Raw genomic sequence first — 54845 nt, 5'->3', positions numbered from 1 at the left:
CAGTAAAGAAGCCGCGATTGTGATCGCGATTCACTTCTAGCTGAACTTCAACAGAGCCTTGCACGTTGTTCGCGCGTGCATTCTGCGCCGCTGTGCGGTCTTCATTTAGGCGCGCGGCACCTTCCTCGATGACCGCTTGGGCCGCACGAGGATCGCCTCCGGTCGGGCCAGAGGGAATGTCCGATACGCCATGCGGACGGTAAGAGCCGACAACATCCGCTGCGCTGTCGACGCCTAGCCTATTAACCTGAACGAGATCGGGCTCCTGCAACTTGCCAGCAATCTCCTCGCGGATGTCATCCTGCTTCTCGCGCATCCAGCGCGTCACCATCTCCTGGCGGACGGCACGCTGATGGTCGCTGAGATCGGTCGCCCAAAGCTCGGGAGCGTCAAGGCCTGGGTTGGAGGCCTGCTGCGCGCGATACCATTGCGCGAGATCCTGGCTCATGTTCTCGCTTAGCTGCATGCCATGTGTTTCGGCGTAGCTGGCGTCGCGCGACAGCTGTTGCGACAGCTCCTCCAGCTTGCGCGCGGTCTCCGTATACGATTTCGCACGCGCCAGGGCCTGCTCGTGGGTCAAGGACGAGCTAGACGACGTCGAAGCCCGGCTGAACACTCCCGAGCGATCATAAGTGCCATCAGAGGATGTCGCCCCCGTCCCATTGGAGTGCTCGTCGCGAACCCCACTACTCGCCGTGCTTGAACTATCCGATGAGCGCGTGTCCTCCGTCCCATGACGGAGCGTATCCTGCTGGCTGCCCGTTTTGCTTACAGTTGCGCCAGCGCCGGGGAGCGCTCTAAGAACTCGGCCGAGAGCGCTGCCCCGACCACCGACGCCGCCACCTCCGCCGCCACCGCGGTTGCCGCCAACTCCCGCATCGAGACGCCCGCCAATCTGATCAACCGTGCCGGCGCTACGATCGTGGCCGTCAGACACTCGCTGGCTCTGGCCCGTCGACGACCGATCCTCCAGACCCTGCGAGCTGCTGCCTGTCGTGCGATCGAACTGCTCAATCGATGTGTTGGCAGCGCGGCCGCTGCTCGAATCCCATCCCGACGACCGCTCGCTGGACGTGCCGTAGGCACTCCGGTCGGTCTTGGTCCAGCTGAGCACTTCCTGCGCGGCGTTGTCGTAGGCCTGCGATTGGCGGTGTGCCTCGCTCGCCATCTGCCGCCATTCGGCGATGGCGCCGGTGGTAACAGTTGGGGCGAACGAAAGCCGCGAGATGGCGCCGCCTGTATCAAACACCTCTTGGCCGTTGCCGAAGCTGTTGATGAGCGCGCCATTGTCCTGGCGCCACCCCACGCTCGCCGCGCCCCCCATGAAGCTCGGGGCGGTCGACCATTGATCGGCCTGCCGCATGTTCGACGTCGAGTTCGCCCAGCTGACATTCCCATAGGAATAATTGCCCGTCGTCTGCTCCAGCGCGGCCGCCTCCGCGGCGTTCTGCGCCGGGGCGAGCATCGACGTCGCCTGCCCGGCGATCGACATTGCACCACGAGCCAAGCCCGCCGCGAGGAAGGGAATGCTCATCAGCATGAAGCCGGCGATCGTCGCGGTCTCGCCGTTCACCGCACCAATCCCGGCATAGCTCCCCAGCGACATTCCGCCGGCGGCCACGCCGTTCGCCGCGCTCTCCGCCCGGGTCATGCAGATCATGTGAAGGATAACGTAGAGCGGACCCCAAGACGCCAGGTAGAAGAACCCCATCGCGTAGCCCTTCAGCGTTCCCATCCCCGTCTGGGGCAACAGGAACAGGGGAAAGATGACGGGGAACATTGCGAAGAAGACGACAGTGAGCACGATGTTCAGGATCGGAACCCATGCCATCGCCTGCTGCGCGATCGAATTGTAGGTGTTTCGCGCCTGAATGTCGGCTCGCGTCTGTGCGAAGGTGTCGATCGATGCAGCCCCGCTTCCGCCAGCCATCGAGTTGCGCGCCTGCATGAAGGCGTTGATCGCCGTGTTCTGGCGCATGACGCCGGTGAAGTCGTCACCTGAGCCCGTGAAGGCCGAGTTGACGATCGGCAGGTCGTGCTTGAGCTTGGCGGCGGCGACCGCGTTGCTGAGCTTGGGATAGACCTCCTTGGCCCAAGGCTCAGCATTGGCTTCGATCATCCCGGCCCACTGGCCGTTGAGGCTGTCATAAGCCTGCCGGCAGGTGACGATGAAGTTCTGGACCGTCCCATCACCCTGGCGCTCCAGCCATTCCTGCGACCGAGCCTCCGAGCCGGGTCCGATAGCCGCCCATAGGTCGGTCGCCTTCGCCAGATTGGTGAGGGACTTCTGGTAGAGCATCACGTCGCCGAAAAGGCAGTTCTTGAAGTGGCTCTCGAGGTTGGTCGAGAATTCGGCATCTCGAATCACGAAGTTGCGGGTCGCGTCGAACAGCCGAGCCCCATAGACCATTCCGTTGGTGGTGTAGTTGAGCTCCCCGGGCATCACAAAGACGGTCTCGGCGGTACGCGTGAGCCAGTCGCCGATTTGCGTGGTGAAGCTCGCGAGGACGCCCAGCCCCAGAGGGACGTTTGCCACAGTCGCCGGGGCGAGGCTCGGATTGATGCGATCCGTGACCTTCACGTCGATCGTCGGCACCATGAGGCACAGATAGATCCCGGTCGCCTGCAGAAACCAGTTCATCCAGGCGCGGAAGTTGAGAGTGAAGGCGACGACAAGCAGCGAGTAGATCAGGCCCATCACCATCACGACCCGGATGAGCGACTTGTAACCCCCTCCCCCGGCCCACGCTGCCACGGCATTGAAGGTGTTGACGAGATACTCGCCCCCGCCGACGGTGAAGACCTCGAGCACGTCGCAACCCTCCCCTTCCGCGCCTAGAGCAGGCCCTGCGCGTTCAAGCCCCGCGAAAAGTTGAGCGCCGAGGACATGCCCGGCGTCATGCTGTTCTGCAGGGTCGATTCGAGCATGATGCTCCGGTTGATGATCTGCATCGTCACCTGGAGCTTGTTGCTAAGCTTGACGTCGCGCTGCGCGAATTTGGCGCGGGTGGCGGCGATTTGCTGGCGCCACTGCCCGGCCGTCTCCTGGTCTGCGGTCTGATAGAAGACCTTCGCCTGCTCGACGCGGTCGAGCATATTATCGAGCATGGCGTTAAGAAGGTCGACCGCGACGATCTCGGACAGCGTCTGGATCTCGCCGTCGGTCAACGCATAGTGGGCATAGGCCTGCACCGCGAGAATCTTGTAGATCGGCACGGTGGCCATGTTCAGGAGCTGCTTTTCGGCCGCGTCGAGCGCCGTGTCGCTGCGGATCTTCGAGCTCATGCTCTTGATCATCGTCGCGATCCTTGGCCGAAGAGCACTCGCCTCGGGCACGCTCAGCGTCTGGTCGGACACGTCCGTGCAAAGTTCGTTGTTGCACTTGAGGATCTTGACCTGCGGCGCACTGGCGGTGCCGTCCAACAGCGCCGTCACGACCGCCTCTTCGGCAGGACCGTAGATCACGACCTTCGGCCCCTGATCGCTGCCGGTCGGAGGCGTGGTCACGATCGTTCCCACCAAGGTCATCACATATTCGGAGAAGGCCTGGTCGAACGCGCCGAATTTCGAGGACTTTTTCAGCGCCTCCCAGGTGTAGTTGTGCGGGTCGCCGACGATCTGCTCCTTCATGTGAGGATCGGTATTGCCGGCGAGCGTCCCATCTCGTTGACCGCCGTTGTTGCAGCCCTGCCGGGACGCGGCCCAGTCGGAGAACACGCCCTGGCTGTTGCCGACCGCCTCGCAAATCGTCGATCGCGTGGTCTCCATCTGCGGCCAGATTCCCCCGACGAGGGCCTGCGCCGTCTCGCAGCTGGAGATGTTCATCTGGTTGAGGAGCTGAGCCTTTTGGCTGAACTCGTCCATGACCTTGCCGATTTCGGGCGAGACGCTGTCGATAGCCAGCTTGAAAGCAAAGCCCAAGGCGTTGTTCGCGGTCGCCTTCAGCATCGCCACGATCTCGCTGGCATTGATGAAGCTGAACGAGCCCGAGAACAGGTCGATGCCGCCGCATCCCGCGCGCGCGCTGGGGAGCTGAAGGTTGAACGGCGACACGCTCTTCTGCGGAAAGCGGGTCCAGACGTTGCCGAGCGAGTAATAGCCTGCCGACTGTCCCTGGAACGCCGTCGGCCCGGTCACGTTCGCGGCACCGCCGGCATCATTGAAGAAGCCGTTCATCTCGGACGCGACGTCGGCGCGCGCGACGCCGATCAGAGCGAAGTGCGAGGCGGCCGCCATCATCAACGCGGCGCCGGCACGATGTGCCAGCCTCCTGAGCCGACCATTCTGCCGAGGATTAGACATCAGTAATCGCTCCCGACCTTGGTGTTGGTGAGCATGAAGATGCGATCCATGATCTCGTCGGCGCTCAGGATGCCGTAGCCGACGGGGATGGTCCGCTTCGTAGCCGTGTCGAAAAGCACGAGCGCCGGCGTTTCATTGCCCGAAAGCCCCATCCGGGCACGTTGGCCGGAATCCACGACATAGTTGGGGAAGTCCCGGCTCGGGCCACCATCCATCGAGACGGCCATGACCGCCATCCGATGGCTATCCGCGACCGAGCGCAGGATCGGCGCGAACACCTCACAGGCCCCGCAGCTCTGCGCATAGAAGTAGAACAAGCCGTAACGCTGGCTCAGGTTGATGAGGACCTGGTCGCGATCGGCCTTGCGGTTATCGAGCCATGTTCGCTTCGCGACTGTGTTGACGGGCCGCTGCAGCGTGTAGTCGATATCCGGATTCTGCCACAGGGCGCGCTGCCACGTATCCGAGAACGTCGAGGCACGATCCAGTTGCTCGCGCTGGAAGCGCACATAGGCGATGACATTCGCCTCGGAAGGATCAAGGATCGCTCGGGCCTTGAGCTCATCAAGCTGGTGCGTGATCGCGGCCAGGCGCTCCGCCGCGGTCTGCTCGGGCACCTGCGGTTGAGCCTTTGCCGTCTCCGGAGGCCTCGGCTTCGAACAATAGAACCATTGCCCCAGTTTGCGCTCGCCGCAGTAGAAATCATCACCGCCAGCGGCCGCCTCGACGCCATCGGCCGCGCTCCCCGCATCCTGCGCACGCACCGGCACGGCCATCGGCGCCGCGGTCAGCAGGATCATCGCCAGCTTCGCCATCTTCGACATGATCATCGTCCTCCCTGCTGGTCGGCCGCACCATCCTGAGATTGCGCGGGGTGGTGGTTGGATGGGGTGGTCGGCGTGTCCCAGGCCGCGATGTGAAGGCAGCAGTCGATCCCGGCCGTGGAGAGCGCGGCGGCGCTGCAGGCGGAGGTTGGTCGAGCGGGCGCCGGCAGGCCCGGTGCTACAGAGCCGGGCGCCAATGCGCCGGCGAGCAGGGACGCGAGAATGGCAGGATCAAATATGACGAAGCCCATTGTCCAGTTCTCCTTTCGTCAAACGGAGCACGGACATCATCAGGGCGACGTCGATGAGCCTCGTCCCTTGGTCGAGCATCCGGATGATCCCGTTCATCAGCGGCCGCGCCGCGGTCCGGCCCTCTTCGGTGGCCCGCAAGCCGTGGTTTTCCTCCGCGACCCAGCGATTGGCGATCATGTGTTCGATCGGCGCAGCAGCCGACGATGGTTCCACTGCGCACTCGAACCAGTCGCCGATTACCTGACAGATCTCTTCCACCCGAGCCGCTCGCCTCGCGCGGAACACGCACAGAAAGATCGCCAGCTCGAACACCGTCATCTTCCAGTCGCATCCCGGAGAGCCTGCGGTCGGCAGGTCATTCGCCACGGCCGTCATGTCGATCACCGATCCCTCTGGTGTTCATGGAGTGCCTCCATGCAGGTCGTAATAGTTCTGAATCTTCGCCTGGATTTCGGTCATCGTCTGGACCTCGTCCGGCAGCTTTGCCGCGTCGAGAAAGTCAGCGTAGACCTCTGTGAAATCCATCCTGGACAGATCGAGCAGCTGGAACTCGGCGATGGTGAAGCCTTTGCACTGCTCGGACTTCGGGCTGCCCCAAGGCTTGTTGATCTGGACGCGCCCCTGCTCCTGAAGCACGCGGCTGAGCTTGCTCTCGAAGCAACAATAAGCGGTCTTCTTCGTCTTGCAGATGCCGAGGAAGCTGGACGAGCACCAGGTCCCCACCTTGTGGCAGAGTCCCATGCGGTCCTTGATGTCGAGCTTCATCTCGTCCTGAGAACAGGCGAACAAGGCGAGGAAGGGTGTCGCGAGCGCGGCGATCGCCGCCGGCCCTCCCGCGAGCGCCGCACCGCCGGCTGCGAGGGTCAGCGCACCCGAGACCTTGCCCGCGCAGCAGTTGATGAGACCGAACACGGGCTTATGGCACGTATCGCGCGTCCCGGAGAACACGGTCAGGTTGTTCGGATCGAACCCCTTCGATGCGTCATCGATCGCATGAAGCGCGACCAGGGCATCCTTGAACTCGGTCGAGGCCTCGCGCGTGATCGGCTCGCAGTCGCCATTGATGCAATAGACATCACTGCCGCAAATATATTGGGGCGCATCCGAGGTTGGCGCGTCCGGTGTGGGACAGCGGTAGACCTTCTCCTTTACCTTGCATTCGCCTTGCTGCGGGTCGTCGAGGCATTCCTCGCGCAGGAACGTGCACTGGCGATTTCCCTCGAGATCGCCGCAGTCGTTGCCCTGCGAAAGGCGATGACACGAATACTGCCGCTCCCACTGCCAGCAGGCGCGTGTGACGGCGACGCCATTGATCGTGCGGGTCGTCGGCTCCGTATCGACGCAAGTCTCGGAGGCGAGCTCGCATGTCTGGCCGGCCGTCGCACCATTGCAGGCGCCCTCGTCCCTGTGCTCATTGATGACCTGGCCGACCGTTTCGATCGTGTATGGCCGACCCGTGACCGCCGCGCTGTCGCACTCGTAGGTGATGATCTCGCCCTCGCGAATGTCCGGTTCGGTGCAGAATCGCGGATTCCCCTGCAGGCAGACATCGTACATGACGGTCTCGCGCGACCGCTCGCGGCAGACCCCGTCGGCGACGGGGGCGTTGAACGCCGGCACGCAGCGGCGGCTCCGGTTGTCGCCACCCTGCGCGGCAGAGCGCGACCAATTCTCGCAGGTGTAGACATACTTGTTCACGCCGGGGGTGACGTCGACCACGAGCGGCACGCGGCACACAGGCGCCGTCTCGTCGACCTTGGTGCCGGTATTGCATGTCGCCTCGTAGTAGCCTCCCTCTCCCGATCCGGGCGGGAGCGGCTGGCATTGCCCGCTCTCCGAGCCGATATTCTCGCCCTGCAGGTAGGCCTCGGGATCGTTTTCCACCGTCGTCGCGCGGTTGGTGGTCGCGAGGATCTCGGCATTGCTGAAAGTCGGCCGCGTGTGATCCGGGTCGGTGACGGTGCGATAGGAGTCGTTGGTCGTGCGCTGCGCCGTTCCCGCCGCGACCAGCGCGTCCGGGTCGTCGAAATAGGTGCTCTGGGGCTGGGTGGTGCCGGTATAGCCGGGCACCGCCGCAGCCTGAGCGTCAGATGTCGGCACGAGGCTTTCATCCTGCCGCTTGGCGTTGCCGAGAGCCTTGCCCTCTTCGCGCGCCTGCTCGACGGTCATCTGCTGAGCGCCGGCGGAGCTGATGACCAGGCAGACGCTCATAAGCGCGGCAGCAAGAGACCTGAGCTTCACTGGCGCCGGCTCCGCGCGAGGTTTTCGAGCGCGACCGAGGCAATCCGCGCGCCGGGACCGTTGGCCTGGGCGAAGGTGTTGAGGGCATAGTCGACCGTGACGTTGCCCTCCATGCGATCATGGGGTGGTACCCTGGTTTCGCAGGAGAAGCCCGCGCACAGGTCGAAGGTCGAGGAGACGGCGACGTAGGTCGGTACCGCTTGCACGCCGAAGGCGCGGAAGAGGCGAGGATCGATGCCGATGTTCGGCATGTCGTCCTTCTGCACGATCTGCCCGAGCCGACCGGCGAATTCCTTGGCCGAGTTGTTGGGGAAACCGCGGAAGACGACGACGCCCCCTGCCCTCGCGGTGTCGGCGATCAGCTGCTTGAGCGAGGCCGTCGGCATCGACAGGCTGGCGAAGACGATGAACTGTGGCGCGTCGCCGCCGGGAATGTTCGCGTTCGTCGCTGCCCCCTGGACGAGCTCATCGAAGTCGATCTTGCCGTCCGGTCCCTTTGGCAATTCGGTTGCCGCGACGCGCTGCATGTTGTCCATGCCCGACTTGCGCACGACGGTTGCCTGCTCGCGGAACTCATCGCCGCGGTCCTTCACCTGGTCGACGAAAGCCTGTGCCTCCGCAGCAAGGTCCGCGGCACGCTTCTTCACGGCCTGGACGTCGACCCCGTCAACGGTTTGGGCAAGGAGCGCCGAGAGGCCGGCAGTGGTGAGAAGAGCCGTGATGCCCAATGTCAGAAGGCGCATGCTTCCCTCCTCAGAACACGCAGCAGTTGCGTTTGCGCCAAACCAGGTAGCCCATGTCCTCGCCGCCGGCGGGGAAGGCTCGGCCGGCATCCGGCGGCATGGTCGACGCGCCGATCGCCGAGCAGGCAAACCGCCCGCTGACCGTCGGGATCGGGTTCACCATCTGGAAGCGATATTGCTGCTTCCGCATGATCGGCATGAGGTACTTCTTGCAGAGACCCTCGGAGCCCATCGTGCCCCATGCGAGCCCCTCTCGGTGCATCTTGTAGGCGAAACGGGACAGCGCGAGGCGGGACGACTGGACGTGCCCGATCGACGCCGGGATATTGCCGTTGAGGGGATACATGCTGCCCTGGCAGCCCGCGCACCAGAACAGCGCATCGAGGGGCAAGGCCGCAGTCCCGGCGATGCAATCGCCCGCGCAGGCCGCCTGGGCGATCGGGTTGGCGAAGACGATGGCCTCGGGATTGATGATCGCGGTGAGCGAGTCATCTTGCCAGAGCGGGTCGATCTCCGTCATGTACGCAATGTCGAAGGAGGCCTGCTCGAAGCAGAGGAAATCGGTCAGGATCTCCATCCAGTAGAGGAGCGGATAGACGTACCAGTGGACGTGCCACTTGGCCGTGCTCTGCGACCGACCGCCCACCATCGATGGACCCGCGAGGTAGCCCTGGCCGATATCGAAACCGGGCGCGATGCGGGTGCCGCCGAGGTTGGGAAAGCACCATGGCTTCATCGTCACGTCGGCGAGCCGGACGGGCTCCCAGAATCCGACCGAGATGCCGATGCGCGGCAGCGGGTCGGCGCAGGCACAGATCGGAGAGGCGGGATTGTTCGTATCCGGCCGGCTTCCCGGCCAGATTTTTGCTCCTCCGATCGAGAGCGGGAACAAGCATGACCAGCAGACGTCGGTGATGGGGTTCACGAACTTGCCGGTGCAGGTCGGGGCCGCCTCCGCGCGTGGCGTCAACGCCACCATCACGAGCAGCAGGCCAAGGACGCCGACGAAGGCGCGCAGCCACCGCATCATTTCGCCTCCCCGGTCCGCTCGAGGAAGGCGTTGTCGGCGGCGTTCTTCCGGTGGAGATAGAGCCAGGTGTATAGACCGGCTGCGACCAGCAGCGCCAATACCAGGCAAGGTACGGCACGCCCAAGCACAGAGTGGATCGGCTGGAAGAAGCCCACGACCAGTGCCACCGAGAGGCAGAGGCCCTGCCATATAAGGCGCATGCGGCGCAGTGATCGCGTTTCCGGTGCCGCCATCGGCGTGCGCAGGAAGTCGAGCCATAGTGGCATCAGCTCCGCCCTCCCGGTTTCAGGACGGTCTCCGACACCTGCAGCAGCTTGCCCGCCTGTGAGACGACAGCCGGCGTGTGCCGGATGCCGAACTTGCCGGTGAGGCGGCCCTCCTGATCGAAGAAGAACCGGCGCTTGCGCGTCGTCATGGATTCGATCGGCGAGCCGTTGACGAAGATGATCTTCGCGTTGAGTTCGGTGAACCGCTTGGTCGCCCAATCGACCTGCGCGGCGTCATCGCCGTCGACGAACACCAGGCTCTGGCGCATCGACACGAAGTCGAGCGGATTGATCCTCTGGCCTGCGGCGGCGATCACCTGTCCCTTATGGTCCCGGATCTCCCGCTCGAGCGTGATCGTCGGATCATAGTTCCAGGTCCGCGCTTGTTCGGCCGGAGACATCCCCGCGACTGGCACGGGCCGTCGGACCTTCGCTTCCGCTCGCTTGGCGAAGGCAGCGTTCACGCGATCCATCTCACCGGTCGCCTGGGCGCGCTTGAGGCGTGCCTCGATGGTCGAGAGTAGGTCCGCCTCGGCGACAGGAAACGTCTGCCCCATCTGGCCGAAATCACGGGCCTCCCCCCGCTCGGATCCGGTGAGCAGGACCGCCGCCCCGAGGCTGGCGATGCCGGCGAGCGGAGCCAGCCAGCGGATCACAGGATCGCCTCCCCGGTGCCCACGATCTGTCGCTGACAGGCGAAGCCGATCGCAGCGTAGCGGGAATCGAAGCCGTCCTTGTGAGGTGTGCCGACATAATAGCAGCCAGCAGGAATCACGCCGCTCGGGCCGATCGCCAGCGGTTCGCCTGACTTCGTCCTGGGCTTGGTGTAGGCCACGATGCGACCATTCACGGTCACCGCGAGGTGCCAGTGCCGCACTATGTCGCCGGGCATGCCATAGACGATCTTCCCGAACATCTGCGGCTTGGGGCCGAAGTGCGCCCGGACCAGCTCGCTCGCCGGAGGATCGAAGAAAACGTAATCGCCCCGGGCCGGTAGCTTGTTGCGATGGATGAGGAAGGCCCAGTTCGGCAGCGATTCCGTCGTGTTGATCAGCAGCGCATGATCTTCGCGCCAATCGCTGATCGCCCCGAGCACGACGCTGCCGGCAACGAAAGCGGCGAACAGCCCCCATAGCCGCTTGCGCGGTCGCCATACGGTCGCCGGCGCCCTATTGGCCGTTGCCGCCATCTTGGCCTCCGAAGGTCGAGATCGAGGCGCCGGGCGCGGTCGGCGCCGCAGGCATGCCGCCCGGCATCGCCTGCTGCGGCACCATGTTCTGCGGCGCGGCAGCCATGGGATCGATCGTGGCCGCCGGGCCGGCAAATGCTTGCGGGATCGGCGCCGGCGGCAGTTGTTGCTGGAGCTGCTGCAACTCCTGAGCGCTCGCCTGCCTGGGCTGTCGGACGCCGCTTGCGTAGACAGCTTTCCTGAGACTGTCGGTGATGTCGGGCACGTTCTTCGTGAGCACCGCCTCCCCGACGAGGACCACTTGGCCGCTAGCGCTCCGTCGTTGCAGCTCATGGTCGAGCGAGGACATGAACGCGCGCATCTCGGCTTCGACCTGGGCCGGCGGCGATGCCGAGCGCGCCTGCGCGTTCACATACTCGCCGACGATGTTGGACAGACTTGCCTTGACGATGTGCTCCTCTCGCGGTGCGAGCAGTGCCTTGGTGACCCACATCGACCAGACGAGCCCCAGCACAAGGGCAACGCCCAGGAGCAGCTGCGTGCGGGTGAGCCCTGCGAAGCCCCGCTGCGCGCGGGACAATCTCGCGGGCGACGAGTGACTCGCGGGAGGGGGAAGATCGAGTTCGGGCTGATCAGCCATTGTCGTTGCTCCGCTTGGGGTCGCGCGAGGGCAGGATGCTGTGGCGGCGGAAGAAGATGATCGCCGCGGCCAGAGGCATGTGCGCGACGAACAGGACATGCTTGAATGACGCCACGCGCGCCGCGTCCGCCGAGACGTAGCGGCCCGCCAGGTTGTTGAGCTGGTGCATCATTCCGTCGACGGAGAGACCGCCGATCGTGAGGAAGAACAGGACGAACAGCCCCCATGTGATCAGCAGGGTCGAGGCGAGGAACCCCGCAATGTGGAGGTAGAAATAGAGCAGGAAGCCGAGGTCGATCTTGCGCCGCTGCCGGGTGCTGTCGGCGTCGGCAGGAGCCAGGGTCGCCATCGGTTCACTCCGCCGCGATCGCCGCCGGATCTTCGGCGGGCGTCGCCCATTTCTCGGGGTTGTTGGGGAAGGCGATCCGCTCGATCGCCTCGTCCATGCTGAGCCCGTCAGCGACCATCGCCTCGATGGCGGCGAAGGTCCGTGGGCTCGACGAGAAGAGCGCCGCGGAGAAGGGGTCGAGGACCAGTCGGCCGACGGCCAGGGTGTCGGGCCCCTTGATCATGATGTCCGAATATTCGAAGCCGTTCCTCTTCAGGGAGCGGAGCAAGGCGTCGGTGTAGTCGTCCATCTCGAAGCGATCGTGCTTCTTGAAATCCGCGATGGTCTCGGGCTTCTGCTGAAGGATGACAAACCAGTCGCTATTCTCGAGCGCCGCGATCGAGCCAGCGGATTTGTAGTAGTCGTTGAGCGATTGCGTGGCCGTGACCAGCGACGCGCCATATTTGCGGCAGGTGCGGGCATAGGTTTCGATGAAGTCTGCCATCGCGCCGCCGCGCAGCATCTGCCAGGCCTCATCGAGCAGCAGCGCCTTGGGTATGGACCGGTCGACCTTCCGCATCATCTGCTGCGACATGAACATGATCGCCGTCAGGACGACGCTGCGCAGTTCCTCGCGCGACGAGAGATCGGAGAGCTCGAAGACGGTAAGCTGAGCCTGCAGTTCGAACGAGACCTCGCCCTTGAAGAACTTGCCGTAGGTGCCTGCGCTCGAGAACGGCATCATGGCGATTGCCAGGTGCGAGGCCAGTTCGTGGCCGGTATCGTTGAGCGCGGCGATAACATCGTCGATCGAGCCGTTACGGCCCTGCGCTTCCCAGACCCGGTTGACCGCCCCGTCGATCAGGCCACGTTCCGTGTCGGTCAGACGGTCGATGTGCCGCGACATCTGGTTCACGATCGCCTTGAGCATCGCCATGCAGTCGAGGAGATAGTCCTCGTCTTCGGCTGCCTGCTTTTCATCGATCATCGAGAACGGGTTCAGGCAGAAGCCGCTGGACATGGTGAACTCGACGAAAGCGCCGCCCTGCAATTTCGCCGAGTGCTCGAACGACCGGCCATCATCGATGACCACCACCTTGGATCCCGCGCCACACAGCGAGGCGCACAGCTCCTGCAGCGCCACGGACTTGCCGCTGCCGCTCTTGCCGAACACCGCGACATTGTGGTTGCCGGCCGCATTTTCGAACGGGCTCCAGAAGAATGGCTGGCCCCGTCGACCGATCAGCAGGAGGTGCGGCGTATGGCCGCCGAGATATTCGCCCTGGATGGGAGCAAGGTTCGCCGCGGTGGTACTCAGCATCGTGCGCATGCGCTTCATGCGATCGAGATCCCTCGACAGCCCGTTCGCCATCGTCATGGGCATCGCGCAGAGCAGGCCCATGACCTGGAGGTATCGATCGTCGAGCAGATCCCAGCCCGCCGCCCGGTAGACGGATTTCAGGATACGTTCGTTGGCGTCTCCCCTGCCCTTCGGCGAGAATGATGTGACGCTGTAGAACAGGCGCACCAGCTTGCGCCCTTGCCGAATTTCGTCGTTGACGAACTTCCACTCCTGCGACTGATCGCGCAGCTGGGGCAAGAACCGGGCGGACTTCGAATCCGCGAGGCTCGTGGTCCGCATGAACTTGAAGCTGGCCTTGTTGTTCGACGCCTGCGGATCGGGGAAGTCTAGGCACAGGTTGGTGGCCACCGGACAGGGCATCCGCAGCTTGTCGGCGAACATGTCACCGATCAGGCGCGCGCAATCCCAGGGTGCCCAGCGCTGCGGAAGATTGCGAACGGAGAACGACCGAACGTCGAAGACGTCGGGATAGATCTCGCCGATTTCCGGCGCGCCATCGACCTCCTTGCCCGTTGGCCGAAACCGTTCGGTCCGCAGCAGAATGCGATCCGGATCGACTCGCATCTCGATGTCGCGCCGCACCGCCTGGTCGGCGATCGGATCGAGCGGATTGTAGCTGACCACGTCCTCGCCCGCCGCGGTGGTCGGCGATGTGATGTCGTCGATCCAGCCAATCAGCGCGACCGGATCCATCTTCCGCGCCGAGACGCCTATCGAGCCGAGCACCGAGACCAGGCCGTCCATCACGGCGACGATCTCCTCATTGGAGACGCTCGAGCTCTCCGGGGTCGAATAGGAGATGGCGACCCGATGATTGCGCAGGCAAAACGGTGCGTCGGCCGAGAGCGAATTCCAGACGCCTTCCGTCAGGAAGTCGACCCGATGCTTGGCCATCCGCTCATAGACGCCGCTCGCGGAATAGCGTGGCAGATACCACTTCGAGAGCCGCTCCCCGACCCGGGGACTCATCCAGTCGTGGAACTGAAGGCAACCGGGCGCGGGGATTCCCTCGGAAAGGAACTGTGTCAGTATCTCGCCGGTGCGCTCGTCGGCACCGACCAGCGGCGACACCTCGATCACGAAGCCTCGGGAAGACGAGTTGTAGAAGATGGCAGTTTTCGGATCGTAGCTCCGGTACGGAAGCCAATGGGCGAGCATAGGCACCGCAAGATCCGGCCGCTGCGCATCAGGGCGCTTGCTGTCACCGAAGACGCCCGACAGCAGGTTGTCGAACAGGCCAGCCTTGGCGCTCATCACTTGTCCTCCGGGACGGCCGCCGGAAAGCTCGCGGCGCGAATGGTGGGGCTGGTCAGAGGCTTCATGCTCGGAAGTGCCGGGTCTTCTCCGGCCTGCCGCGCGACGCCTTGGACATGTGCCTCGGCATCCCGGTAGGCCTCGCTCGCCTTCACGCGCGCCATGGCTTCAGGGCCGGAGCTGGCCCCGCCCTCGCTCTCCAGCGCCGGTTGCTTCGCCAATGACGCCGGCGACGCTGGCTGGCGGTTTTTTACGGCCGGCGGGACCGCAGCGGGTCGAGCGGGGTCCTTGAGAGGCTTGGCGTCGGCGACTGCGGGTTGCGAAGCAGAGGCCGCCGCTCCGGTCTCCGATGTAGCGGAAGACGCTCGGGCGTCAGCGGAGACGGACAGGCTCGAGCGCGTGGTGCGCCGCTCGGGCTTCGCTGTCAGACGCTTCGCAACGTCCGCCTTGATGGCGGCAACGGGGTCGGAACCCCGCGCGCGCGCCGCGGCCACGACGGCGGGATCTGGCAAGTTAGGATCGAACGCAGCGATGTCGACGGTTCCCGGCGCCTCACGATCGACCGCCTCGACAAGGCTCAGCTCGGCCGGCGCGGCCGCGGCCGCATTGCGGTCGGGGATTGGTCTCGCGTCGGCGAGGGCCTCCGCCTGCCATTCGGACTGCACCACGGTGTGAACAGCGCTGGCCTCGTGGAGGCGGCCGCGATCGTCGACATAGGGTTGGAAGACGATCCGGAGCACCTTTTCGCGCGTCCGGGCGGCAGGCGTTTCGCCGGTCGCGGCGCGAGGCGACGCGAGCGCGGTCCGCGTTGAACGCTGCGGCGGCTGCGGCGCGGCTTGGTATGGTCCCGCGGGGATCATGACGTCGCCGGCCTCGCCCGAGATCATCGCCATGGCGCGATCGTCGATCGTCGAGGAGGGAGCGCAGATTCCGTCGGGTGCCTGGCACGAGAAGCTGCCCTTGACGTTGCCACCGAGGGTCGCGCACCCAGTAAGCGCCAGCAGGCTGGCGACGCACAGGGCGGAGCGGCACGAGCGGACGCGGGCGCTCACGACCGTGCTTCCTTGATCCAGCTCAGCAGGAACTCCTTCGGCCGGTAGCCCTCGAGGACCGCGCCATCGCTCCGCACGATCACCGGCGTCCCGGTCAGGCCGTGCTTGTGTGCGAACGCTTCATTGGCATCGAGCCCGGAGGTGTCGCACGACGCGCCGCCCTTGAACGGTTCGCCCGCATAAGCGGCGTGGAGAGCTTCCTCCCGGTTCTTCGCGCAATAGACGCGATCGGCGATGTCGCGGCTGCCGAGGACGGAGATCGGACGCTCCACGACGCGCACATCCATGCTGCGCAGCACGTTGGTGAGGGCGCGGCAGTAGCCGCAGCGGAAATCGGTGAAGACCGTGACCGTCTGTCCCGCAGGATTCCCCCACACGATTGCGCCATCCTTCGGCAGGCCATCGAGCGAAAGCGTGGCGGGCCGGGCCGGAAGTGATGTCTTCTGCAGCCGGCCCTGCGGCGGCGCGAGAGCCGACTCTTCGTCTCCATCCGCCGACGCCGCATTGGCCTTCGCGGCGCCTCCCACCAGCATGTCGGGGTTGATTTCGAGGAGCCGGGCCGCGGTCAGGTCCTGCCGCGTCTCCATGTCATAGACCCGGCCGATGATCAGGTAGCGGGCCTTGGTGTCGACATAAAAGAGGTTCGAGCCGGCCGTGACCTCGCACAGCCCCTTCACCTTCTCGCAATCGACCTTCGTCAGCGGCGTTTTGGGCAGCCGGGTCTTCAGGAGACTGGCCACCTCGACGTTGCCCGGGCTTGCGATCTGCGCGGCGACGGCAACGCTGGCGACCCCCACGAATGGCACGGCGAGCAGCATCATCGCTTTTGGCGAAAGGCGCTGGCGCAGACGATCAATTCCGAACATAGACACCCTCCAGGAAGACGATTTCGACATCGATGCCGGTCGGCATCTCGATCACCGGCTGATATTGCTCGGCGCGCTCGATCAGATATTTCGAGACCATGTCCCCGCTCTGAGCGACGCCTTCCCCGAACCCGCCTTGAGCGATGTCTCCGAGCCCGAGCTTCTGTCGCTGACCGTTCACGGTCACGTTGGGCTGCGTCAGGAATGAATTGGCGTTCGCCGAGAAGCCGCGCCCGAACCCGCCGACCAGGCCGGCGATGAAAGCTTGGCTGACGAGACCGCCTTCACGGGAGACGACCCGGCCGCGCACTCCGGTCTTGCCGCCGAAGGCAATGAACCCTTTGACCTCGGAGACCGCATAGCGCCCACCGGGTTGCGGACAGGTCATCTTCTGCAGCTTGACGTAGACCTTTTCGCTCGACAGTTCGCCGCGCGCGGCGCCGTTGATCAAGCAGCCCTGAATCTTGGTCGTAAGAAGCTTGCCGTTTTGCAGCACCGACCGCGCCGGCCCCGTCACACGCAGAACGACGGGAAGCGGATCGGTCTGGCTGTTCACCCCGGCCGCAGCGTCGACTCCGACGATCACCTTGGCGGAGGCAAAGCTATTGGGCGGCAGGTAGTTCGGGCTGTCGGTATAGACCGTATTTCCCTTGGTGACCCTCGACGCGGTTCCTGTGTCGGTGGTCGAGAAGCTGACCATCTTGACTTCCGCCGACCGGCTCACCGAGAGCGCTCCCGGGGCTCCTGCCCCGGCGTCAGGTCGCTGATAGGCCTGCGGGCCATTCGGCCCGTACATGGCTGCCGGCCCCGGTGCCGGCGCGGGCGCCGTAGGGCGCTCGTTCAGCTGCTTGCGGAGCTGCTCGTTTTCAGCCTGGTAGGCAGAGAGCACCCGCTGCCCGTCGGCCTGCATCGCTTGGTTCTGGCCCTTTAGCGCCTCGACTTGCGCGGCGAGGTTGTCTACCCGCGCCGTCTGACCGTTCACCGACTTGAGCTGGTTCTCCGTCGAAGCGAAGCGGTTTTCCGACAGCGCCATCCACTCCTGTTGAGACAGGTTCCGGTTGACGAGGTCCTTGGTCGAAACCTCGACCTTTTCGGCCTCGTCGCCATCCGAGGTCTTCGACACGTCGTCGCCGCTGAAGATCCACATCGACGAGACCAGAAGGCCGACACCGGCGGCACCGGCCAAGAGCATGCGCTGCTTGCGACGGACCGCTTCGTTTCCGGCGAGCTCGCCGCCGACGGGCGAGACACCTTCCCCTTCGCCCTCGTCGAGCGGTTTGCGCTTACGATTGAAGATGTCCGCAAAGGCCATGGCTTACCTCACGTTCTGGGAGACGAGGTAGGCCGTCGTGACCTTCCCCGGAGCGAGCCTGGGCTCGGCGATGGAGACTGCGAGCGCGCTGGCCGGCGCGACCGTGCGTTCGGTCAGCTCGGTCGGCGCGTCGCCCATGTTCTCGATGCGCAGCACCTTTCCGGTGAGGTCCTGGCCGCGATACTCGGCGATCATCTGGACCTTGAGCTTGCCGACATAGACTGGCTTCAGCGCGCGCTGGCGCATCTCATAACCATCGGCGACGCTGTTCGAATACATCGCCTGGACGAGCTCGACGGCCGCGTCCTGGGGGCCGGCAGCGACCTGCTGGGGCGAAGCTTCGGTCGCCTTCTCCTTGGCGATTGCGGGGTTCGACACGAACACCTGGGCAGCCTGGTCACCAGAGATCCGGCACACGAACTTGTAAACGTAGCCGCGCTTAGTGGTGCCAAAGAATGACAGCGCTGGGCGCCCGTAGCCCTCCGGCACGCTAAGATAGATGTCGCCCCGCACCGGCTCGTTCACGACCGAGAAGTCGTCCTGCGGATTGCCAGTCGAGATCTTGGAAACGCTGGCGAACTCGTCCTCGACCAGGCTGATGCGGGTCAGATCCTTGGCGGAAGCCTGGCAATCCACCTGGGCGCTGTCAGCGGCCATGATCGTCTGATCGGCCCAAGCGGGCTGTGCGAAGAGCAAGACCGCAAGCGTCACCAGGCAAGCGCCGATCATCCGGCTCAGGAAGCAGGTGATCCGCGACATGAGGATCGTGCCGGCTGCGGCGGTGCCCAAAGCGTAAATGGCCGTCATTGGTCTTGCTCCTTGCCGGTACGGACCATGCCGAAGCCGATCAGGCGCAGAGAGAGACCCTGGTACTCCCAGTCGTAACGGAAGGTTCGGCGCTCATTCGAGATCACCTTGTTTCCGACGATAGTGTGGAGCTCCCCGGTCACTTCGGAGCGGAGATTCTTCGGGTCGATCTCCATCGACTGGATCGTGAAAAACTGGGAAATGGAGGAGCCGCGCTGCTCGTTGACGATTTTGAGAAGGTCGCCTTTGATCTTCCCCTGGGCCCGCGGCGCCGTGATGGCGAGGACCGAGTTCATCCAATATTCGAGGTTCTGCGGGCTCCGGTCGAGCGTCAGCAAGACGACATCTCGCGTGATCATCTCGAGATATTCGCGCGACACGCCGGCGCTGCTCACCGTCACCGGGGAGCGAAGCACGGGCTGCAGCACGATTTCGCGGTCGCGGGAGATGCCGAACAGGAGGAGGAGCGCCGTCAGCCCGGCGAGCCCGGCTGCGACAACCACCAACAGGTTGCGCTGCTTCAGAACGCGCTGGTTGTGCGCATGGCTGTACGAAAGGTCCATCTTACCCCGCCATCAATCGGAGGTACGAGGGTGGCGTGGCTCTCAGACCGGTGAAGCCGGCCGGAAGATGCCAATAGGCCAAGTGAAGCAGCCAAGACGCTGCACGACCCGCCTTCGCTTTCTTAAGTCCCCACCAGCCGGCGAACGCTGCCGCCATGCCAATAAGGATGTGCTGGGTCATGATCCCCCAGACGAAGGGAATTACCATCGCCAGGAACTCATCCAGGGTCCACAGCCCGATCAGCTCGGGATCATCCAGATGAGATGGGATCGCGTACTTGTCTGCGGCCATTGCACCACCCTCCCCGCGAGCATGACCGGGGCTGCTACCCCCACCGAGCCGTGCGGATGCTTCAGATCGTCGCCGTCACGGTCGAGGTGACGATCGGAATGCCGGTCCCAGCGCCGACGCCGACGCCCACCGGGATCGCGATCTGACCCATGGAGAAGCGGCCCGAGGCGAGCGCCACGATGCCGCCCGCGAGCGAGAGGACCGTAATGATCTTGCCGCCCGAGCCCTCGAGAAAGTCGGTGAACTTCGTGAGGGCGGTGTCGAACGTGGTGTCCGCTCCGGCAAAGGCCGGATCGGCAAAGTAGAGGAGCGCGAATGCCAGCACGGCGAGGGCGAGGATCGCCATCTCCATACGGCCGCTCCGCTTCAGCACAGACTGCATAGTGAGTTTCCCTTCGATGGAGACGCGGCTCCTCCGCGCCCAATTGAAGGGTGAGACCGAATGGACTTGGGGAACAACGACTCCGAGATGGAACCAGGCGCCTTGTGTAGCTTTTTGCTAACCTCGCCATTTCAAGACGCGAATCTGTCCGGGTGCTCGGACACACGTCCCGACTCGCGGACCTGTGTCCGCCCTTACGGACGCGCCGCCCGCAGACGCGGACACGTGTCCCGGTTTGCGGACATCCAGAACGAAGAGTAGAATCGACCTATTGACCGACGAGTCGTATTGGGCGTGCTCAACCAATCCTGCTAGGCTCGGCGTCGCCAGGGCCGTCGGATCGAGGTCGGGGGACGTGCAAAGATGAGTGGCGATAGCCGCGATTATTCGCTCGACATATCGGAGTATCTGTTCCGCCTGACCACGGAGAGCCTTCGCCTGCTCTCTAACGAGACGAAATGCTACCAGAGCCTCGCCAGCATGGTGGACAAGCTGGCTGAATCCCGCGTTTCGCATGCGCTCGCTCAACACGATCTCGAGACCCTTCGCGAACACCTCAGCAAAATTCCGACGAACGGGTCGATCCGCATCCACCTTAAGATCACCAAGACAAGCGCCGACAATCTGCTGGAAGCGAAGCAAAGGCTCAGCGAGGAGCTCTGCTCGGACCTCACCGTCGCCGATGCCATATCAATGCTTCTCTTCGATTATGTAGTCGAACAGAGCGCATCCAAGCTGCTCTCGAAAATGGGGATCGAGGGAGCTGGCGAATCGTCGGTTGCCGTTGAGAATCAGCCGGGTGACAGCGGGAATGTCGTCCCTCTCAAGTAGTTAGCTGGAGCCAACCCCACCGCACTCGATACAAAAAGGGTTGCCAAGTTCCTGACCGAGTGATTTCCTGCCCCGGTCCGAAGAGTCGTTCGGGGGGCTTTAGCTGTGTCATCGCTGGCCACAATCGAGCTGGATTCGCCTAGCGCGCCACCGCCTGGGGACGATCCCGACTACATCCCGCTGATCGTGCGGGCCATGGAGGCTCAGGATATGGGCATCCGGCAAATGGCCCTGAGGACGAACATCAAGAAGAGCCGGCTCGGGGTTATTCTTCATCGCGATTCGGCCAAGCGTGCCCCGATGACGCTGCCCGAATTCCAATCGATTCTCCGCTCGCTCAACATCGACCTCATGCAGGCGATTATCAGTGTGGAAATGGCACGCGATCTGGAACTGATGGGCGACGAGCGCTTCGCCACCCTGGTCGCGATGCTCAGCACCCTTTTCAATGGTCTCCCTCATCGTCTTATAGAGGCGCTTCGGGAGCTCGAGGGAATGGACGGAAGCGAGATTCGGAAGGAATGGGGGACTTACTTCCAGTCGGCGGTCATCAAGAAAATGGTCGCCGAGATCAGCAGGATACTGCAGCGTCGCGCTGTGCTCGAAGAAGGCAACGACTTCGCTCTCTGATCCCTTGACGGCGGCATCTCAAAACGACGTCACGACCGTTGACCTAGAAGCTGCGAGCCGATCACCCGATGCGGTCACCTCACCCTGGGCCGATTGGGGCAAGCTGAGCCTCGACCAATTCAGGAGGATGTTGGAGACGTACGCCTGCGTCTCTGCGAAGGGCGGAATCTTGCCGTTGCGCACGCGACCGGGACCCGCGTTATAGGCCGCCAGCGCGAGGTGATACTGGCCGAACCGGTCGAGCTGCTCGCGCAGGTAGCGAGCGCCACCGCGCAGATTCTGCTCCACATCATAGCGGTTGACGCCTAGACCGGCCGCTGTGTCCGGCATCAGCTGGGTCAAGCCGAACGCATTCTTCGGGGAGTAGATCGCCGCGTTATAGCGACTTTCCCGAATGATCATGGCGTCGAAGAGGCCCACCGGAATGCCGTATTGGCAAGCGATGTTCGCCATCAGCCTATAATAGCCTCGGCGCCGGTACTCGGCGTGGCCCGTAAGAAGCCCGCTCGGCCGATACTCGGTGGGAGCGCACCCCGGCACATAGGTAGCGGACGCTGCGGCGAAGACGCTGCCGCCTCTCATCCATGTGGGTATCGGAATCGCTGAGACGGGCGCCACCGACGCGCCAGAGAATGGAACCTGAGGCTGGGCCGCCCCCACCGGAGCGAACGAATCCTCAGAAGCGCCGGCTGCTACGCCCGGTAGATGGGTGAATGCGCTGGCCATCTGGTACTCGACCCAACGCCGGCTGAGATCGTGGACGCGAAAGCCGGCCGTCGGCGGTGAGGCCTCCGACGTCGACGGAGTCGGCTTCCCATCGACAGGGCCTATCGGGTTCCCGGTGCCGCGCGCGGCGTCCGACATGGAGATCACCAGGGCGGCCCTGATTGGCTTCGACGGCTGCGCGACGGCCCCGCTGGCTGCCACCAGGCCCATGGCCGAACCGATCAACGTCAAAGCTCGCATCAGCTGCTCCCACTCCGAATAATGAAAGTGAGATCGAGTAGTTTAGAGTTGTCAATCCGCCCGAGGTGCCAAAGACTGTGATCTTCGACGCCGTGGAACCCATTTGATGTGGCTCATCGATCGCGAAACGAACGGCGTGGGTGGACGCCGAATCCCTCTTCCACACCCACTGCGCGAAGCGCTGGTCCGCTGGTACACAGGGAGCGGCAGCCGCGCCGATGAGGATGCGGGCATCACCCTTGTCCAGAACGCGCGTATCGGCGCAAAATGGATCGCTTGCGACTGCCTTGCCGCCGGAGAGCCTCCACCGATCCTGACGCCGGCATTTCTGTCGGAGGCCGAAACCTATTATCTGCGCCGGCTGACGAGCGCCAAGCGGCCTGAGCATCGCGAGGATTGCCCATTCTTCCGCGATCAGATCACCCACAGGCTCTCCGAGATTCGCACGCGCGAGACTCCGGCAAACCCGCCCGAGGGCTACTTCGAAGTGCTGAGGCCCGCCCCGGAGAAGCTCGCTCAACGGCCGGAGGATGATGCGACTGATGATCGAACCCGCCATGCGTCGGTGCCGCGCCTCGCCCGCCTCCTGTGGCGGCTGATCGACATCGCCGGCACGAACCGCATCCCGCCGCTCGCCGATGAGGTCGAGCCGGCGTCAATTAAGGCTGAGTTCGACGCGCTGACCCGCGCTGCCGCCAAGATCGAGATCGCACCCAGTATAGAGCTAAGCCGCGCTTTCTGGACCCATGCCGATGCGCTGCACAGCCGCCGTGCGTATGCTGCACTTCGCCAGCTCGCGAGGCGATGGCCGCGAGGCCATGCACCACAAGGCTTCCTCGCCGTCTTTTCGCCGGCCATCCGCGGCCACGTCATCGAGGTCGCGGGTGCTCAGGAATTGCGGGTCGCAAACAGGGTGCAGTCATTCTCTTTCGCCGGAAAACCGGTGAAAGGGCCGTTCCTGGTAATGATCGTCGCAGGCGAGTATCCGGAAGCGCACGGCTACGCACCATTGCGCGCATTTGCCCAACCGATTTATTCGGGCCGTCGCTTCATCCCGGTCAATTCCGAGTTCGAGCGAGACGTTCTGCGCGCGCTTCTGGAAGCGAGGCGCGAGCTAGCCGAGGAGGGCCTTGATATCTTTGTCGAGAAGCCCGTCTTTGATCACCTCACTCCCGCCGGCCCCTGCCGCCCCGACTTCCTGATCGAAGCGCGTTCAGGCACGACCGGCGAGATCAGGCAATTGATCTTGGAGGTGCTGGAGTTCGGCGAGCCCGAGGTCCACCAACGCGAAAGGCTTCGGCGAGTAGCGCCACTGTTGACTGTCACCCCGGCCGACCGCAACGCGGCGCACCTGGTAGCCCGACTCTCAGACGCCTTCGCCCTTTAAACGATCAGCTCCACCTCAACGTGAATCCGAACGAACTGACGATCGCGAGCGTCACGGGCGTCGAAAGCAGATAAAGCTTCTGCCACCGCCACCAGGATTTGGGGAGGAACAGCGCCACATCCTTGGCGCTGCGAAGCTGCGCCCAGGCCTTCTCGCGCCAGAGGCGACAGGCGAGAACAAGGATCGCCAAGGCCATTGCGATCGCGCAGCACAGAGCGGTCGCAGTATAAAGCGCCATCCAGTTGATCATTTCAGCATCGCTCAGATGCGCCATGGTCTACCCCATCGCTGCCAAACGAAGTCTCGCCTGTTCAACTGCGTTCCAACCCGCCGCGCGACTTATCACTTTTCTTTATCATCATGCTTCTCCGGTTTCTGCCGGTCCGCTAGCCTGACGCGCTTGACCGACGCCGCTTCGGCCAACGCATGCAAAGAAGCACGGCCCCGCCAAGCCAAAGTCCGAGGCCGCCGAGCGCAAACCCTAGAAGCCATGGCGTGTTGAAGTCCTCGTGATTCTTCCAATCCATGATGTGAAGGCTCCAGAAGAAGTCATAAAGCCGCCACGTGCCTGTCCTCACCGCCGCAATCCGGCCGGTATCGGCCGCCACGAAGATCCGAGTGGAGTCCGGATCGGCGAACGTCACACGCCAGGCGGGAAGCGTGCCGCGATATTCGGGACTGGCGCGATCGATCAGTTCCACGTTCACACTTGGGTGATCGTTGCTCCGCCAGGCGGCCCTCGCTACCGCTTGGGCTTGCGCCGCAGTTGGGGCGGGCAACAGTGCGCCCGTTCTCGCGTCGAACAGCCGCGTCCCTCGGGCCGTTGTCGCCTCAGCGACCGGGCGGCCAAGCCACATGCGATAGCTCACGGTCTCGATCCGCGTCCCGGTCGCCGCGACGATCACTGATGGTGGGACGAGCGCCACGCCGCGAGGCAAGGGCGCCACGGCTTTGCGGTCCACAAGGTGATCGCCATGCACTCGATCGATGGGCAAGAAGCTCATCAACGCGCCGCTCGCGAACCACAAAAGAAGCTGCGCGCCGACAATGATCGCGAGCCACTTGTGAGTGCGGCTCGCGAGAAGGTGCAGCCGAAGTTTGGTGCTTCTCAGGGTCGAATCTCCATCCTTGCGTGTCTCATTTCGTGCCTGCCAGATTCTTCATCATCCCGCGTGGCCGACAGGTGCGCCCGCGACCAGCGCTTGTACGGCTCAGCCGTCATCCCCGAGAGTTAGCGCACGAACGCCACCGTGTCCCAGACAGGGGATCCGGTGCGTCTTGCCCCCCGCCGGCTCGGCCGTCAGCTTACACCATGCTTGATAATCCAGGGCTGCTGAGCGGGCGTGAGGCGTTGCGCCACCCCTCGCCAGTTCGGGGCTTGCCGTTAAGGGCCTTGGCTCACCTCCGATTCCTCCGCGCCGGGGCGATAGATGACAGCCGCTGCACATCTCTCCGTAGAGGCCGACACCGACTGACACCCGTTGCGCCGACGCAAAATCCGGCCGCGCCCTTGGCAATCAGCCCGCTGGCACGGCGGTCGAACAGGTCAGTTGCTTGTCCGGCTTACAGATAGCGCCCGATCGCACTGCCCGGGCTCGGCCACGTCCTGAACTTCGGTGACGTTCAGGACGTGGCTGCGATCTCGATCGGTGGGCGGCCCAGCTTTTCGAGGGCGATCGCGTGACGGGCTAACCAACGACGGGATCTTTGACCCACCCCAAGGCATCATGCAGCTCTGATATGTCGGCGTCGATGATCGCGTACAGGTCTTTATCTTCCTCGCGAAAGAACATGCGCGCCTTCGCTTCGTCTTCGGCAGGGGGAAGCATCGCTCCCAGGCGCTCCGGCCATTTCGCGTCTATGAATCTCATGAGCCGCTTCCAGGCCGCGGATCGGGTCTGATGGAGGCTCAGGACGGGAACGCCGTTTACTACAATCGCAAGGATCGTCACCTGCATGGTCACATACGCCCCCTCGATTTCGTCATGTTCGTGATGATCTTGCGGAGGAGGACAACGTCTAACCTCCTGGCAGCATGTTGTCGTGTTCTCGAGAACCCTCGCTAACCGGCCCGTCCGTCTGATGGCCTGCCATTCGAGCATTTCCTGTGAAGGCCAGTCCTGCAATCTCCCGCTTCCAACGCAAGCTGGGGAAGAAGGCGGGAACATGGGCCATGTACTGGCGGTAGCTATCGCCGTAGGTCGCGAGCGCGTATCTCTCCTCATGCTTAGCCAAACGAATGTACATCACCACCAGCACCGGAAACATGGCAAGCGTCAGAAGCGTCGGCCATTGTAGCAAGAAACCGAGCATGACGAGGATGAACCCTACGTATTGAGGGTGCCGCACCCGGGCGTAGACCCCCGTCATTGCCAATTCGTGTTTGCGCTGACTCGTGTGAAGCGCCGTCCACGCGATCGAGATTAGCCAAAAGCCTACACCAATCAGCACAAAGCTGGCGATGTGGAACGGGCCGAAATGCGGATTGATGCGCCAGCCGAACATCATTTCCAGGATGTGGCCAGCATCGTGGCTCCACCAGTCGACGCCGGGGAAATGCGACTGGAGCCACCCCGACAGCAGGAAGATGGTGAGCGGGAAGCCATACATTTCGGCGAAGAGCGCGACGATGAACGCACTGAACGCGCCGAAGCTGCGCCAGTCGCGCCGCGTTGCCGGCTTGAAGAAGCTGAACGCAAAGAGGATGAAAACGGCGGCATTGACCAGCGCGAGCCCCCACAGACCATAGCCATAGTCGGCGTGCGTCATCGCGACTCTCCTTCGATGCGGCCGTTGGGATTGGCCGGCAAGCCGGCGGGTGCCTGGCCGGGCTCATGGCCATGCTGATGCCCACCTTGGCCGTGGTGCATGAACAGGTGCATGAGCGGGCAGGCGAGCAGGATGAGATAGGGCAGCACACCCAGGAAGTGCGCGGTATGCTCGGTAATGAGGAAGAAGCTGGCGACGAGCAGGAAGCCGATCAGAACGATCTTGCCGCGCTTGCGCATGCGATGGTCATGTTCGCCCATATGCCGTTCTCTTCTAGTCAACGTCCAGCCTGCATAGGCTCGAGTCCAAGGAGCAAGGTATAAGTAGAGAGCGAAGTCCGAAGGGCATCGCGCAAGCATGGGTAAGGTGATCGATCGGATCGGCCACCGGGTGTTCGCGCGACGCAACTGTCGGGAGCAGCAGTCGTGCTGCGGCTTTTGCGTATAGGCGTGCGGCGTCCGCGAATCAAAGCTGCGCTCACGAACATAATCGTGAGAGGCAGGCCCGCGTCCATGCACAAGAGAAAGAAACGGCACCATTCCCGCAACCAGTCCGGCGTGACCGTCCTCGAGCGCGAAGCAAGGATCGATCTGGCTAAGCGCCCGGCCGATGGTTTCGGCGTCGCCTTTCTCGGCGCATCGGGAACGGTCACAGGGTCGCGTTATCTGGTGGACGATGGTGAAACTCAGATCGTTGTCGATTCCGGCCTGTTTCAAGGACCCAGGGATCTGCGCCGCCTTAATTGGGCGCCAATTCCACCCGAAGTCGCCGATGTCGGCCAAGTCCTGCTGACCCACGCTCATCTCGATCACTCGGGCGCGCTACCGCGCATGGCGCGCCTGGGCTGGGACGGTACCGTCCTTGCCACCCGGGCGACCGCGGCCCTGTGCGAGCTCCTTCTTCCCGACAGCGGTCATCTGCAGGAAAAGGATGCGGAGTTCGCCAACCGGCACGGCTTCTCCAGGCACCAGCCGGCGCTGCCGCTCTACACCCAGGCTGACGCGCGTCTGGCATTGCAGCTCTTCCGGCCGATCGAGTTCGGAGCGTGGCATGCAGTCACGGACGGCATCAGGGTGCGCTATCATCGCGCCGGCCACATCCTCGGCGCGGCGTCGATCGAGATCGACTGGAAGGGGCGGACAATCCTCTTCTCAGGCGACATCGGCCGTTACGGCGATTCGGTGATGAAAGATCCCGAGCCGCCCGCGCGCGCCGACTATGTTCTGGTGGAATCGACCTATGGCGATCGGCGCCACGAGCAGGTCGATCCGACAAAGACGCTTGGAGATCATGTCGAACGATGCGTCGAGAGAGGAGGGACGGTGGTGATCCCGGCCTTCGCCGTGGGACGGGTCCAGTCGCTTCTCTATCATTTCTCGCGTCTGCGCGCGCAGGGACGCCTCCGCGACATCCCGATCTTCCTCGACAGCCCGATGGCGATCAACGCGAGCGGGCTGATGTGCGATTTCATGGACGAGCATCGCCTGGCCCGCGCCGAGTGCGAAGCGGCGTGCAGCGTCGCGCACTATGTGCGCGAAGTGGAGGAATCCAAGGAACTCACCGCCAACCCCGCCCCAAAGGTCATCATCTCGGCCAGCGGAATGGCAACGGGCGGCCGCGTGCTCCACCATCTCAAGCGCTTCGCGCCGGATGGGAAGAACCTCATCCTCTTCTCGGGCTTCCAGGCGGCGGGCACCCGCGGCGCCGCCATGATCGGCGGCGCCCGGACGATCAAGATCCACGGCGAGTATATCCCGGTCGAAGCCGAGGTCGCCAACCTGACGATGCTCTCGGCGCATGCCGACAGCGACGAGCTCATGCGCTGGCTCGGCTCGCTGCACGAGGCCCCGCGCCACGTCTATGTCACCCATGGCGAGCCGACCGGCGCCCACGTCCTGGCGAAGCGTGTCTCGGAGGAACTGGGCTGGGCATGCAGCGTACCGGCGCTGGGTAGCTGGGGCATGCTCGCGTGAAGCCCGGGATCATCGAGAACGCCGAAGCAGAGTCTGTCGCGACGACGCTGCGGGCACGCCGCATCGGCCTGTCGGGTGCCGGTAGCGATCTGATTGCGGTCATGCGCCACGACTGTCCCGTCTGCCGCTCGGAAGGTCTTGCGTCCCGCGCGCAGGTCGCGCTGCGCGCCGGCGGGCGGGAAATCGTCGTCTCGCTGCTGCACAGTTCCGCGGAGGCTCCAGCGCCCGGCGAGATCGGCCTCTCGGAATCCGCATGGCAGCGGCTCGGCGTCAGCGAGGGCGATCCGGTCGAGATCGCGCACGCCCAGCCTCTCGCCTCGCTCGCCGAAGTGCGTCGGCGTATCTATGGCAATCGTCTCAGTGACGGGGCTTTTTCAGCGATCATCACCGACATCGCCGAGCGACGCTATAGCGATGTCCATCTCTCGGCATTCGTCACGGCCTGCTCGGCGGTCCCGCTCGATACGGACGAAACGATCAGCCTGACCAGGGCGATGGTCGATGTCGGCGAGCGATTGCAGTGGCCCGGAACGGTCATCGTCGACAAGCATAGCGTCGGTGGATTGCCGGGCAATCGCACCACGCCGATCATCGTCTCGATCATGGCCGCGGAGGGCCTGATCATGCCCAAGACATCGTCGCGGGCGATCACCTCGCCGGCCGGCACGGCGGACACGATGGAGGTGCTGGCACCTGTCGACCTCGACGTTTCCGCAATCCGCAAGGTGGTCGAGCGCGAAGGCGGCTGCATCGCCTGGGGCGGCGCCGTCAATCTCAGCCCTGCCGACGACGTGATCATCGGCGTGGAGCGCGTGCTCGATATCGATGCCGTCGGGCAGATGGTCGCCTCGGTGCTGTCCAAGAAAGTCGCGGCCGGTGCGACCCATCTGGTCATCGACATCCCGGTCGGGCCGACCGCCAAGGTCCGCGGAGCCGCTGCCGCCGACACCCTCGAGCGCGCGCTGAGCTCGGTCGCCCAAGCCTTCGGGCTTCGCACGCGCGTGATGCGCGGCCCCGGCGCGGAGCCGATCGGACGGGGCATCGGTCCGGCGCTCGAGGCGCAGGATATCCTTGCCGTGCTCCAGGGGCAGCCTGGCGCCGAGGATCTCGCCCACCGGGCCTGCGAGCTGGCGGGAGGACTGCTTGAGCTCGCGGACGCGGCCCCGGCCGGCGAAGGCTATGCGCGTGCGCGGGCGTGCCTCGAAAGCGGCCGGGCCTGGGCCAAGTTCCAACGTATCTGCGAAGCGCAGGGCGGCATGCGGGCTCCACCGGTCGCCCGGTTCCAACAGGATATGATCGCTCCCTATAGCGGCCGCCTGGTGAGTATCGACAATCGCAAGCTCGCGACGGTCGCGAAGCTTGCCGGCGCGCCGATGGCCAAGGCCGCCGGCGTCGCGCTGCAGTGTCGGCTGAACCAGATGGTGGATGCCGGGGCTCCCTTGAGCACCATTCATGCCGAGAGCCCGGGCGAGCTCGATTATGCGGCGGCCTATGCGGTGAGCGACGGGCCGATCTTCGGGATTGAAGCGCTATGAACCGTCCCGTGCTGTTCGCGCTGTCTGGCAGCGAGGCCCTGGCACAGCCGCTATCCGCCGCACTCGATGCAGAGGTCGGCACGATCGAGCATCGTCAGTTTCCCGACGGGGAAACCTATCTCAGGGTCGTAAGCGACATCAGCGACCGCGACGTCATCCTGCTGTGCAGTCTCGATCATCCGGACGCCAAGCTGTTGCCGCTGCTGTTCGCAGCCGACACCGCGCGCGATCTGGGCGCTCGCAGGATCGGGCTCGTCGCCCCCTACCTCGCTTACATGCGCCAGGACATTCGCTTCCATGCCGGCGAGGCGGTGACGTCGCGAACCTTTGCCGCGATCCTGTCCCGCCATCTCGACTGGCTGGTGACGGTCGATCCGCATCTCCACCGCTATCATGCGTTGTCGGAAATCTACCGCATCCCGACCCAGGTTGTTCATGCTGCGCGGCTTCTGGCCTCGTGGATCAAGCGCAATGTCGCTCGTCCGCTGATCATCGGTCCGGACCTGGAAAGCGAACAGTGGGTCTCGCAGGTGGCGGCCGATGCCGATGCTCCGTTTCTCGTGTGCGAGAAAATCCGGTCCGGCGACCGTGACGTCACCATCTCGATTCCGAATGCCCCAGCGTTTCTCGATCGCCAGCCGGTGCTGGTCGACGATATCGCCTCATCCGGCCGGACCCTCGCCGAGGCGGCGCGCCAGCTGGTCGGCATGGGGTTCGCGCGACCGGATTGCGTGGTCGTGCATCCGCTTTTCGCCGGCGATGCAGCGCAAGTCCTGGGTGGGCTCGTCGAGAGGATCGTGAGCACGAACGCTGTTGCGCATACCTCTAATGATATCGACGTGATGCCGGCGATTGCGGAGGCCGTTCGTCACGGAATTTGAACGGTGCGCTGCGCGTCAGTTCTTCAGTACTCAATGCTCAATGCACGATGAAAACGAACGCCCGGCAAACGCCGGGCGCATTCCCATCCATTGACCCTACACGAGCCCGAACCAATCTTCCGGGAACTTCGCTTTCGGAGAAAGTCGCGGCAGGAAAGGAGGATATGTCATGTCGCACACACGCTCTTTCCTTGATCCCTTCATCGTTGCTCGGACCCGCAGCTTGAGCCCGAAGTGAAGCCCGCCATCCTTGCATCCTGGGCGTCCGATCGCTCCGCCGTCGAGGGCCAACCGGCCCTCCGTCGCCCGCCAGCATCCCGGTGCCGGTCGACGATGTGATGGCAGCGCTGCGCTGGCTCGATCGCGCTGAGCGCGGCGCGGGCCTGGCATCCTTGGTTCGTCAGGAACAACCCGGTATCGGTGCCATCCTCGCCGGGAATATCGAAACTGCGACACGGAAGGCGGGCGATCTCTGCGATGATCAGCCTTCGATCTCAAAACCCTATGATCACCGGTTCGTGCTGAATCGGATTCGCCGTGCCGTAGCGGCGCGCGAGCGGAGCTGCGATCCGCCCCGGACATCGGCGTTACGGCGCGCTGCTGACACAGAATAGCGATTATCAGCTTCTTGCCATGACAACATGACGCGTCGAGCTTAGGAGCAACCAGCGCGCTCATCCCCCAAGAGGCGTGCCCACTCCCGGCGGCAGCGTCTTGCGGCGCCTTGCCGCCGGGAGACCAGAGGGAGCGCCGCCCCGTTCGCAAGAGCGGTCATCTCGCAAAGTTCGGCACATGATGCCGGGTCGCTTACCCCCCTCTCGCCGAGCACCTGCCTTGCCTGTTGTGATGCGGCGGTATTTCGGCCTTGACCTTGGACCATGGTCCTACCCGTAGAAGGTCTCCCCTTTGAAGCTGTGCCCGCTGGGGTGCGCAGCAATGCCAACACGTCCGGGGGGCCATGGAGAGCAAGCGCGTCGTTCATGTCATTGATGACGAAGAAACAATCAGGAAAGCTGTAGGATTCACATTAAGGACAGCGGGATTTGCCGTCGAGACCTATGGCTCGGGAGTCGACTTTCTGAAAATTGCAGATGAAGCTGAAAGAGGTAGCATCGTTCTCGACATGCACATGCCGGACATGAACGGTCTACAGGTTCAGGCAGCGCTGACGCAGATGGATATAAGCATGCCAGTCGTGATGCTGACCGGCAACGGAGACATTGCGCTTGCTGTCCAAGCGATGAAGGCGGGTGCTGTCGATTTCCTGGCCAAACCTATCGAACGGGCGCTGCTGCTCGATGCGACAGACCGAGCGTTCGCGCGCATCGACACGGCGGAGGGGCGCGCTCTCGAAGAAGCCGAGGCATGCCGACAGGTCGATCTACTGACACCGCGCGAACGGGATGTTCTCGAAGGCCTTGCGCAAGGCCTTCCGAACAAGACCATCGCCTATGATCTGGGCATTTCTTCACGGACGGTCGAAGTCCATCGCGCGAGCATCATGTCCAAGCTTGGAGTCCGTACCCTTTCCGAAACCTTGCGGATCGCCTTTGCGGCTGGAATGGGAAGGCCGCTGTAGGTAAAGGCGGCCAGGGCTGCTGCGGTTGAATCTCTGCGTGTCACCTGATGGCGCGGACATAGTGCCTGCCGGGATGCATCGACGTTGTTCATCAGCTTTTGGCGGAATTTTCGTGAGCCCAGGCGAAGGGTCGCGCTTGATTGCTATCGCGAAAGGAGATGAAACTCTTCCAACAGCTGGGCGATCTCTGTGCCTTCAAGCTTCTTCATCAACAGCTTGCGCAGGAAGGACGGGCCGGGAATGTCGATCCCTTTGCCATCCCTGAGCGGCCCGATTGTGGCCAGAAGCGTGCGGATATCATAGGTTGAGTTGAACACTTCCGGCACGCCGCGTTCGACCTTCATCAGCGTGTAGACGGCCTCCATCGGCGTGCGCACCGAATATTCCGTCGTGAAGATACAATCACGCTGCTTCGACTCGGCAAACTGGCCGACAAAGGCGAAGTTGACCGCGCCCTCGGGCACCACGTCCGGCCGGTCGCCGGCCTGGCGCGGCATGAAGAAGGCGGTGATGTAGGGCATCATCACCGGCACGGTCGTCGCCCCCGTCGCGGCGAGCCCAGGAATATCCTCGACCGGCACGCCGAGATGATAGAGCCATTCTTGCGTGATCTCCTCGCCCGTACAGTCCTGCATCGGCTTCTTCACATAGTCGCCGGGTCGGTCGACGAACAAGGCATAGAACCAGGCGACGATCTGGTCCTTCGGCTGCTTCCTGAAGTGGGGTTGCCGGCTCACCGTCCAGCTCAGCAGCCAGCTCGAGTCCTTGACCGTGATGATGCCGCCGGTCACCACCGTGCCGCTGAACGGATCGCGCCTGGCGATCTTGCGAATGTACGCCGGAATGCGCGCGTCGAGCGTGGTGATGGTCGCCGACGCCCATTTGGTTTCCGGGATATGGGATCCAAACACGTCGGGACGACCAAAGGCCGGGTCCTTGGCCGCGATCCGGCGCCACAGGTCCCAGGCCGGCGCCGGCCCCTCATTCAGCCTGGCCGGTGTATGATGATCGCCATTGTCGGAATTCTCGGTCAGCGATCCGATGGTGATGAAGACGAGGTCGTCGGCGCCGAGATCGACGCCGCCTTCGACCCCGTTTTCGATCCAGGCAATCCGGGTCGCCTGTTTGCGGCCGGGCCGGATGTCGAAATCGACGTCGGTGACCTCGACGCCGTAGCGAAACCTGACGCCGCGATCCTGCAGCCAGTTGACCAGCGGCAGGACCATCGATTCATATTGATTGTAGCGGTTGAACTTGAGTGAGGAGAAATCCGCCAGACTGCCGATATGGTGGATGAAGCGATGGAGATAGAGCTTCATCTCAAGCGCGGAATGCCACTCCTCGAAGGCGAACATGGTGCGCCAGTAGAGCCAGAAGTTGCTCCTGAGGAAATCATCGCCGAAGACTTCGTTGATCCGCTTGTTCTCCATCTCCTCCCGCGTCGCGAGGAAGACGGAGATCAGATCTCTTCGCGCGCGATCGCTGAGTGTCAGCAAAGCCTTGTCAGGCACATCCTGGCCCTGGTTCTGCGTGACGCGCTGCAGCGAAAAATTCGGATCGTCCTTGTTGAGCCGGTAGAATTCGTCGAGCACACTCGCATCCTCGATCTCCAGCGAAGGGATCGAGCGATAGAGATCCCAGAGGCATTCGAAATGCTCCTCCATCTCGCGCCCTCCGCGGATGACGAACCCCTTTTCGGGGACGTCGAGGCCGTCGAGCGCGCCGCCGGGAACATGCAGCTCCTCAAGGATGGTAATACGCTCGCCGGCGACGCCGCCGTCGCGGATCAGGAACGCCGCGCCCGCTAGTCCCGCAAGACCCGAGCCGACGAACCAGGCCGTCTTCCTGTCAGCGCCCTCAGGTTTGCGGGGGCGCACGAAAGCTTCGTAGTTTCCGCTACTATAGTGCATGGCGAACTCCCTCTTCGATCCCGACGACAATGGCGGTTCTGCGGTTTCTTGCTGAACAGCAGAAGTGCCTGCCCTGCATTCATTCTCGCCGATGTCGCCCGCCGCTCAGTTCGACGACTTCACTGGTGATCTGATCCTGACGCGTGAGGCGCTCCTCGAGGCGCAGGGCCTCGCCCTTGCGATCGATGTGGCTGCGGGCGGTCGCCATGGTGCGCAGCCGTGCCTCATTCTCGGCGACGAACGTCTCGACCGCAGCCGCGCAGATCTGGGCGAAGACATATTCCGCGGTCAGGTCGCCGATAAGGTCCGCCGCGTTGATATTGACGAGCGGCGGCAAATCCGCCGTGGACGCGGGGAAAGTGTCGAGGTCGAGCGGCAGGAGGCTCGCGCGCACGATCGAGACGCCCTTGCCGCTGCTCCAGACCGGATAAGCCATGGTGATGGGCACCGCGCCGGTCTCGTCCAGATAGTCGTACAGCGCGTCGATGATGCTTGTCGCGAGTGCGGGCAGCGCATCGGCCTTGCTCGGCATGCTCGCGCTCCATGCGATGCGCAGACCGCGCTCGGTCGCAAGCGTGGCCGTGCGCGCGCCAATCAGAAGAATATGCCTGTCCTGCATGTCGGCCGCGGCGCCGTCGAGCAGCTGCTCCGGAAAGGCCCCGGCAAAGCCTTGCTCCGCACCGAACAGGATAAGGCCGCCTCTCGCACCACCGACCGCCCGCGCCGGAAAACGCGCCAGTGGCTCGTCAAGGCGGCGCGCCTGGCCAATGGCGGTGCGGGCGGTCTCCGCATAACGTCGCACCGCGGGCAGCAGCGCGCGCGCCTGCTGCGCCCGCTGCGCGGCGATGCCCTGCATGGCGTTGACCACCGCACCGAGCTGGCGGACGGTCTCGATCCGGTGGCCGATCTCGGCGAGGCGATCGCTCATGATGCAGAACCGGCCGGCTGGCTTTCGATCAGCGCTTTCACCGTCGTTATCAGAGCGGACCGCTGCGCGGTGTCGATCTGTCCAGTCCGCTCGATCTGCGCGCATAGATCGGGGACGTGATCGTCGATCCAGGCGGGCAGCCGCGCGCGGAGCGACGGTATCTCCGAGACCACCATGCCATCGAGCAACCCTTCGCCGAGCGCCACGGCCAGCGCCACCTGGTCGACGACCCGTAGGGGACTCGACAGCGGTTGCACGAGCAAGGCGCGCAAGCGCTTGCCCCGTTCGATCTGGGCGCGGACACGCGGCTCGGGCTGCTCGCCGAAGCGGGTGAACATCTCGAGCTCGAGGAACTGCGCATAGTCGAGGCGCATGGTCCCGCTCGCGTCGCGCAGGACGCGAAGCTGCGTCTTGCCGCCGACCCGGCTCACGCTCGTGCCCACGTCGATGGCGGGCTTGTGCCCCTGCGCGAACAGCTTCGCGTCGAGAATGATCTGACCGTCGGTGATCGAGATCAGATTTGTCGGAATATAGGCGCTGACGTTGCCGGCATCGGTCTCCGCGATCGGCAGAGCTGTGAGCGAACCGCCCCCCTTCTCCGTCGAGAGACGCGCCGCACGTTCGAGCAGGCGGGAATGGAGGAAGAAGACGTCGCCTGGATAGGCCTCGCGCCCGGGCGGCTGTCCGATCAGCAGGGCGATCTCGCGATGGGTCGCGGCATGCTTGGTGAGATCGTCGAGCACCACCACCGCATGGCCGCCACCATCCCGAAAATACTCGGCCATCGTGAAGCCCGCGAACGGCGCGATCCATTGCAGCCCCGGCGCCGCGGCGGGGCTCGCCACGACGAAGATGGTGCGATCCGGCGCGCCATGCCGCCGCACCTGATCGACCACGCGCGCGACCGCCGAGCTTTTCTGGCCGATCGCGACATAGACGCAGATCATGTCGCTGGTGCGCTGGTTGATGATCGTGTCGACCGCGAGCGCCGTCTTGCCGGTGGCGCGGTCACCGAGAATGAGTTCGCGCTGCCCCCGGCCGATGGCGAACATCGCATCGATTGCGAGCGTGCCGGTCTGCACCGGCTGGACGACGAGGTCGCGTTCGATGATCGCCGGCGCCGGCCGTTCGACAGGATCGAAGCGCCTGGCCCGGATCGGCGCGCCCCCATCGAGCGGACGGCCGAGCGGATCGACGACTCGGCCAAGCAATGCCTCGCCAACCGGCACGCGCACCACCTCGCCCGAGCCGGTTACGGTGTCTCCTGCCTCCACCTGTGCGGCATCGTCGAGCAGCACGCAGCCAATCCGGTCCCGGTCGAGCGTGTGGACGAATCCGGTCTGGCCCCGGGCGAGATAGAGCAATTCGTCGAGGCGCGAGTCCGGAAGGCCCGAGACCATGGCAACGCCGTCGCCGATCGATTCCACCCGGCCAATTGCATCGACACGCGGCCCGAGATTGGCGCGCGCGATGCAGCTCTGGGCCTGCGTCAGCCAGTCTTCAGGCGATCCGGGCATGATTGTCCTCATTGAGGCTCTCCACCATGGCGTCGAGATCGGCGCGCCAGCTGTTGCGCACGACGGCGTGGGGCGTGCGAAGCTCCGCGCCGGCGATGAGATCTGGATCGACCGCGAAGATCGGGGTCGCGGTATCCGGCAGGATTTCGCCAAGCGCGCGCGCTACCTGCGTCTGCAGATCGGCCGTCAGCGGCGCGGGCGTCGCGACGGTGACGGGCCCGGCGGCCGCCAGGCTGAGGCGATCCGCCTCGGAAAGGTCCCCGAGCCGCGCCTTGAGCGCGTCGACCATGGCCTGCACCGTCTGCTCGGGCGGGAGACGAGCGAGCAACGTGCCTGCCATCGAGGCGGCGAGGCTCGCTGCCTTTTCCCGCCACTGCGCCGCCACCCGCCCGCGTTCGGCATCGATCGCCGCATGGCCTTGCTCGACGACGGCGTCCGCCTCGAGCCTGGCCTGCGCGAGGAGGCGCTGGCGCTCCGCTTCGGCCTCGGTCCGGATCTCGGCGCGGCGAGCCGCCGCATCCGCGACGAAGCCGTCATTCTGCGTCTTGAGCGCCTGCGCTTCGGCCTGTGCCCGGTCCTTTGCCTCCCGCGCTTCGTCGAGCAGCGCCTGGGCCGATGCCTGGCGGGCAGCGATGGCATCCATCACCGGACGGAACAGGAAGCGTCCGAGCAGCCACACGAGGATGAGGACATTGACCGCCTGCAGCGCGAGCGTCCACCAGTCGATCCGCATGTCAGGCGAACGGGTTGGCGAAGAGCAGCAGCAGCGCGATCACGAGGCAGTAGATCGCCATCGTCTCGATCATCGCGAGGCCCACGAACAGCGTGCGCGAGATGGTGTTGGCGGCTTCGGGCTGGCGCGCGATCGCGTCCATCGCGGCGGCGACGGCCCTGCCCTGCCCGAGCGCCGGGGCGATTGCGCCGATCGAGATCGCGAAAGCGGCGCCGAGGATGCTGGCGAGATGGATCCAGTTCATGCGGGGGACTCCTGTTTGGATGGCGGGCGGGCGCCGTTCTCGCTGATAGCGCTGCCGATAAAGACCATGGCGAGCGCGCCGAAAATGTAGGCCTGGACCGCGCCGGTCAGCATTTCGAGCGCCATCAGCGGGATCGGGACGAGCAGCCCGGCCAGGCTCAGCACGACGCCGATCATGAAGACACCGCTCATGACGTTGCCGAACAGGCGCACCATCAGCGAGAAGCTGCGGGTGAAGAGCTCGACAATATTGAGCGGGGCGAGCAGGATCGAGGGGCGCGCGAAGGTCGCGAGATAGGCCCTGGGCCCGAGCGCGCGGACGCCGAACCAGAGCGTCGCGCCGAAGACGATCAGCGCCAGCGCCGCGTCGGTTTCGAGGGTCGCGGTCGGCGGCTCGACGCCGGGGATCAGCGACGACCAGTTGGCGACCAGCAGGAACAGGAACAGCGTGCCGATCAGCGGCAAATAACGCCGCGGCTCCGCCTCCATCGTCTCGCGGATCTGGCCGGCGACGGTCTCGACGACCAGCTCGAGCGCCGCTTGGGCTCGGGTTGGGCGTAACGCAAGGCGGCGGGTCAGCAGCCAGCTTCCGATTGTAAGGACGGCCATGATGCCCCAGGTCGTGGCGACCGGCTGGCTGATCGGCACCGGACCGATCGCGAACAGCACATGGCTTTCAAGTGGTGACGCGAATATCATCGGGCGCCTCCGAGCCGGTGGAGCATGATCTGGCGCCCGCCCATGAAGCCGGTTGTTGCGGCAAGAAGCGCCGGCCACCCTTGCCGGCTGGCGATGACAAGAACCAGAATAGTGACGGCGAGGCGCCCGAGCCTGAGCAGGATCGCGCGCGATGCCGGGCCGCCATGGGTGACGAGGTCGGCTTCTCTGGCGATGGCCGCGAAATGGGCGAGGCCGACCGCAAATCCGAGGGCCAGGAACAGGATGGGGGAGAGCTGGCTCATTGCCGGTGCATCCAGCGCCAGCCCGACCAGCAGCCGAGGGCGAGCCCGACGAGCAGGAGCGGCGCGGTCCAGAAGATGCCGCTATCCAGCCGGTGGTCGAGCCAGCGGCCGATCGCGAGACCGACCAGCGCGGGCAGGACGATCTGCCAGCCGAGCACGCCGATCTGGCCGAGATTGCGGGCGACGGAAGGAAGCCGCTGCGCAAGCCGCCGCCGTTCCGCGCGGGTCCGGATGGCTTCGACGATCGGCTGCTCGGGCTTGTCCGTGCTCACAGGCCGATCTCCCGGCCACCACCCTGCAGGGCCTCGACCATATGGCGGATCGCCTGCATCCTGAGCTTCGCCGACGCGGTCCGTTCGGATCGTTCGCCCTCGTCGCGCTCGCGGTAGCGCGCGAGCACGTCATGCTCGAGCGTTCCAAGGTCATCGCCGACATGGCCTTCGCGCGTCGCGACCGCGACCTCCGTGCCGTGGCTCACGGTCAGAATGCCGTTGCGCACCGCGCAATAGCCGGGAGCGCCATCGGGGCCGCGCCAGGAGACGATCGAGACGCCAAGCGCGGTCAGGAAATCGGCATGGCCCGACAGGATGCCGAAACTGCCGCTGGCATCCTCGGCGCGAACCGACGCGACATCGGCGTCGACGAGGATCGCGGTCGGATCGGTGATGCGCAGCTTCATGCGCCCTGCCCCACGCGAGAGCGTGCCTCTTCAATATCGCCCACCATGTAGAAGGCGCTTTCGGGCCAGTCGTCGGTCTCGCCCGACAGGATGGCCGCGACGCCCTTCAGGGTATCAGCCAGCGCCACCGAGCGGCCGGCCTGTCCGGTGAAGGCCTGGGTCACCATGAAAGGCTGGGTCAGGAAGCGCTGGAGCCGCCGCGCCCTGCCGACGATCAGCCGGTCTTCGCGGCCCAGTTCCTCGATGCCGAGCAGCGAGATGATGTCCTGGAGCTCGCGATAATGCGCGATCGTCTCGCGGGCCTGCTGGGCGAGCGCGTAATGATGATCGCCCACGACCTGCGGATCGAGCAGGATCGACGAGGACCCCAAGGGATCCACCGCGGGATAGATGCCTTCGGCCGCCATGGCGCGCGAGAGCAGAATGGAACTGTCGAGATGGGCGGAGATGGCGGTGACTGCCGGGTCGGTGAAATCGTCGGCGGGCACATAGACCGCCTCGATCGCGGTCACCGCAGCCCCATGCACAGAGGCGATGCGCTCCTGCAGCGCGGCCACCTCGCTGGCCAGCGTCGGTTGATAGCCGACGCGCGAAGGCATGCGTCCAAGCAGGCCCGACACCTCGCTGCCGGCCTGGACGAAGCGGAACACATTATCCATGAGCAGCAGGACGTTGCGCTTCTGCTCGTCGCGGAAATGTTCGGCGATGGTGAGCGCGGTCAGCCCGACCCGCCAGCGCGCGCCCGGCGGCTCGTTCATCTGCCCGAAAACGAGCACGGTCTTGTCGATCACACCCGAGCCGCGCATGTCGGTGAGCAGCTCATGGCCCTCGCGCGATCGCTCGCCGATGCCCGCGAACACTGAGACACCCTCGTAGCGGGCGACCATCGCGTTGATGAGTTCCATCACCAGCACGGTCTTGCCCACCCCCGCGCCCCCGAACATGGCGGCCTTGCCGCCCTGGGCAAGCGGTGCGAGCAGATCGATGACCTTGATGCCGGTCTCGAACATCGCCGTCGCCGCGCTCTGCTCGTCGAGCGGTGGGGGTGCGCGATGGATCGGCCTCAATGGCACATCCGGTCCGAGCGGCGCGCCGCCGTCCCCCACCTGCCCGGTCGGCGTAAGGAGCCGCCCAAGAACCTTGTCTCCGACCGGAACCGCGATGGGTGCGCCCAAGGCCACCACGCCGACATTGCGCGCCAGACCGGAGGTCGGCTGAAGCGCGACGGCGCGGACGGTCCGATCATCAATATGGCTCTGCACTTCCGCGACCAGCGGGCCTGACGCCGCATCGATGCGCAGTGCTTCATTGACTGCGGGCAGCGGCCCTTCGTCGAACTCGACATCGAGGACGGGACCGCGGAGCGCCGCAATCCGGCCGAGCCTGGCTATGGACGGTATCACGCCCATGCCGGTTGCCGGGTCAGACCATAATCATGCCCGACCGTGCCGCGATCATGACGGGACGGGTAGAAGTCGCTGCCCGCGGGCACGACATGGACGACAAGCCAAAAGTGCATTGGCTGAGCGTCGCAGGCAAGCCGCAGATTCGGCATACGTAGAGTTACCGATTCTCTCTGATTCAGCCTCGCCGAATATCGGCGGCGCGACGCGATGAGCCTCAGGCCAGGGCTGCATGCCCGATACGCTGGAGCTTAGACGCGAAGAGAAAGGTTCATCGTCCCATGCCCTATCCGGTCGATCAACTTGCCGCGCTCGCCAAAGCGAATGTCGGCCTGATGCTGAAGCTCGCCGAAGTCGCCCGGAAAGGTGGCGAAGAGTCGCTCGAGGTCGGCAACCGCGCCGCCGGCCGCTTCGCCGAAGAGGCGCGTGCCTCGATTGCGGGCGCGACGGACAAGACGTCGGACGCCGGCGCGGTCAGCCCGGCCGGACCGCGGGCACTGTTCGAGGACATGGCCACGGTCCGCGAGCATATGATTGCCGGCACAAGATCGGCGTTCGAGGAATGGCAGCAGGCCTGGCAGGCCGTCGCGAGCGCTCCGACGGCTCCCGGGGCGCTGGATGCCTTTGCTGCCATTGTCGGACCATGGTTCGGGCAGAAAAGCCCGGGCGACGGCGAGAAGCAGGCCACCAGCGACAAATAGGATAGCCCCCGATCGCGGCGAGCCGCCCTAGCCGAGCAGGTGCTGACCGCCATCGACCGGAATGATCGTACCGGTGATATGGCGGCCGGCATCGCTCACCAGGAAGGCGGCGAGCCCTCCGACATCCTCGATGGTCACGAGCTGGTGCTGCGGAACCGTCGCCGCGGCCCGTTCGAGCAGCTCGTCGAAGCGGTCGATGCCGCTGGCAGCGCGGGTCGCGATCGGGCCTGGCGAGATCGCATGGGCGCGAATGCCCTTGGGGCCAAGCTCAGCCGCGACATAGCGGGTCGCGCTTTCGAGGGCCGCTTTGACCGGCCCCATCAGGTTGTAGTGCTCGACCACCCGCTCCGACCCGTAGAAGGTGACGCACAGCAGGCAGCCGCCATCCGACATCAGCGGCTCGGCGAGACGCGCCATGCGCAGGAAGCTGTGGCACGAGACGTCCATCGCCAGCGCGAGGCCTTCGGCCGAGCTGTCGACGACGCGGCCGTGCAAATCCTCGTTCGGCGCGAAAGCGATCGAATGAAGCAGGAAATCGAGGCCGCCTTATTCGGACTTCACCCGCTCGAACAGGGCCTCCAGTTCGCCCGGCACCCGGACATCGCACGCGGCGAGCCATTCGACTCCCAGGGTCTCCGCGACGGGCGCCACGAGCGGCTCGGCCTTTCCGTTGAGATAGGTCGCCGCCAGTCTCGCGCCACAGTCGTGGAAGGCCTGGGCGCAGCCCGCCGCGATGCTCTGCGCGTTGGCGATGCCGATCACCAGGCCGCGCTTGCCAGTAAGATCGACGAGAGGTTTCATGGTTTCGGCTCCTCACGCAGAAGATCGGCGGTGTGGATGGCGATCATCCACTCCTCGTCGGTCGGGATGATGCGCACCGTGACACGGCTGAACGGCGCGCTGATGACCGACGCTCCGCGGAGATTCGCGTCCGTGTCGAGCGCCACGCCGAGCCAGCGGAGCCGATCGGCGACGCGGGCGCGGATTTCAGGCGCATTCTCGCCGATCCCGGCGGTAAACACGAAGCTATCGAGCCCCCCGAGCGAGGATGCGAGGGCGCCAGCCTGGCGCGCGATCTGCCAGACGAAGAGGTCGATCGCTTCCCCAGCGGCGGGCGTTTCGCTGCCGAGAAGCGCGCGCATGTCGCTCGATGTGCCGGACACGCCCAAAAGGCCGGACTCACTGTAGAGGAGATGCTCGACTTCGCGCGCCGTCATGCCCCTCTGCTGGAGAAGATAGAGCACCGCGCCCGGGTCGAGCGCTCCGCACCGCGTGCCCATCACCAATCCGTCGAGTGCGGTGAACCCCATCGTCGTGTCGATGCTGCGCCCCCCGTCCATCGCACAGAGGCTGGCCCCGTTGCCGAGATGCGCGGCGATCGTGCGGCCACCGCCTGTATCGGGATCGATCAAACGCAGCTGCCGCGCGATATATTCGTAGGAGATGCCGTGAAAGCCGTAGCGCCGCATGCCCTCTTCGCCAAGCGCGCGCGGCAGCGCGAGGCGCGTCGCAACCGGGGGCTGGCCATGATGGAAGCCGGTGTCGAAGCAGGCGACTTGCAGCAGAGCGGGGCGCAGCCTGGAGACGGCGCGGACCGCGGCGAGATTATGGGGCTGATGCAATGGCGCCAGTGGGCAAAGCGCCTCGAGTGCGGCGAGGAGTGGCGCGTCGACCCGCGCCGGCGCTGAATAGTCGGCGCCCCCATGAACGATCCGATGTCCTACCGCGATCAGATCCTCGCCGACCGAAGCTTCGATCTCCCGCAGCAAATCCTTGAGCAGCGTCTCATGCGTGATCGTGACGTCTTTCGTCCAGCGCCGGTCGGCAAGGACATCCCCCTTCGCATCGCGCGCGATCAGGTGCGGCTCAAGGCCGATATTCTCGATCTTGCCGCTCGCCAGCAAAGAGGGCTCATCAGTGCCCGGCTCGGCGTAGAGCGCGAACTTAAGGCTCGACGAACCGGCGTTGAGGCACAGGATTTCAGCCATCGCGGCGCTGTCCCGCAACGCCGGGAGACGCCTTGGTTGCAGCCCGCGCCAGCAGCACCGCGAGCGCGCAGGAGGCGAGGCGCGTGCGCACGCTGTCTGCCCGGCTGGTGAGGATAATCGGAACGCGCCCGCCGAGCACCACGCCTGCGGCATCGGCGCCGCCCAGGAAGGTCAGCTGCTTTGCGAGCATGTTGCCGGCCTCCAGATTGGGCACCAGCAGGATGTCCGCCCGGCCGGCGACCGGCGAGACGATACTTTTGTCGCGCACGGCCGCCTCGCTGATCGCATTATCGAGGGCGAGCGGTCCATCGAGCAGCGCGCCTTCGATCTGGCCCCGGTCCGCCATCTTGCAGAGCGCCGCGGCATCCAATGTGGTGCGCATCCTTGGATTGACCGTCTCGACGGCGGCGAGGATCGCGACCCTGGGTTGTTCGATCCCGATCACATGGGCAAGGTCGATCGCGTTGCGCGCGATGTCGGCCTTGTCCTCAAGCGTCGGCTCGATGTTAATCGCGGCGTCGGTGATGATGAGCGGGCGCGGATAGCCGGGCACATCCATCACATAGGCGTGGCTGATCCTGCGTTCGGTCCGAAGGCCCATGTCGGACGATACGACCGCGCCCATGAGCTCGTCGGTATGAAGCGAACCCTTCATCAGCAGCGCGGCTTCGCCGGCCCGTACGCGCGCGACGGCTTCGGCGGCGGCGGCGTGGCTGTGCGGGACCCCGATCACCCGGAAGGCGGCAATATCGACACCGGCGTCCTTCGCCGCATTCGTCATACGCGCCGCAGGTCCGATGAGAATTGGAACGACGATGCCGGCGTCGGCGGCCTCAGCCACCGCGCGCATGGCGTCGGCGCTGCACGGATGGACCACGGCCGTGACGCACGCGGATCCGTCCTTGGCGCGCTCCATCAACTGGCGGAAGCGGTCGTGGCTGGCGATCCGCACGTCGGGAAGCGGCATGCGGGGCCGGCTGACTTTCTCGGTGGGCGCCTTGACCTCGGCCTGGCCGCTGATGGCGGTCTCGCCCTTTTGGTTCACGCAGGCGCAGTCGAGAACGATGACATGATGCTCGGCGCGCTTCTGCGCGACGGTGACGCAGGCCGTGATGGTGTCGCCGACGCCCACCGGGCGGGTGAAGCGAAGCGATTGGCCGAGATAGATCGCACCGGGCCCTGGCAGCTCGGTTCCCAGGATCGCCGAGATGAGCCCCGCGCCCCACATGCCATGAGCGATGACCCTGTGGAACATGTCCGTTTCGGCATAGACAGGGTCGAGATGCGCCGGATTCACGTCGCCTGACACCGCCGCGAAGAGCTGGATGTCGTCGGCGGTCAGCGTGCGGGTGAGGCTGGCCGTGTCGCCGACGGCGATCTCGTCGAACGTGCGGTTCTCGATGAGGTTGGCGGTGGCCATGGCTCAGCGCTCCAGCACGTAGCGCCCGGGGGCATCACCGAGCGGCGGATAGTTCCGTTCGGGCGCGCCCATCGACGGTGGGGCGGCCGCCTTGCCCGAGTGCGATCCAAGCCATGAACTCCATTCCGGCCACCACGACCCTTCGCGCAGCTCGGCCCGCTCCAGCCAGGTATCGGGACCTGGCGCCGGGCCATCCTGCATCCGTGTCGCGACGCGAAAGTGGCGATGAGGATGCCCGGGCTCGGAGACGATCCCGGCATTGTGGCCACCGCTCGTCAGCACGAAGCGGATCTCCGCGCCCGTCAGCATGTGGAGCTTGTGGGTCGAGCGCCACGGCGCGACGTGGTCGGTTTCCGTGCCCACCATGAAGATCGGCATGCGCAGCCCCGAGAGCGAGACCGGGTGGCCGCCGGCCTCGTAGCGCCCTTCGGCCAAGTCATTGTCGAGGAACAAGCGCCGCAGATATTGCGCGTGCATGGCATAGGGCATGCGGGTGCCGTCGGCATTCCATGCAATGAGGTCGGTCATCGGCTCGCGCTCGCCCATGAGATAAGTCGAGAGGATGCGCGACCAGACCAGATCGTTGGATCGCAGCATCTGGAAGGCGCCGCCCATCTGACTGCTGTCGAGAAAGCCGCGCGCCCACATCATCGCATCGATCAGGTTGATTTCCGCCTCGTCGATGAACAGGCCAAGTTCGCCCGGCTCGCTAAACTCGGTCTGGGCGGCGAACAGCGTGACGCTCGCCAGACGCTTATCTTCATCGCGCGCCATCGCGGCCGCGGTGATGGCGAGCAGCGTGCCGCCGATACAATAGCCGGCCGCGTGGATCTTCTCGGTGCCGGTAATCGCCTGGATGACATCCACGGCGGCCATCGGCCCAAGCAGGCGATAATCCTCCATGTCGAGATCGCGGTCGGCGCTGTCGGGATTGTGCCAGGAGATGCAGAACACGGTGTAGCCCTGCCCTACCAGCCAGCGGATGAGCGAATTTTCCGGGGAGAGGTCGAGGATGTAATATTTCATGATCCATGCCGGCACGATCAGTATCGGCTCCGGACGCACCGTCTCGGTTGCGGGCGCATATTGGATCAGTTCCATGACCCTGTTGCGAAACACGACCTTGCCAGCCGTGGCTGCGACCTTCTCGCCGACCCGATAGGCCTCCGTGCCCGCTGCGGGCTCCCCGCGTACCAGGCGTTCCAGGTCGTCGCAAAAAAATCGCGCACCCTCGACAAGGCATTGTCCTCCGGTTTCGAGGATGCGCTGCTGGAGCACGGGGTTGGTCGGGATGAAATTGGTCGGGGACACCATGTCGAGCATCTGGCGGGTCGCGAACTCGACGATCGCTTCGTGGTGCCCGGTGACGCCGCTCACGCCGGTCGTCGCGGCATGCCACCATTGCTGCTGGAGCAGGAAGGCCTGCTCGATCAGGTCGAACGGATGGCGCTTCCAGGCTGCGTCGGCGAAGCGCCGATCCTGGGGCAGCGGATCGATCGCCGGCTCGTGATCGCTGCCGGATGCGCTGCGCATGGCATAGTCGGCGAGCCGCATCAGCTTGCGCCCGCCCTTGGCGGCGAGCTGCAGCTGCCTGCCTGGCGAGCAGAGAATGTGCGTCCACCAGTCGGAAAAAGACTGCGCCAAAGTGGCGGGCGACTGGCCTGAAGTCAGCTGCGCGATGGCGGCGAAGCTCGACCGATCCAGCGTCGTGGCCAGACCGTCCAACGGGTCAGGGATATTGCTTCGACTCTGCACATTTTCGCTCCTGCTGCGGTGCAACAAGCCCTGAAGCGCAGGAAGCCTCTGCGCACTCCGTAGTCCTACGGAGGGATTGCCTCGCATATGCCAGCCCCAGAAGTCAGAGCTCAGCACGACATTGCTGTATGAAAAGCGGCCAAATACGATCAGGAGGCTCAGTGCGGTCGCACGGGCGAGCCAGCTATCCCGCCGAACCAGTCCCGCAATACCGGCGAAAGGGTCTGCGGGTTGCCGCCGATATGGCGAAGATCCTCCGCCAGCAGTGGCGGGCGGACTGCGAGGAAATATATCGCGAGGCCCGTCGTGAGAATGCCAAGTGCGATCAGCACCCCGGCCGCCAGAGCGGGTCTGGTCCGAGAGGCGGCCGGCGCTAACATTTTCTGTCGAGACTCAGTTCCGCGATGATGGGACAATCTGGCCGCTCGTCGCCATGACAGCGCTCGGCGAGATCGACGAGGGTCTCGCGCAGGGTCGTCAGCGCTTCGGCCTTGCGCTGCAATTCCTCCGCCCGCGCCAACGCGACCCGCTTTACATCGGCGCTGCTGCGGCCCGTGTCGGCCCACAGGCCGAGCAGGGTCCGGATCTCCTCGATCGGAAAACCGAGATCGCGGGCATTGGCGATGAACCGCAGGCGATGGAGGTCACTCTCGCCATAGTCGCGATAACCCGCTCCCCGGCGCGGCGGCGCCGGGATGAGGCCGATCTTCTCATAATGGCGGATCATCCGCTCCGAGACCCCGCTTTGCTTCGACGCCTCCCCGATGTTCACAGCGCTTTCCGGTTGAGGCGCAGCGCGTTGGTGACCACGCTGACCGAGGAGAGCGCCATGGCGGCGGCCGCGATGATCGGCGAGAGCAGGATGCCGAACAGCGGATAGAGCGCGCCCGCCGCCACCGGCACCCCGGCGACATTGTAGATGAAGGCGAAGACCAGGTTCTGGCGGATGTTGGACATGGTCGCCTGGCTCAGCCGCCGTGCCCGCACGATGCCCATGAGATCGCCCTTGAGCAGCGTCACGCCCGCGCTCTCGATCGCGACGTCGGTGCCCGAGCCCATGGCAATACCGACATCGGCGGCAGCCAGTGCGGGGGCGTCGTTGACCCCGTCGCCGGCCATCGCCACCACGCGCCCCTCGCTTTTCAACCGCGCGACGACGGCACTCTTCTGGTCGGGCAGTACCTCGGCTTCGACATCGTCAATGCCGAGCCGCCTTGCCACCGCCTCTGCTGTGGTGCGGTTGTCGCCGGTCAACATCACCACGCGAATGCCTTCGGCCTTGAGTGCGGCCAGGGCCTCCGGCGTCGTCTGCTTCACGGGATCGGCGATTGCAAAGGCGCCGCCGACGGTGCCGTCGACGCCGATGAAGATCGCGGTGGCGCCATCCCGGCGCAGGGCGTCGGCCTGCTCCGCCAGCGCGTCGGTTGCTATGCCCTCTTCCGAGAGGAACCGCGCATTACCGAGCACGATCCGGCGGCCGTCGACGGTGCCGAGCGCGCCGCGTCCGGTGGGGGAATCGAAGTCGGTGACGTCGCTCGTGGGGATGCCGCGATCCTTGGCGGCCTCGACGATCGCCAGCGCGAGCGGATGCTCGGAGGCCCGCTCGACCGAGGCGGCAAGCCGCAGCAGTTCGGCTTCGTCGAAGCCGGGCGCCGGCACGATCTGGGTGACGGCAGGCCGGCCTTCGGTCAGCGTGCCGGTCTTGTCGACGACGAGCGTGTCGACTTTTTCCATATGCTCGAGCGCTTCGGCATTCTTGATGAGGACGCCGAGCCCGGCGCCGCGGCCAACCCCGACCATGATCGACATCGGCGTGGCGAGACCCAGTGCGCAGGGACAGGCGATGATCAGCACGGCGACCGCCGCAACCAGCCCGTAGGCGAAGCGCGGCTCGGGGCCCCAGATGCCCCAGGCGATGAACGCGACCACCGCGACCGCGATGACCACGGGCACGAACCAGCCCGACACCTGATCGGCCATGCGCTGGATCGGCGCGCGCGAGCGCTGCGCCTCGGCGACCATCTGGACGATGCGCGCCAGCATGGTGTCTCGGCCAACCTTGTCGGCGACGATAACGAGCGCGCCGGTCTGGTTGAGCGTGCCGCCGATCACCGTGTCGGCCTTGGCCTTGGTGACGGGCATGGACTCACCGGTGACCATCGACTCGTCGAGCGAGGAACGGCCGTCCTCGACCACGCCATCGACCGGCACCTTCTCGCCGGGACGCACACGCAGGCGGTCGCCGACCACAACGAGATCGAGGCTGATTTCCTCTTCACTGCCATCGGAGCCGATCCGGCGCGCGGTCTTTGGCGCAAGGTTAAGCAGCGCCTTGATCGCGCCCGAGGTCCGCTCGCGCGCGCGCAGTTCGAGCATCTGGCCGAGCAGCACGAGGACAGTGATCACCGCGGCCGCCTCGAAATAGACGGCAACCATGCCGTCCTCTCCGCGGAAGGCGGGCGGGAACAGCTGGGGCGCGAGCGTCGCGACGACGCTGTAGATCCAGGCGACCCCGGTCCCCATCGCGATCAGGGTGAACATGTTGAGGTTGCGGGTCTTGAGCGAGGCCCAGCCACGCTCGAAGAAGGGCCAGCCCGCCCAGAGCACGACGGGTGTCGCCAGCACGAACTGGATCCATACCGAGATCGACATCGGCACGAGGCGATGGATCGCGGGAAAGAGATGCGCGCCCATCTCGAGGATCAGCACCGGGAGGGCCAGCATCAGGCCGACCCGGAAGCGCCGTGTGAAATCGACCAGCTCATGGCTGGGGCCGCTGTCGGCAGTCACGGTCGCGGGCTCGAGCGCCATGCCGCAGATCGGACAGGATCCGGGATGGTCCTGCCGGATCTCTGGATGCATCGGGCAGGTCCAGATCGTGCCTTCGGGCGCCGCGACCGGCGGCGCTGGCGGGCCGAGATAGCGCTCGGGATCGGCGATGAATTTGGTCCGGCAGCCCGCGCTACAGAAATGATAGCGTTCACCGCCATGCTCGGCTTGATGCGCCGTGGTCGCCGGGTCGACGGTCATGCCGCAGACCGGGTCCTTGACGCCGGTCGCCGCTTTCGCGGCGCTGTGGCCGCCGCAGCAACCGCCGCCATGCGCCGCTCCATGTGTCTCGTTCATCGCCTTGCTCCTTTCGACGCCTGACGATCTAGGGTCTGACACCGTGTCAGGGTCAATACGTAATCGCCTAAGCGGACAAATCGGCGGGCCCGTTCGCCTGGCCGCCATCAGCCAAGGTCATTGGCAACCGTAAGGCCGTGGTCCTGCGCCGGTCGATGCGCCGTAAACAAGTCGATCGCGCCGGTGATGGTCAAAAGCCGAAACGTCTCGGCCACATGCCTGAAGCCGGCCGCCGCGATCAGGCCGGGGAGCACGCCGTCGGCATTGGGCCGGGTATCATCGATGCCATCGAGCCGCTGCACGGTCAGGCGGAAGGCAAGCCGCATGAAACCCTGCTGGCGGCCATAATCGGCGATCACCAGGCGCCCACCCGGGCGCAGCATGGCGAACATGGCGCGCAGGGTTGCCGCCTTCTCCCTGACCGGCATCTGATGCAGCACGAGACTCGACACGACAGCGTCGGCGGTACCCGGGGCCACGTCCCTGGCAAATCCCTGACGCCAGTCGATATCGGCCCGCCGCACAGCGGCCTTGTGCCGCGCGATGTCGAGCGCCTCGGCATCGGGATCGAGACCGATCACCTGCGTCCTGGGCTCGGCTTGCTTGAGCATCAGCGCGAAGCTGCCGGTGCCACAGCCGACGTCGACGACCGTCTCACCGGCTTTGGGCGCCAGGGCGGCGAGCATGGCGGCACGCCACCGCTTCTCCCGCGTCCACAGGCGGATCGCGCGATCATAGTCTTTCGTCGATCCGGTCCCGAGCGGCGGGGTGTAGGATTGCATTGGCTTCTCCCAACGCGAGGCGTCCGAAACGATAAGCTACATCGACATGGGCGGCGATAGTGTCCCCAGCCAGGCGACGAGCCCGAGAATGACGATCGCAAGACCGCCTTCGACGACGAGGCTCGCGCGCAGCAGCGCCTGCGCCCGTGGCGCGTCCTCTTCCTCGATCGCCTGCGCAAGTGCCGGGGTCAGGCGATAACGGTTGAGCGCGGCCAGGCCCAGCATGCCGGCGAACAGCAGCAGCTTGGCGATGAGCAGCAGGCCGTAGGTCGACTGCCCGAGCGAGGCGATGTTGCCCGGACCGACGAGGAACCAGCCGTTCACCGTCCCGGTCAGGATCAGCAGGGCGACGATGATCGTGCCGACGAGGGAGAAGCCCCGCAACGCTTCCTCGGCGAGCGTGACCCGGTCCATGTCTTGAGCGGCGAGATCGTCGGTTGCGAGCCTGGGAAGTACCAGCGCGAGGAATGCGGCAAGCGCGCCGACCCAGGCGCCGGCGGCGAGCAGATGGATGAGATCGGCCCCCAGTTGCAGCCAGCCCGCCTCGCCTTCGCCAGCCGCGCCATGCCCACTCCAGGCGAGGGTCGCGAGTGCGACCGCGCCTGCCAGAGTGGAGGCGATGAAGGCAGGACGGGATTGCCGGCGATAGAAGGGGATGGAGAGCAGAAGAACGAGGAGCGCGACGAGGCGCGCCTTCAGCGCCGTTCCCATGGACGTGCCGTTGAACAGCTCTGCGACCATGGAAAGATCAGGCTGGGTGAGCGGCAGCCCGGTCATGGCCGCTGCCTGCAACGCGAACCCCAGCGCCGACAGCAGGAGGGCGAGACAGGCGAGACCGGCCACCATTGCTACCATCGGCAGATGCCGCTGTACCATCCGGCCGCCGCCGGGCGCATAGAGCGCGAACAGCGGCAGGCCGAACAACAGGCCGAGATCGACGTAGAGCGCCCAGCGGACGGCGACGAGTGCCACGTCGTTCATGGCGTCACTTGACGGTAAAGGCGAGATTGCCCTGGATGCGGTGCGTGTCGGTCGAGACGACGTGCCAGGCGACCTGATAGCTGCCCGCCATGAGCGGCTTGGCGAGCGTCAGCACGAGCGTCTTGTCGCCTTCGACGGACGTCTTGAAGCCGGTTACCGCCATGCGGTGGTTGGGCATGCCGGGCATGCCGGTCATCACGATCTCGGCGCCCGACAGCTTCGGCATCAGACCTTCACTGAAGGTGAGCGTTATACGCGACGGCGCCGGGACGCTGGCGTTGGCGGCGGGCGTCGAGGACACGAGCTTGGGATGGGCGTAGGCCGGAGCCGAAACACTCAGGCCGACGGCGGCGATGGCTGCGAGCGGCGAAAAGAAGCGCATTTGGACATTCTCCTGTCAGTGACATGAGAGAATACGCAGCCGCGACCTGCACCCCTCGCACTTTTCTTTTTGTTCCCGGACAAGGGTTGCCGGACCATCCTGCTTATTGAGAAGTGAAGACGGAGAAACATCATGGACCACCTCGACGACATGCTCAGCCGGTTGCGGGAAGCGCCGCTCGATCCCCGGCTTGCCGGGCTGGACAGCCGCGTCATGGCCGAGATCGCCCGGCTCCAGGCCATGCCCCGCCTGAGCGCCACGACATTCGGTATCGCCGCGGCAGCAGCCTTGTTCCTGGGAATTGCCGGCTCGGCCGTGCCTGTGCGGTCGACCGAAGCCGGGCCGATATCGCCCTTTGACGCGCGGCTCGCGCTCGCTCCTTCGACGCTGCTGAGTTCACAATGATGCGCGACCGCCGGCTCCTGCTCCTCGTCCTGCTGACCTTTGCCGCGGCGATCGCCGGTGTGGTCATCGGCCGCGTCTATGTGGTTCCGGTGCGCCCGGTCGAAAATGAGTTGCACGACCTGCTCCATCGCGATCTGAAGCTGGACACCGCGCAACATAGCCGTCTCGAGACGATCGAGAAGAACTATGCGATCCGGCGTCAGGCACTGGAGGCCGAACTGCGCGCCGATAACGCGCGGCTCGCCGAGGCGATCGAGGCGGAGCATGGCTATGGTCCTCGGGTTGCAGGGGCGGTGGATCGCTCGCACCAGGCGATGGGCGCGCTGCAGAAGGAAACACTCGAGCATATCTTCGCGATGCGGGCCGTGCTGCGCCCGGATCAGACGGACAAGTTCGACGACGCCGTGGTGAAAGCGCTGACGGCCAAGTCCAAATGACCGCGTGCCTCCCCGACTGCTCGGACGGGGAGCTCGCGGCTCTGGCGCTTGGAGGCCGGCAAGCGGCCTATGGCGAGCTGGTCCGCCGGCATCAGGGCTGGGTGCACCGCCTCGTGCGCAGCCATGTCGGGAACCGCGACGAAGCGCTCGACGTGACCCAGGCGAGCTTCGTCGCCGCCTTCGCCGCACTCAACCGCTATGACGCTGCGCGACCTTTTCCGGTCTGGATGTCGCGGATCGTCATCAACAAATGCCATGACTGGCGCCGCCGCCGCGCGGTCCGCAACTTCTTCTCCCACGCGCTGGCGCTGGGGGAAGCCGAACATGTCGTCGACGAGGCGCCACTACCCGACCAGGCGATCGGCGCCGAGCAGCAGCTGGCAGAGGCCATGAAAGCGATCGCCGCCCTGCCCGCATCGCTCAAGGACACGCTCGTCTTGCGGACGATCGATGAGAAATCGGAAGCCGAAACCGCCGAGATTCTCGGCATCTCCTGTAAACGCTCGCGCTAAATGGCGGCGTTCTGATCGCGCTATTTGTCAGTTGCCGGGTCCGATGACGAGGCAATCGCGCGCGGCCTGAACGATGTCAGCGGTGACCTCCTCGACGCGGTTGAGGGTCATGATCCGCCGCATCTGCGCGAACAGGCGCTCCATGAGCCGGAAGTTGCCGCGCGTGATGCGGATCACGGCTGCCTGCGCTTCGATCGCGTCGAGTTGGGCCGGGTCGAAGCTGATCCCGAAATCGCCGGCGTGGGTCGCGAGCAGCAGCCGCATTTCGGTCTCGGTAAGCGGGTTGAACTCGTGGACGAAGCCGATCCGCGAGTAGAGCTGGGCATAGCGGGCGAGGCGCTTCTCCAAGCCCGGCATACCCATCAGGATCAGCCCGAAGCCGTGGCGATCGGCCATGTCGCGGAGATGTTCGAGCGACTTTATGGTCAGGCGGTCGGCCTCGTCGACGATGACGAGGGGGCAGGCGATGCGGGCGGCGTCATGGGTGATTTCGTCCTGCGAGCCGCCCGCGACCGTCAGCCGGGCATAGCCCAGCTTAATGAGGTTGAGGCCCAACACCGCGTCGATCGTCTTGGGCGTGTTGCTGACCGACACGGTGTAGAAGACGGCGCGGCAGCGAGCGACCTTTTCGCCAAGGAGCGCGGCAATGGGACGGAGCGCGGCATATTCCCCCAGGTCGGGGAAGCTGGAAAACTCGCGCGCCGATCGCGTCTTTCCGACGCCCGGCCGGCCATGACACACGCCGATATAGCGGTAGTGCGCGCAGGCTTCGGCAAACTCGACGAACCGGGCATGTTCGCGGGTCGCCAGGAACGGCTGCTCGACCAGGAACTCAATCGTCAGCGGCGTAGAGCCGGAGCCCTCGGTAGGTGGTGGGCCGGGAAGCCGTATCCTCTTGGTCGCCATCGAAGGTCTCCGTGGGGGCAGGCACCTGCTTGTCGCGCTCCTTCGCGCCGCGCCGGGCGCGCTGGATCGCGCGCAACGACGGGTGCCCAGCGTGCTCGGAGCTGAGCGCACGGCAGACGAACCGGCCCTGGTGGTAGACGTGGATCTCGGTCAGGTCGCGGGGGTCATAGACCGCCTCGACCTGCTCGCCGACGAAGGCCGCGAGCGTGGGTTCGACATAGCGCCTGCCCATCAGACGGATGCCGTCGCGCAGCACTTTACGGGGCTTGGGCACGTGCACGAGCAGCATGTCGAGCTGTTCAAGGCTGTCGGGCATTGCGGGCAGGAACCCGCCCTTCTGCCAGCGCGTGATCGGCGGTTCGCCGGTGCTGCCATGCGGGCGACGATGATAGACGCCGCACACGAACGCCTCGAAGCGGGCGCGCAGCTCGTCGAGCGTGAGCACTGGCGCCGACAGCGGCTTGCCCGCGATCAGGTGGCCGGGCAGGTCGGGCAGGAACATGTCGTTGATGGTGCGGAACAGCCGCTCGATCTTGCCGCGCCCGCGAGGACGCCCCGGCAGCGAATGGATGAGGCGGATTTTGAGGGCGATGCACGCCTGCTCGATATGCTCGGAGATGAAAGCCGAGCCGTAGCACATTGGGGAGCGTCGGTTCGGGAGCCGCTATGGCCCTGATGGAGACAAGGCCGCGTAGCGGCCGCAGGGTTCATCAGGGCAAGCCATGGCCGGCCAGCGGGTGTCTAAAGTGAAGTTGTCGAGACAACACTTTGGAGGCCGACCGACCATGACCAAGCTCCCCCCTACGCCTGCTGGCGCC

57 protein-coding genes and 2 pseudogenes (1 of these 59 running past the window's edge) are annotated in these 54845 nt (G+C 65.0%); 12 read left to right on the top strand and 47 right to left on the bottom strand.

Going from position 1 to position 54845, the window contains the following annotated elements:
* The 20 genes from XM50_RS07745 to XM50_RS07650 form a co-directional block, all read right to left on the bottom strand.
* Positions 1-2812: the 5' portion of a conjugal transfer protein TraG N-terminal domain-containing protein gene (locus XM50_RS07745; protein ID WP_046408718.1), read on the bottom strand. The gene continues 20 nt to the left of window position 1, outside the view; 2812 of the gene's 2832 nt are visible here — the first part of the coding sequence; its start codon is at positions 2810-2812; its stop codon lies beyond the left edge, outside the window.
* 23 nt (positions 2813-2835) lie between these two features.
* A complete protein-coding gene (locus tag XM50_RS07740) occupies positions 2836-4236 on the bottom strand; it encodes a conjugal transfer protein TraH (RefSeq protein ID WP_046408795.1) in 1401 nt (466 codons plus the stop codon).
* A gap of 65 nt (positions 4237-4301) precedes the next feature.
* Positions 4302-5126: a conjugal transfer protein TraF gene (locus XM50_RS07735; protein WP_046408794.1), complete on the bottom strand. Its 825-nt coding sequence runs from the start codon at positions 5124-5126 to the stop codon at positions 4302-4304.
* A 231-nt stretch (positions 5127-5357) separates the two neighbouring features.
* Entirely contained in the window at positions 5358-5753 is a 396-nt protein-coding gene (locus tag XM50_RS07730) for a hypothetical protein (protein WP_231621902.1), read from the bottom strand.
* A 24-nt stretch (positions 5754-5777) separates the two neighbouring features.
* Entirely contained in the window at positions 5778-7589 is a 1812-nt protein-coding gene (locus XM50_RS07725) for a conjugal transfer protein TraN (protein ID WP_046408717.1), read from the bottom strand.
* A gap of 26 nt (positions 7590-7615) precedes the next feature.
* Complete coding sequence (trbC, locus tag XM50_RS07720; RefSeq protein ID WP_046408716.1) at positions 7616-8362, bottom strand: type-F conjugative transfer system pilin assembly protein TrbC; 747 nt, start codon at positions 8360-8362, stop codon at positions 7616-7618.
* A gap of 10 nt (positions 8363-8372) precedes the next feature.
* A complete protein-coding gene (gene traU / locus XM50_RS07715) occupies positions 8373-9389 on the bottom strand; it encodes a conjugal transfer pilus assembly protein TraU (protein ID WP_170172173.1) in 1017 nt (338 codons plus the stop codon).
* Positions 9389-9658 carry a hypothetical protein gene (locus XM50_RS07710; RefSeq protein WP_046408713.1) on the bottom strand — a complete coding sequence of 90 codons (270 nt, stop codon included), beginning with the start codon at positions 9656-9658 and terminating at the stop codon, positions 9389-9391. The genes traU and XM50_RS07710 overlap by 1 nt, the downstream gene beginning before the upstream one ends.
* The gene (gene traW, locus XM50_RS07705; protein WP_082102862.1) at positions 9658-10314 is read right to left on the bottom strand and encodes a type-F conjugative transfer system protein TraW; all 657 of its coding nucleotides are present in this window, start codon (positions 10312-10314) and stop codon (positions 9658-9660) included. Before traW ends, XM50_RS07710 begins: the two co-directional genes overlap by 1 nt.
* Positions 10311-10847: a S26 family signal peptidase gene (locus tag XM50_RS07700; protein ID WP_046408712.1), complete on the bottom strand. Its 537-nt coding sequence runs from the start codon at positions 10845-10847 to the stop codon at positions 10311-10313. The genes traW and XM50_RS07700 overlap by 4 nt, the downstream gene beginning before the upstream one ends.
* Complete coding sequence (locus XM50_RS07695) at positions 10828-11487, bottom strand: type-F conjugative transfer system protein TrbI (protein WP_046408710.1); 660 nt, start codon at positions 11485-11487, stop codon at positions 10828-10830. The genes XM50_RS07700 and XM50_RS07695 overlap by 20 nt, the downstream gene beginning before the upstream one ends.
* Positions 11480-11836: a hypothetical protein gene (locus tag XM50_RS07690; protein WP_046408709.1), complete on the bottom strand. Its 357-nt coding sequence runs from the start codon at positions 11834-11836 to the stop codon at positions 11480-11482. The genes XM50_RS07695 and XM50_RS07690 overlap by 8 nt, the downstream gene beginning before the upstream one ends.
* 4 nt (positions 11837-11840) lie before the next feature.
* Complete coding sequence (gene traC, locus XM50_RS07685; protein ID WP_037448072.1) at positions 11841-14432, bottom strand: type IV secretion system protein TraC; 2592 nt, start codon at positions 14430-14432, stop codon at positions 11841-11843.
* The gene (locus XM50_RS07680; RefSeq protein ID WP_046408708.1) at positions 14432-15484 is read right to left on the bottom strand and encodes a TraV family lipoprotein; all 1053 of its coding nucleotides are present in this window, start codon (positions 15482-15484) and stop codon (positions 14432-14434) included. The genes traC and XM50_RS07680 overlap by 1 nt, the downstream gene beginning before the upstream one ends.
* Positions 15481-16350 (bottom strand): DsbC family protein, encoded by an 870-nt coding sequence (locus XM50_RS07675; protein ID WP_046408707.1) that lies wholly within the window; start codon positions 16348-16350, stop codon positions 15481-15483. Before XM50_RS07675 ends, XM50_RS07680 begins: the two co-directional genes overlap by 4 nt.
* A complete protein-coding gene (locus XM50_RS07670; protein WP_046408706.1) occupies positions 16337-17662 on the bottom strand; it encodes a TraB/VirB10 family protein in 1326 nt (441 codons plus the stop codon). The genes XM50_RS07675 and XM50_RS07670 overlap by 14 nt, the downstream gene beginning before the upstream one ends.
* A gap of 3 nt (positions 17663-17665) precedes the next feature.
* Positions 17666-18469 carry a type-F conjugative transfer system secretin TraK gene (locus tag XM50_RS07665; protein ID WP_037448063.1) on the bottom strand — a complete coding sequence of 268 codons (804 nt, stop codon included), beginning with the start codon at positions 18467-18469 and terminating at the stop codon, positions 17666-17668.
* A complete protein-coding gene (locus XM50_RS07660; RefSeq protein WP_046408705.1) occupies positions 18466-19032 on the bottom strand; it encodes a type IV conjugative transfer system protein TraE in 567 nt (188 codons plus the stop codon). The genes XM50_RS07665 and XM50_RS07660 overlap by 4 nt, the downstream gene beginning before the upstream one ends.
* A gap of 1 nt (position 19033) precedes the next feature.
* Complete coding sequence (gene traL / locus XM50_RS07655; RefSeq protein ID WP_010339788.1) at positions 19034-19324, bottom strand: type IV conjugative transfer system protein TraL; 291 nt, start codon at positions 19322-19324, stop codon at positions 19034-19036.
* 61 nt (positions 19325-19385) lie between these two features.
* The gene (locus XM50_RS07650) at positions 19386-19706 is read right to left on the bottom strand and encodes a TrbC/VirB2 family protein (protein WP_037448057.1); all 321 of its coding nucleotides are present in this window, start codon (positions 19704-19706) and stop codon (positions 19386-19388) included.
* Positions 19707-20069: 363 nt separating this feature from the next.
* Here XM50_RS07650 and XM50_RS07645 point away from each other — a divergent pair, with 363 nt between their 5' ends.
* Positions 20070-20537 (top strand): hypothetical protein, encoded by a 468-nt coding sequence (locus XM50_RS07645; RefSeq protein ID WP_046408704.1) that lies wholly within the window; start codon positions 20070-20072, stop codon positions 20535-20537.
* Between the two features lie 105 nt (positions 20538-20642).
* Positions 20643-21167, top strand: coding sequence for an XRE family transcriptional regulator (locus XM50_RS07640; RefSeq protein WP_231621896.1), 525 nt, complete (start codon positions 20643-20645; stop codon positions 21165-21167).
* Between the two features lie 18 nt (positions 21168-21185).
* On the opposite strand, the gene XM50_RS20975 is transcribed toward XM50_RS07640, so the two are convergent.
* A complete protein-coding gene (locus XM50_RS20975; protein ID WP_046408703.1) occupies positions 21186-22133 on the bottom strand; it encodes a lytic transglycosylase domain-containing protein in 948 nt (315 codons plus the stop codon).
* Between the two features lie 106 nt (positions 22134-22239).
* Between XM50_RS20975 and XM50_RS07630 the strand changes: the two genes are divergently transcribed.
* Positions 22240-23520 (top strand): hypothetical protein, encoded by a 1281-nt coding sequence (locus XM50_RS07630; RefSeq protein ID WP_037448048.1) that lies wholly within the window; start codon positions 22240-22242, stop codon positions 23518-23520.
* Positions 23521-23524: 4 nt separating this feature from the next.
* Here the strand turns inward: XM50_RS07630 and XM50_RS07625 are convergent, their stop codons facing one another.
* The 5 genes from XM50_RS07625 to XM50_RS07605 form a co-directional block, all read right to left on the bottom strand.
* Complete coding sequence (locus tag XM50_RS07625) at positions 23525-23794, bottom strand: hypothetical protein (RefSeq protein WP_037448046.1); 270 nt, start codon at positions 23792-23794, stop codon at positions 23525-23527.
* A 112-nt stretch (positions 23795-23906) separates the two neighbouring features.
* On the bottom strand, positions 23907-24611 hold the full coding sequence (locus tag XM50_RS07620; RefSeq protein WP_331386562.1) for a PepSY domain-containing protein: 705 nt from the start codon (positions 24609-24611) through the stop codon (positions 23907-23909).
* 597 nt (positions 24612-25208) lie between these two features.
* The gene (locus XM50_RS07615; protein ID WP_030541607.1) at positions 25209-25484 is read right to left on the bottom strand and encodes a hypothetical protein; all 276 of its coding nucleotides are present in this window, start codon (positions 25482-25484) and stop codon (positions 25209-25211) included.
* A gap of 55 nt (positions 25485-25539) precedes the next feature.
* Entirely contained in the window at positions 25540-26289 is a 750-nt protein-coding gene (locus tag XM50_RS07610) for a methyltransferase family protein (protein WP_021245240.1), read from the bottom strand.
* Complete coding sequence (locus XM50_RS07605) at positions 26286-26549, bottom strand: DUF2933 domain-containing protein (RefSeq protein WP_013039078.1); 264 nt, start codon at positions 26547-26549, stop codon at positions 26286-26288. Before XM50_RS07605 ends, XM50_RS07610 begins: the two co-directional genes overlap by 4 nt.
* A 252-nt stretch (positions 26550-26801) precedes the next feature.
* Between XM50_RS07605 and XM50_RS07600 the strand changes: the two genes are divergently transcribed.
* The 5 genes and pseudogenes from XM50_RS07600 (at position 26802) to XM50_RS07580 (ending at position 32257) form a co-directional block, all read left to right on the top strand.
* Positions 26802-28262: an MBL fold metallo-hydrolase RNA specificity domain-containing protein gene (locus XM50_RS07600; protein ID WP_177179228.1), complete on the top strand. Its 1461-nt coding sequence runs from the start codon at positions 26802-26804 to the stop codon at positions 28260-28262.
* Positions 28259-29797: a thymidine phosphorylase family protein gene (locus tag XM50_RS07595; protein ID WP_030541610.1), complete on the top strand. Its 1539-nt coding sequence runs from the start codon at positions 28259-28261 to the stop codon at positions 29795-29797. The genes XM50_RS07600 and XM50_RS07595 overlap by 4 nt, the downstream gene beginning before the upstream one ends.
* Before the next feature lie 8 nt (positions 29798-29805).
* Complete coding sequence (locus XM50_RS07590) at positions 29806-30678, top strand: ribose-phosphate pyrophosphokinase (protein WP_231621895.1); 873 nt, start codon at positions 29806-29808, stop codon at positions 30676-30678.
* 169 nt (positions 30679-30847) lie between these two features.
* Positions 30848-31043: pseudogene (locus XM50_RS21145) on the top strand (hypothetical protein); the annotation flags it as partial.
* A gap of 593 nt (positions 31044-31636) precedes the next feature.
* Entirely contained in the window at positions 31637-32257 is a 621-nt protein-coding gene (locus XM50_RS07580; RefSeq protein ID WP_046408700.1) for a response regulator transcription factor, read from the top strand.
* 143 nt (positions 32258-32400) lie between these two features.
* Here the strand turns inward: XM50_RS07580 and XM50_RS07575 are convergent, their stop codons facing one another.
* The 10 genes from XM50_RS07575 to atpD all read right to left on the bottom strand — a co-directional run bounded on the left by XM50_RS07575 (position 32401) and on the right by atpD (position 40638).
* On the bottom strand, positions 32401-34167 hold the full coding sequence (locus XM50_RS07575) for an oleate hydratase (RefSeq protein ID WP_030541613.1): 1767 nt from the start codon (positions 34165-34167) through the stop codon (positions 32401-32403).
* Positions 34168-34246: 79 nt separating this feature from the next.
* Positions 34247-35095, bottom strand: a complete 849-nt coding sequence (locus XM50_RS07570; RefSeq protein WP_046408699.1) for a F0F1 ATP synthase subunit gamma — start codon at positions 35093-35095, stop codon at positions 34247-34249.
* The gene (locus tag XM50_RS07565) at positions 35092-36624 is read right to left on the bottom strand and encodes a F0F1 ATP synthase subunit alpha (protein WP_338124157.1); all 1533 of its coding nucleotides are present in this window, start codon (positions 36622-36624) and stop codon (positions 35092-35094) included. Before XM50_RS07565 ends, XM50_RS07570 begins: the two co-directional genes overlap by 4 nt.
* A complete protein-coding gene (locus XM50_RS07560) occupies positions 36596-37345 on the bottom strand; it encodes a F0F1 ATP synthase subunit B family protein (protein WP_030541616.1) in 750 nt (249 codons plus the stop codon). The genes XM50_RS07565 and XM50_RS07560 overlap by 29 nt, the downstream gene beginning before the upstream one ends.
* A 1-nt stretch (position 37346) precedes the next feature.
* Positions 37347-37589 carry a F0F1 ATP synthase subunit C gene (locus tag XM50_RS07555; protein WP_046408697.1) on the bottom strand — a complete coding sequence of 81 codons (243 nt, stop codon included), beginning with the start codon at positions 37587-37589 and terminating at the stop codon, positions 37347-37349.
* Positions 37586-38257 (bottom strand): F0F1 ATP synthase subunit A, encoded by a 672-nt coding sequence (locus XM50_RS07550; RefSeq protein ID WP_231621894.1) that lies wholly within the window; start codon positions 38255-38257, stop codon positions 37586-37588. The genes XM50_RS07555 and XM50_RS07550 overlap by 4 nt, the downstream gene beginning before the upstream one ends.
* A 26-nt stretch (positions 38258-38283) precedes the next feature.
* A complete protein-coding gene (locus XM50_RS07545) occupies positions 38284-38550 on the bottom strand; it encodes an ATP synthase subunit I (protein ID WP_017501319.1) in 267 nt (88 codons plus the stop codon).
* Positions 38547-38822 carry an AtpZ/AtpI family protein gene (locus XM50_RS07540; protein WP_030541619.1) on the bottom strand — a complete coding sequence of 92 codons (276 nt, stop codon included), beginning with the start codon at positions 38820-38822 and terminating at the stop codon, positions 38547-38549. The genes XM50_RS07545 and XM50_RS07540 overlap by 4 nt, the downstream gene beginning before the upstream one ends.
* On the bottom strand, positions 38819-39229 hold the full coding sequence (locus XM50_RS07535; RefSeq protein WP_030541620.1) for a F0F1 ATP synthase subunit epsilon: 411 nt from the start codon (positions 39227-39229) through the stop codon (positions 38819-38821). Before XM50_RS07535 ends, XM50_RS07540 begins: the two co-directional genes overlap by 4 nt.
* Entirely contained in the window at positions 39226-40638 is a 1413-nt protein-coding gene (gene atpD / locus XM50_RS07530; RefSeq protein WP_046408695.1) for a F0F1 ATP synthase subunit beta, read from the bottom strand. The genes XM50_RS07535 and atpD overlap by 4 nt, the downstream gene beginning before the upstream one ends.
* Before the next feature lie 275 nt (positions 40639-40913).
* Between atpD and XM50_RS07525 the strand changes: the two genes are divergently transcribed.
* Complete coding sequence (locus XM50_RS07525) at positions 40914-41333, top strand: hypothetical protein (protein WP_017501314.1); 420 nt, start codon at positions 40914-40916, stop codon at positions 41331-41333.
* 27 nt (positions 41334-41360) lie between these two features.
* On the opposite strand, the pseudogene fabI reads toward XM50_RS07525, so the two are convergent.
* The 9 genes and pseudogenes from fabI to copC form a co-directional block, all read right to left on the bottom strand.
* Positions 41361-42134, bottom strand: a pseudogene (gene fabI / locus XM50_RS20060) (enoyl-ACP reductase FabI).
* The gene (locus tag XM50_RS07515) at positions 42131-43321 is read right to left on the bottom strand and encodes an acetate/propionate family kinase (RefSeq protein ID WP_007406370.1); all 1191 of its coding nucleotides are present in this window, start codon (positions 43319-43321) and stop codon (positions 42131-42133) included. Before XM50_RS07515 ends, fabI begins: the two are co-directional and overlap by 4 nt.
* The gene (locus XM50_RS07510) at positions 43314-44741 is read right to left on the bottom strand and encodes a bifunctional enoyl-CoA hydratase/phosphate acetyltransferase (RefSeq protein ID WP_046408694.1); all 1428 of its coding nucleotides are present in this window, start codon (positions 44739-44741) and stop codon (positions 43314-43316) included. Before XM50_RS07510 ends, XM50_RS07515 begins: the two co-directional genes overlap by 8 nt.
* A gap of 3 nt (positions 44742-44744) precedes the next feature.
* On the bottom strand, positions 44745-46466 hold the full coding sequence (locus XM50_RS07505; protein WP_046408692.1) for a PHA/PHB synthase family protein: 1722 nt from the start codon (positions 46464-46466) through the stop codon (positions 44745-44747).
* A gap of 403 nt (positions 46467-46869) precedes the next feature.
* Positions 46870-47268 carry a Cu(I)-responsive transcriptional regulator gene (gene cueR / locus XM50_RS07495; protein ID WP_007406402.1) on the bottom strand — a complete coding sequence of 133 codons (399 nt, stop codon included), beginning with the start codon at positions 47266-47268 and terminating at the stop codon, positions 46870-46872.
* Positions 47265-49622: a heavy metal translocating P-type ATPase gene (locus XM50_RS07490; RefSeq protein ID WP_046408691.1), complete on the bottom strand. Its 2358-nt coding sequence runs from the start codon at positions 49620-49622 to the stop codon at positions 47265-47267. The genes cueR and XM50_RS07490 overlap by 4 nt, the downstream gene beginning before the upstream one ends.
* Positions 49623-49729: 107 nt before the next feature.
* Positions 49730-50404 (bottom strand): class I SAM-dependent methyltransferase, encoded by a 675-nt coding sequence (locus XM50_RS07485; RefSeq protein ID WP_017501308.1) that lies wholly within the window; start codon positions 50402-50404, stop codon positions 49730-49732.
* 36 nt (positions 50405-50440) lie between these two features.
* Complete coding sequence (gene copD, locus XM50_RS07480; protein WP_007406374.1) at positions 50441-51385, bottom strand: copper homeostasis membrane protein CopD; 945 nt, start codon at positions 51383-51385, stop codon at positions 50441-50443.
* A gap of 4 nt (positions 51386-51389) precedes the next feature.
* On the bottom strand, positions 51390-51767 hold the full coding sequence (gene copC, locus XM50_RS07475) for a copper homeostasis periplasmic binding protein CopC (RefSeq protein WP_007406420.1): 378 nt from the start codon (positions 51765-51767) through the stop codon (positions 51390-51392).
* Between the two features lie 132 nt (positions 51768-51899).
* Between copC and XM50_RS07470 the strand changes: the two genes are divergently transcribed.
* From XM50_RS07470 to XM50_RS07460, 3 genes are read left to right on the top strand one after another with little or no spacing between them, the layout of a single operon-like run.
* Positions 51900-52172 carry a hypothetical protein gene (locus XM50_RS07470; protein ID WP_007406394.1) on the top strand — a complete coding sequence of 91 codons (273 nt, stop codon included), beginning with the start codon at positions 51900-51902 and terminating at the stop codon, positions 52170-52172.
* On the top strand, positions 52172-52609 hold the full coding sequence (locus tag XM50_RS07465; RefSeq protein WP_025550099.1) for a periplasmic heavy metal sensor: 438 nt from the start codon (positions 52172-52174) through the stop codon (positions 52607-52609). Before XM50_RS07470 ends, XM50_RS07465 begins: the two co-directional genes overlap by 1 nt.
* Complete coding sequence (locus tag XM50_RS07460; RefSeq protein WP_046408689.1) at positions 52606-53121, top strand: RNA polymerase sigma factor; 516 nt, start codon at positions 52606-52608, stop codon at positions 53119-53121. Before XM50_RS07465 ends, XM50_RS07460 begins: the two co-directional genes overlap by 4 nt.
* A 27-nt stretch (positions 53122-53148) precedes the next feature.
* On the opposite strand, the gene XM50_RS19605 is transcribed toward XM50_RS07460, so the two are convergent.
* Both XM50_RS19605 and XM50_RS07450 read right to left on the bottom strand, forming a co-directional pair.
* On the bottom strand, positions 53149-54027 hold the full coding sequence (locus tag XM50_RS19605) for an AAA family ATPase (protein ID WP_082102860.1): 879 nt from the start codon (positions 54025-54027) through the stop codon (positions 53149-53151).
* Positions 53954-54667, bottom strand: coding sequence for a Mu transposase C-terminal domain-containing protein (locus tag XM50_RS07450; RefSeq protein WP_231621891.1), 714 nt, complete (start codon positions 54665-54667; stop codon positions 53954-53956). The genes XM50_RS19605 and XM50_RS07450 overlap by 74 nt, the downstream gene beginning before the upstream one ends.
* Between the last annotated feature and the right edge of the window lie 178 nt (positions 54668-54845).

It is taken from the genome of Sphingomonas sp. Ag1, assembly GCF_000980895.1.
GTDB classification, from domain to species: Bacteria; Pseudomonadota; Alphaproteobacteria; order Sphingomonadales; family Sphingomonadaceae; genus Sphingomonas; species Sphingomonas panaciterrae.
Note: the sequence above shows the minus strand (reverse complement) of the source record. Positions and strands in the feature narration are given on the sequence as shown.

What these genes read in the sequence shown, in the direction of transcription:
- XM50_RS07555 (WP_046408697.1), bottom strand. Translation starts at nt 37,589, where the DNA reads ATGAACTGGATCCATCTCGCCAGCATCCTCGGCGCCGCTTTCGCGATC.
- XM50_RS07660 (WP_046408705.1), bottom strand. Translation starts at nt 19,032, where the DNA reads ATGGACCTTTCGTACAGCCATGCGCACAACCAGCGCGTTCTGAAGCAG.
- XM50_RS07695 (WP_046408710.1), bottom strand. Translation starts at nt 11,487, where the DNA reads ATGGCTGATCAGCCCGAACTCGATCTTCCCCCTCCCGCGAGTCACTCG.
- XM50_RS19605 (WP_082102860.1), bottom strand. Translation starts at nt 54,027, where the DNA reads ATGGCGACCAAGAGGATACGGCTTCCCGGCCCACCACCTACCGAGGGC.
- copC (WP_007406420.1), bottom strand. Translation starts at nt 51,767, where the DNA reads ATGCGCTTCTTTTCGCCGCTCGCAGCCATCGCCGCCGTCGGCCTGAGT.
- XM50_RS07610 (WP_021245240.1), bottom strand. Translation starts at nt 26,289, where the DNA reads ATGACGCACGCCGACTATGGCTATGGTCTGTGGGGGCTCGCGCTGGTC.
- XM50_RS07645 (WP_046408704.1), top strand. Translation starts at nt 20,070, where the DNA reads ATGAGTGGCGATAGCCGCGATTATTCGCTCGACATATCGGAGTATCTG.
- trbC (WP_046408716.1), bottom strand. Translation starts at nt 8,362, where the DNA reads ATGCGCCTTCTGACATTGGGCATCACGGCTCTTCTCACCACTGCCGGC.
- XM50_RS07565 (WP_338124157.1), bottom strand. Translation starts at nt 36,624, where the DNA reads ATGAGGACAATCATGCCCGGATCGCCTGAAGACTGGCTGACGCAGGCC.
- XM50_RS07450 (WP_231621891.1), bottom strand. Translation starts at nt 54,667, where the DNA reads ATGTGCTACGGCTCGGCTTTCATCTCCGAGCATATCGAGCAGGCGTGC.
- XM50_RS07580 (WP_046408700.1), top strand. Translation starts at nt 31,637, where the DNA reads ATGGAGAGCAAGCGCGTCGTTCATGTCATTGATGACGAAGAAACAATC.
- XM50_RS07510 (WP_046408694.1), bottom strand. Translation starts at nt 44,741, where the DNA reads ATGGCCACCGCCAACCTCATCGAGAACCGCACGTTCGACGAGATCGCC.
- copD (WP_007406374.1), bottom strand. Translation starts at nt 51,385, where the DNA reads ATGAACGACGTGGCACTCGTCGCCGTCCGCTGGGCGCTCTACGTCGAT.
- XM50_RS07730 (WP_231621902.1), bottom strand. Translation starts at nt 5,753, where the DNA reads ATGACGGCCGTGGCGAATGACCTGCCGACCGCAGGCTCTCCGGGATGC.
- XM50_RS07700 (WP_046408712.1), bottom strand. Translation starts at nt 10,847, where the DNA reads ATGGCGGCAACGGCCAATAGGGCGCCGGCGACCGTATGGCGACCGCGC.
- XM50_RS07460 (WP_046408689.1), top strand. Translation starts at nt 52,606, where the DNA reads ATGACCGCGTGCCTCCCCGACTGCTCGGACGGGGAGCTCGCGGCTCTG.
- traC (WP_037448072.1), bottom strand. Translation starts at nt 14,432, where the DNA reads ATGAGCGCCAAGGCTGGCCTGTTCGACAACCTGCTGTCGGGCGTCTTC.
- XM50_RS07465 (WP_025550099.1), top strand. Translation starts at nt 52,172, where the DNA reads ATGCGCGACCGCCGGCTCCTGCTCCTCGTCCTGCTGACCTTTGCCGCG.
- XM50_RS07535 (WP_030541620.1), bottom strand. Translation starts at nt 39,229, where the DNA reads ATGAAGCTGCGCATCACCGATCCGACCGCGATCCTCGTCGACGCCGAT.
- XM50_RS07670 (WP_046408706.1), bottom strand. Translation starts at nt 17,662, where the DNA reads ATGGCCTTTGCGGACATCTTCAATCGTAAGCGCAAACCGCTCGACGAG.
- XM50_RS07490 (WP_046408691.1), bottom strand. Translation starts at nt 49,622, where the DNA reads ATGAACGAGACACATGGAGCGGCGCATGGCGGCGGTTGCTGCGGCGGC.
- XM50_RS07570 (WP_046408699.1), bottom strand. Translation starts at nt 35,095, where the DNA reads ATGAGCGATCGCCTCGCCGAGATCGGCCACCGGATCGAGACCGTCCGC.
- XM50_RS07675 (WP_046408707.1), bottom strand. Translation starts at nt 16,350, where the DNA reads ATGTTCGGAATTGATCGTCTGCGCCAGCGCCTTTCGCCAAAAGCGATG.
- XM50_RS07575 (WP_030541613.1), bottom strand. Translation starts at nt 34,167, where the DNA reads ATGCACTATAGTAGCGGAAACTACGAAGCTTTCGTGCGCCCCCGCAAA.
- XM50_RS07740 (WP_046408795.1), bottom strand. Translation starts at nt 4,236, where the DNA reads ATGGCGGCCGCCTCGCACTTCGCTCTGATCGGCGTCGCGCGCGCCGAC.
- XM50_RS07600 (WP_177179228.1), top strand. Translation starts at nt 26,802, where the DNA reads ATGCACAAGAGAAAGAAACGGCACCATTCCCGCAACCAGTCCGGCGTG.
- XM50_RS07625 (WP_037448046.1), bottom strand. Translation starts at nt 23,794, where the DNA reads ATGGCGCATCTGAGCGATGCTGAAATGATCAACTGGATGGCGCTTTAT.
- XM50_RS07545 (WP_017501319.1), bottom strand. Translation starts at nt 38,550, where the DNA reads ATGAGCCAGCTCTCCCCCATCCTGTTCCTGGCCCTCGGATTTGCGGTC.
- XM50_RS07665 (WP_037448063.1), bottom strand. Translation starts at nt 18,469, where the DNA reads ATGACGGCCATTTACGCTTTGGGCACCGCCGCAGCCGGCACGATCCTC.
- XM50_RS20975 (WP_046408703.1), bottom strand. Translation starts at nt 22,133, where the DNA reads ATGCGAGCTTTGACGTTGATCGGTTCGGCCATGGGCCTGGTGGCAGCC.
- XM50_RS07725 (WP_046408717.1), bottom strand. Translation starts at nt 7,589, where the DNA reads ATGAGCGTCTGCCTGGTCATCAGCTCCGCCGGCGCTCAGCAGATGACC.
- XM50_RS07735 (WP_046408794.1), bottom strand. Translation starts at nt 5,126, where the DNA reads ATGTCGAAGATGGCGAAGCTGGCGATGATCCTGCTGACCGCGGCGCCG.
- traL (WP_010339788.1), bottom strand. Translation starts at nt 19,324, where the DNA reads ATGGCCGCAGACAAGTACGCGATCCCATCTCATCTGGATGATCCCGAG.
- XM50_RS07650 (WP_037448057.1), bottom strand. Translation starts at nt 19,706, where the DNA reads ATGCAGTCTGTGCTGAAGCGGAGCGGCCGTATGGAGATGGCGATCCTC.
- traU (WP_170172173.1), bottom strand. Translation starts at nt 9,389, where the DNA reads ATGCGGTGGCTGCGCGCCTTCGTCGGCGTCCTTGGCCTGCTGCTCGTG.
- XM50_RS07525 (WP_017501314.1), top strand. Translation starts at nt 40,914, where the DNA reads ATGCCCTATCCGGTCGATCAACTTGCCGCGCTCGCCAAAGCGAATGTC.
- XM50_RS07560 (WP_030541616.1), bottom strand. Translation starts at nt 37,345, where the DNA reads ATGCGGATCGACTGGTGGACGCTCGCGCTGCAGGCGGTCAATGTCCTC.
- atpD (WP_046408695.1), bottom strand. Translation starts at nt 40,638, where the DNA reads ATGGGCGTGATACCGTCCATAGCCAGGCTCGGCCGGATTGCGGCGCTC.
- XM50_RS07470 (WP_007406394.1), top strand. Translation starts at nt 51,900, where the DNA reads ATGGACCACCTCGACGACATGCTCAGCCGGTTGCGGGAAGCGCCGCTC.
- XM50_RS07710 (WP_046408713.1), bottom strand. Translation starts at nt 9,658, where the DNA reads ATGCCACTATGGCTCGACTTCCTGCGCACGCCGATGGCGGCACCGGAA.
- XM50_RS07605 (WP_013039078.1), bottom strand. Translation starts at nt 26,549, where the DNA reads ATGGGCGAACATGACCATCGCATGCGCAAGCGCGGCAAGATCGTTCTG.
- XM50_RS07690 (WP_046408709.1), bottom strand. Translation starts at nt 11,836, where the DNA reads ATGGCGACCCTGGCTCCTGCCGACGCCGACAGCACCCGGCAGCGGCGC.
- XM50_RS07515 (WP_007406370.1), bottom strand. Translation starts at nt 43,321, where the DNA reads ATGGCTGAAATCCTGTGCCTCAACGCCGGTTCGTCGAGCCTTAAGTTC.
- XM50_RS07485 (WP_017501308.1), bottom strand. Translation starts at nt 50,404, where the DNA reads ATGCAATCCTACACCCCGCCGCTCGGGACCGGATCGACGAAAGACTAT.
- XM50_RS07630 (WP_037448048.1), top strand. Translation starts at nt 22,240, where the DNA reads ATGTGGCTCATCGATCGCGAAACGAACGGCGTGGGTGGACGCCGAATC.